47 protein-coding genes (2 of these 47 only partly in view) are annotated in these 57671 nt (G+C 60.8%); 23 read left to right on the top strand and 24 right to left on the bottom strand.

The window, feature by feature from the left end:
- Nucleotides 1-415 carry the end of a transcriptional regulator MetR gene (gene metR / locus CX511_RS06200; RefSeq protein WP_045185700.1) on the top strand. It extends 503 nt beyond the left edge of the window, so 415 of the gene's 918 nt are visible here — the last part of the coding sequence; its start codon lies beyond the left edge, outside the window; it ends in the stop codon at nucleotides 413-415.
- A gap of 3 nt (nucleotides 416-418) precedes the next feature.
- Here the strand turns inward: metR and CX511_RS06195 are convergent, their stop codons facing one another.
- Nucleotides 419-1057, bottom strand: coding sequence for a LysE family translocator (locus CX511_RS06195; RefSeq protein WP_101293700.1), 639 nt, complete (start codon nucleotides 1055-1057; stop codon nucleotides 419-421).
- A gap of 24 nt (nucleotides 1058-1081) precedes the next feature.
- A complete protein-coding gene (locus tag CX511_RS06190) occupies nucleotides 1082-1495 on the bottom strand; it encodes an NUDIX hydrolase (RefSeq protein WP_045185697.1) in 414 nt (137 codons plus the stop codon).
- Between the two features lie 170 nt (nucleotides 1496-1665).
- On the opposite strand from CX511_RS06190, the gene CX511_RS06185 reads away from it, so the two are divergent.
- Both CX511_RS06185 and CX511_RS06180 read left to right on the top strand, forming a co-directional pair.
- Entirely contained in the window at nucleotides 1666-5955 is a 4290-nt protein-coding gene (locus CX511_RS06185; protein WP_101293701.1) for a DEAD/DEAH box helicase, read from the top strand.
- A gap of 136 nt (nucleotides 5956-6091) precedes the next feature.
- Nucleotides 6092-7711, top strand: coding sequence for an FMN-binding glutamate synthase family protein (locus CX511_RS06180; RefSeq protein ID WP_045185695.1), 1620 nt, complete (start codon nucleotides 6092-6094; stop codon nucleotides 7709-7711).
- 72 nt (nucleotides 7712-7783) lie between these two features.
- Here CX511_RS06180 and CX511_RS06175 read toward each other — a convergent pair whose 3' ends face one another.
- A complete protein-coding gene (locus CX511_RS06175) occupies nucleotides 7784-9205 on the bottom strand; it encodes an amino acid permease (protein ID WP_045185693.1) in 1422 nt (473 codons plus the stop codon).
- A gap of 437 nt (nucleotides 9206-9642) precedes the next feature.
- Here CX511_RS06175 and CX511_RS06170 point away from each other — a divergent pair, with 437 nt between their 5' ends.
- From CX511_RS06170 to CX511_RS06160, 3 genes are all read left to right on the top strand, one after another.
- Nucleotides 9643-12780, top strand: a complete 3138-nt coding sequence (locus CX511_RS06170; protein WP_045185691.1) for a transglycosylase domain-containing protein — start codon at nucleotides 9643-9645, stop codon at nucleotides 12778-12780.
- A gap of 343 nt (nucleotides 12781-13123) precedes the next feature.
- Complete coding sequence (locus CX511_RS06165) at nucleotides 13124-13693, top strand: PadR family transcriptional regulator (protein WP_101293702.1); 570 nt, start codon at nucleotides 13124-13126, stop codon at nucleotides 13691-13693.
- Nucleotides 13690-14460: a siderophore-interacting protein gene (locus CX511_RS06160; protein WP_101293703.1), complete on the top strand. Its 771-nt coding sequence runs from the start codon at nucleotides 13690-13692 to the stop codon at nucleotides 14458-14460. The genes CX511_RS06165 and CX511_RS06160 overlap by 4 nt, the downstream gene beginning before the upstream one ends.
- A gap of 10 nt (nucleotides 14461-14470) precedes the next feature.
- Here the strand turns inward: CX511_RS06160 and CX511_RS06155 are convergent, their stop codons facing one another.
- Complete coding sequence (locus tag CX511_RS06155; RefSeq protein ID WP_045185686.1) at nucleotides 14471-15124, bottom strand: Pr6Pr family membrane protein; 654 nt, start codon at nucleotides 15122-15124, stop codon at nucleotides 14471-14473.
- Between the two features lie 4 nt (nucleotides 15125-15128).
- Nucleotides 15129-15353, bottom strand: coding sequence for a VF530 family protein (locus CX511_RS06150; RefSeq protein WP_045185684.1), 225 nt, complete (start codon nucleotides 15351-15353; stop codon nucleotides 15129-15131).
- Between the two features lie 198 nt (nucleotides 15354-15551).
- Between CX511_RS06150 and CX511_RS06145 the strand changes: the two genes are divergently transcribed.
- From CX511_RS06145 to cmoB, 7 genes are all read left to right on the top strand, one after another.
- Nucleotides 15552-17600 carry a TonB-dependent receptor gene (locus tag CX511_RS06145; RefSeq protein ID WP_101293704.1) on the top strand — a complete coding sequence of 683 codons (2049 nt, stop codon included), beginning with the start codon at nucleotides 15552-15554 and terminating at the stop codon, nucleotides 17598-17600.
- Between the two features lie 277 nt (nucleotides 17601-17877).
- Complete coding sequence (locus CX511_RS06140) at nucleotides 17878-19236, top strand: carbohydrate porin (RefSeq protein WP_045185680.1); 1359 nt, start codon at nucleotides 17878-17880, stop codon at nucleotides 19234-19236.
- 30 nt (nucleotides 19237-19266) lie between these two features.
- Complete coding sequence (locus CX511_RS06135) at nucleotides 19267-21675, top strand: glucose/quinate/shikimate family membrane-bound PQQ-dependent dehydrogenase (protein WP_101293705.1); 2409 nt, start codon at nucleotides 19267-19269, stop codon at nucleotides 21673-21675.
- A gap of 183 nt (nucleotides 21676-21858) precedes the next feature.
- The gene (gene lon, locus CX511_RS06130; RefSeq protein ID WP_045185677.1) at nucleotides 21859-24279 is read left to right on the top strand and encodes an endopeptidase La; all 2421 of its coding nucleotides are present in this window, start codon (nucleotides 21859-21861) and stop codon (nucleotides 24277-24279) included.
- 112 nt (nucleotides 24280-24391) lie between these two features.
- Entirely contained in the window at nucleotides 24392-24784 is a 393-nt protein-coding gene (locus CX511_RS06125; protein ID WP_045185675.1) for a protease inhibitor I42 family protein, read from the top strand.
- A gap of 84 nt (nucleotides 24785-24868) precedes the next feature.
- Complete coding sequence (gene cmoA, locus CX511_RS06120; RefSeq protein ID WP_045185673.1) at nucleotides 24869-25612, top strand: carboxy-S-adenosyl-L-methionine synthase CmoA; 744 nt, start codon at nucleotides 24869-24871, stop codon at nucleotides 25610-25612.
- The gene (gene cmoB / locus CX511_RS06115) at nucleotides 25609-26565 is read left to right on the top strand and encodes a tRNA 5-methoxyuridine(34)/uridine 5-oxyacetic acid(34) synthase CmoB (RefSeq protein ID WP_101293706.1); all 957 of its coding nucleotides are present in this window, start codon (nucleotides 25609-25611) and stop codon (nucleotides 26563-26565) included. The genes cmoA and cmoB overlap by 4 nt, the downstream gene beginning before the upstream one ends.
- Before the next feature lie 73 nt (nucleotides 26566-26638).
- Here cmoB and CX511_RS06110 read toward each other — a convergent pair whose 3' ends face one another.
- The 5 genes from CX511_RS06110 to CX511_RS06090 form a co-directional block, all read right to left on the bottom strand.
- Entirely contained in the window at nucleotides 26639-26845 is a 207-nt protein-coding gene (locus tag CX511_RS06110; protein ID WP_045185669.1) for a hypothetical protein, read from the bottom strand.
- A gap of 98 nt (nucleotides 26846-26943) precedes the next feature.
- Entirely contained in the window at nucleotides 26944-28266 is a 1323-nt protein-coding gene (locus CX511_RS06105) for an OprD family porin (RefSeq protein ID WP_101293707.1), read from the bottom strand.
- A gap of 101 nt (nucleotides 28267-28367) precedes the next feature.
- Complete coding sequence (locus tag CX511_RS06100) at nucleotides 28368-31529, bottom strand: efflux RND transporter permease subunit (RefSeq protein WP_045185667.1); 3162 nt, start codon at nucleotides 31527-31529, stop codon at nucleotides 28368-28370.
- An 18-nt stretch (nucleotides 31530-31547) separates the two neighbouring features.
- The gene (locus tag CX511_RS06095; protein ID WP_101293708.1) at nucleotides 31548-32768 is read right to left on the bottom strand and encodes an efflux RND transporter periplasmic adaptor subunit; all 1221 of its coding nucleotides are present in this window, start codon (nucleotides 32766-32768) and stop codon (nucleotides 31548-31550) included.
- Between the two features lie 54 nt (nucleotides 32769-32822).
- Complete coding sequence (locus tag CX511_RS06090; RefSeq protein ID WP_101293709.1) at nucleotides 32823-34076, bottom strand: TolC family protein; 1254 nt, start codon at nucleotides 34074-34076, stop codon at nucleotides 32823-32825.
- 204 nt (nucleotides 34077-34280) lie between these two features.
- Here CX511_RS06090 and CX511_RS06085 point away from each other — a divergent pair, with 204 nt between their 5' ends.
- On the top strand, nucleotides 34281-34955 hold the full coding sequence (locus CX511_RS06085; RefSeq protein ID WP_045185662.1) for a heavy metal response regulator transcription factor: 675 nt from the start codon (nucleotides 34281-34283) through the stop codon (nucleotides 34953-34955).
- Nucleotides 34952-36340 (top strand): heavy metal sensor histidine kinase, encoded by a 1389-nt coding sequence (locus CX511_RS06080; RefSeq protein WP_101293710.1) that lies wholly within the window; start codon nucleotides 34952-34954, stop codon nucleotides 36338-36340. The genes CX511_RS06085 and CX511_RS06080 overlap by 4 nt, the downstream gene beginning before the upstream one ends.
- Nucleotides 36341-36382: 42 nt before the next feature.
- Here CX511_RS06080 and pdxJ read toward each other — a convergent pair whose 3' ends face one another.
- From pdxJ to lepA, 6 genes are all read right to left on the bottom strand, one after another.
- Nucleotides 36383-37111: a pyridoxine 5'-phosphate synthase gene (gene pdxJ / locus CX511_RS06075; RefSeq protein ID WP_305777790.1), complete on the bottom strand. Its 729-nt coding sequence runs from the start codon at nucleotides 37109-37111 to the stop codon at nucleotides 36383-36385.
- Nucleotides 37112-37173: 62 nt separating this feature from the next.
- On the bottom strand, nucleotides 37174-37857 hold the full coding sequence (gene recO, locus CX511_RS06070) for a DNA repair protein RecO (protein ID WP_045185656.1): 684 nt from the start codon (nucleotides 37855-37857) through the stop codon (nucleotides 37174-37176).
- Nucleotides 37858-37914: 57 nt separating this feature from the next.
- Complete coding sequence (gene era / locus CX511_RS06065) at nucleotides 37915-38817, bottom strand: GTPase Era (protein ID WP_045185654.1); 903 nt, start codon at nucleotides 38815-38817, stop codon at nucleotides 37915-37917.
- Nucleotides 38810-39499 carry a ribonuclease III gene (rnc, locus tag CX511_RS06060; RefSeq protein ID WP_045185653.1) on the bottom strand — a complete coding sequence of 230 codons (690 nt, stop codon included), beginning with the start codon at nucleotides 39497-39499 and terminating at the stop codon, nucleotides 38810-38812. Before rnc ends, era begins: the two co-directional genes overlap by 8 nt.
- A gap of 178 nt (nucleotides 39500-39677) precedes the next feature.
- The gene (lepB, locus tag CX511_RS06055; RefSeq protein WP_045185651.1) at nucleotides 39678-40532 is read right to left on the bottom strand and encodes a signal peptidase I; all 855 of its coding nucleotides are present in this window, start codon (nucleotides 40530-40532) and stop codon (nucleotides 39678-39680) included.
- A 9-nt stretch (nucleotides 40533-40541) separates the two neighbouring features.
- Entirely contained in the window at nucleotides 40542-42338 is a 1797-nt protein-coding gene (lepA, locus tag CX511_RS06050; protein WP_045185649.1) for a translation elongation factor 4, read from the bottom strand.
- A gap of 216 nt (nucleotides 42339-42554) precedes the next feature.
- Between lepA and CX511_RS06045 the strand changes: the two genes are divergently transcribed.
- Nucleotides 42555-43757 carry a hypothetical protein gene (locus tag CX511_RS06045; protein WP_101293711.1) on the top strand — a complete coding sequence of 401 codons (1203 nt, stop codon included), beginning with the start codon at nucleotides 42555-42557 and terminating at the stop codon, nucleotides 43755-43757.
- 94 nt (nucleotides 43758-43851) lie between these two features.
- Here the strand turns inward: CX511_RS06045 and CX511_RS06040 are convergent, their stop codons facing one another.
- From CX511_RS06040 to rpoE, 4 genes are all read right to left on the bottom strand, one after another.
- Nucleotides 43852-45231, bottom strand: a complete 1380-nt coding sequence (locus CX511_RS06040) for a DegQ family serine endoprotease (RefSeq protein WP_231353425.1) — start codon at nucleotides 45229-45231, stop codon at nucleotides 43852-43854.
- A 221-nt stretch (nucleotides 45232-45452) separates the two neighbouring features.
- The gene (locus CX511_RS06035; RefSeq protein ID WP_045185646.1) at nucleotides 45453-46418 is read right to left on the bottom strand and encodes a MucB/RseB C-terminal domain-containing protein; all 966 of its coding nucleotides are present in this window, start codon (nucleotides 46416-46418) and stop codon (nucleotides 45453-45455) included.
- A gap of 12 nt (nucleotides 46419-46430) precedes the next feature.
- Nucleotides 46431-47021, bottom strand: coding sequence for an RseA family anti-sigma factor (locus CX511_RS06030; protein WP_045185645.1), 591 nt, complete (start codon nucleotides 47019-47021; stop codon nucleotides 46431-46433).
- 31 nt (nucleotides 47022-47052) lie between these two features.
- Nucleotides 47053-47634 (bottom strand): RNA polymerase sigma factor RpoE/AlgU, encoded by a 582-nt coding sequence (rpoE, locus tag CX511_RS06025; RefSeq protein WP_010220971.1) that lies wholly within the window; start codon nucleotides 47632-47634, stop codon nucleotides 47053-47055.
- A 432-nt stretch (nucleotides 47635-48066) separates the two neighbouring features.
- Here rpoE and nadB point away from each other — a divergent pair, with 432 nt between their 5' ends.
- Nucleotides 48067-49683, top strand: coding sequence for an L-aspartate oxidase (gene nadB, locus CX511_RS06020; RefSeq protein WP_045185644.1), 1617 nt, complete (start codon nucleotides 48067-48069; stop codon nucleotides 49681-49683).
- Here the strand turns inward: nadB and CX511_RS06015 are convergent.
- Nucleotides 49652-50104 carry a protein YgfX gene (locus CX511_RS06015; RefSeq protein WP_101293713.1) on the bottom strand — a complete coding sequence of 151 codons (453 nt, stop codon included), beginning with the start codon at nucleotides 50102-50104 and terminating at the stop codon, nucleotides 49652-49654. The genes nadB and CX511_RS06015 overlap by 32 nt on opposite strands.
- A complete protein-coding gene (locus CX511_RS06010; RefSeq protein ID WP_045185642.1) occupies nucleotides 50088-50342 on the bottom strand; it encodes an FAD assembly factor SdhE in 255 nt (84 codons plus the stop codon). Before CX511_RS06010 ends, CX511_RS06015 begins: the two co-directional genes overlap by 17 nt.
- A gap of 165 nt (nucleotides 50343-50507) precedes the next feature.
- Here CX511_RS06010 and ygfZ point away from each other — a divergent pair, with 165 nt between their 5' ends.
- Both ygfZ and CX511_RS06000 read left to right on the top strand, forming a co-directional pair.
- Nucleotides 50508-51449: a CAF17-like 4Fe-4S cluster assembly/insertion protein YgfZ gene (ygfZ, locus tag CX511_RS06005; protein WP_045185641.1), complete on the top strand. Its 942-nt coding sequence runs from the start codon at nucleotides 50508-50510 to the stop codon at nucleotides 51447-51449.
- Nucleotides 51450-51510: 61 nt separating this feature from the next.
- Nucleotides 51511-52326, top strand: coding sequence for an HDOD domain-containing protein (locus CX511_RS06000; RefSeq protein ID WP_101293714.1), 816 nt, complete (start codon nucleotides 51511-51513; stop codon nucleotides 52324-52326).
- Here CX511_RS06000 and tctE read toward each other — a convergent pair.
- Nucleotides 52323-53702 (bottom strand): two-component system sensor histidine kinase TctE, encoded by a 1380-nt coding sequence (gene tctE, locus CX511_RS05995; protein WP_045185637.1) that lies wholly within the window; start codon nucleotides 53700-53702, stop codon nucleotides 52323-52325. The genes CX511_RS06000 and tctE overlap by 4 nt on opposite strands.
- Nucleotides 53695-54366 (bottom strand): two-component system response regulator TctD, encoded by a 672-nt coding sequence (gene tctD / locus CX511_RS05990; protein ID WP_045185635.1) that lies wholly within the window; start codon nucleotides 54364-54366, stop codon nucleotides 53695-53697. Before tctD ends, tctE begins: the two co-directional genes overlap by 8 nt.
- Before the next feature lie 201 nt (nucleotides 54367-54567).
- On the opposite strand from tctD, the gene CX511_RS05985 reads away from it, so the two are divergent.
- The 4 genes from CX511_RS05985 to CX511_RS05970 form a co-directional block, all read left to right on the top strand.
- Entirely contained in the window at nucleotides 54568-55857 is a 1290-nt protein-coding gene (locus tag CX511_RS05985; protein WP_101293715.1) for an OprD family porin, read from the top strand.
- Nucleotides 55858-55891: 34 nt separating this feature from the next.
- On the top strand, nucleotides 55892-56875 hold the full coding sequence (locus CX511_RS05980; protein ID WP_045185630.1) for a Bug family tripartite tricarboxylate transporter substrate binding protein: 984 nt from the start codon (nucleotides 55892-55894) through the stop codon (nucleotides 56873-56875).
- Between the two features lie 99 nt (nucleotides 56876-56974).
- Nucleotides 56975-57433 (top strand): tripartite tricarboxylate transporter TctB family protein, encoded by a 459-nt coding sequence (locus CX511_RS05975; RefSeq protein WP_045185628.1) that lies wholly within the window; start codon nucleotides 56975-56977, stop codon nucleotides 57431-57433.
- Nucleotide 57434: 1 nt separating this feature from the next.
- Nucleotides 57435-57671, top strand: partial view of a tripartite tricarboxylate transporter permease gene (locus CX511_RS05970; RefSeq protein ID WP_045185626.1) — the beginning only. It continues 1278 nt past the right edge of the window; the window shows 237 of its 1515 coding nt (coding positions 1-237); its start codon is at nucleotides 57435-57437; its stop codon lies off the right edge, out of view.

Here is a 57671-nt window from a genome sequence, read left to right as displayed (position 1 = left end):
CGCGGTGGCCAACCAGCACCCGTTGGCGAACAAGCCCTACATCGTCGCCGACGATCTCGCCAGCGAAACGCTGATCACCTACCCGGTGGAGCGCGATCGCCTGGATATCTTCACCCGTTTTCTCGAGCCTGCTGACGTTGAACCCGCGCAGGTACGCACCGCAGAGCTGACCGTCATGATGATGCAACTGGTGGCCAGCGGCCGTGGTGTCTGCGGCATGCCGCACTGGGCCCTGCACGAGTACAGCTCGCGTGGCTATGTGAAGGGTAAGCGTCTGGGTGAGAAAGGCTTGTTTGCCACCCTGTATGCCGCTGTGCGCACTGACATGCTCGATGCGCCGTACATGCGTGATTTCCTCCTGACTGCCAAGGACACCTCGTTCTCCACCCTTGACGGGGTCAGCGCGGTGCGTTGAGCCTCAGGCCAGCTTGCGCTGCTCCTGTACCAGGCGCAGCGCCAGGCCCGCAAGGACAAAGCCCATCACATAGCGCTGGACCATCAGCCACAGCGGGTAGCGCACGAACCAGGCCGATAGCCCGGCGGCGAACAGCGCAATCAAGAGGTTGACCGAAAAGCTCACAGTAATCTGGGTCAGTCCCAGCATCAGGCTCTGCGCCAGCAGTGAGCCATGCTCGGGGGAGATGAACTGCGGCAGGATCGACAGGTAGAACATTGCCACTTTCGGGTTCAGCACGCTGGTCAAAAAGCCCATCATCACCAGCTTGGCCGGTGAGTCCGGGGGCAGCTCACGGGCCTCGAACGGCGAGCGCGCGCCGGGTTTGACCGCTTGCCAGGCCATCCATAACAGATAAGTAGCACCCGCCCACTTGAGCAGGTCATAACCCAGGGGAACGGCCATGAACAAGGCTGTCAGGCCCACCGCCGCGGCCGTCATATGCACCAGAAATCCGGCAACCACCCCAACCAGCGAGGTGACTCCAGCCATGCGTCCCTGGCAGATCGAACGGGAGATCAGATAGATCATGTTCGGCCCCGGGGTGAGGACCATCAACAACGCCGCGCCGGTGAACAGCAGCCATTCATGAGCGGGGATCATCGGCATTCCTTTGCAAATGGAGGGTCAGGCAGGTTGGCTAGTTAAGCGCCGGTACAGGGGCAGAATCAAGTCCCGCGTCAGCGGTGCCAACTCGAGCGTCAGTTGCTTGCGGGCCGAAACCCAGACCACTTCTTCGATCTCGGCAGCGGGCTCAACAAGCATTGCGGTGTGTACCTGAAACAACTCGGCCTGGACCTCGAAACCCGGCTCGTTGGCGGCCGAGGCGCTGAACTGGCCAAGGTACTCGGCGTCCTGCGGGTCGATCTGCAGCCCCAGTTCCTCGAACAGTTCACGGGCCAGGGCATTGACGGGCTGCTCGTCAGCCTCGATCTTGCCGCCAGGCTGCATGAAAGCCTGGGTGCCACGCTTGCGCACCAACAAGGTCCGGCCTTGGGGATCGAGCAGAAGAGCGGCGGCGATGCGGATGGTTTTGCTCATGGAAGGCTCGCAACGGAGAAAGCGCGCAAGGATCACATGTTGTCGAGCGCGGCACAATCGCATCCCCCGCAAGCACGTCATCTGTGAGAGCCGGTCCTGCTGGCGATGGCGTCAACGCGGTCTGACGAACGCACCTTGCAACCCGCGCCTGTTGGCCGCATAAACAGGCGATGAACCTGCCCGCCCAGAATCACCCGGAACTGGCTGCCTTCCATCCCGCCGTGCGCGCCTGGTTCCAGCACCGCTTTCCGACGGTGACCGCCGCTCAAGCGCAAGCCTGGCCGTTGATTCGCCGCGGTCAGTCATTGCTGGTGGCGGCGCCCACAGGCTCAGGCAAAACGCTCACTGCGTTCCTGGCAATCCTCGACGAACTGTTCGAACAAGGCCTGGCCAGCGGCCACCTGCCCGACCAGACCCAGGTGGTCTATGTCTCGCCCCTCAAGGCGCTGTCCAACGACATCCAGATCAACCTGCAAGCGCCGCTGGCAGGCATCAATGAAGCGCTGGCAGAACAAGGCCATGAGCCATTGGCCATCCGCACCGCGGTGCGCAGCGGCGATACCCCGCAAAAGGAACGCAACGCCATGCGCCGCCAGGCGCCGCATATTCTGGTGACCACCCCTGAATCACTGTATGTGCTGCTCGGCTCCGACTCCGGGCGCCAAGGCCTGGCCAACGTGCACACGGTGATCGTCGATGAAATTCACGCCCTGGCCGGCAACAAACGCGGCAGTCACCTAACGCTCAGCCTTGAGCGACTGCAAGCTCTGTGTGGCCGACCGCTGCGGCGAATTGGCCTGTCAGCCACGCAACGACCGGTGCAACGGGTCGCCGAATTTCTGGTAGGCCATGGCCGTGACTGTGCGATCGTCGACATCGGCCATGCCCGCAACCGTGATCTGGCCCTGGAAGTGCCGCCCGTTCCGCTCGGCGCCGTGATGGCTACTGATGTCTGGGACTTGGTCTACGACCGCCTGGCAGCGCTGGCCCGCGAACACCGCACCACTCTGGTGTTCGTCAACACCCGGCGCCTGGCCGAGCGTTTGACTCGGCACTTGAGCGAACGCCTGGGCGCTCAGGCGGTGGCCGCGCATCATGGCAGTCTGGCCAAGGAACACCGCCTGGATGCCGAACAGCGTCTCAAGCGCGGTGAGTTGCAGGTGCTGGTGGCCACCGCCGCCCTGGAACTGGGGATTGATATCGGCGAAGTCGATCTGGTCTGCCAGATCGGTTCACCCGGTTCGATCGCAGCCTTTCTACAGCGAGTCGGACGTGCCGGGCACCAAGTCGAGGGCACGCCCAAAGGTCGTCTGTTTGCGCTGTCACGGGACGACCTGATCGAATGTGCGGCCCTGCTCGACAGTGTGCGCCGTGGCGAACTGGACCTGCTGCAGATACCCCGCGCACCGCTGGATGTGCTGGCCCAGCAGATCGTTGCCGAAGTCAGTTGCCAGCCCTGGCAGGAACAGGCGCTGTTCGATTGCCTGCGCCAGGCCATGCCCTACGCCGAGCTGGACCCGGCGCACTACCAGGCCCTGCTGCGCATGCTCAGCGAGGGCTTCAATGGCCGTCAGGGTGTGCGCAGCGCCTACGTGCATCGCGATGCAGTCACCCGCAGCTTACGCGGACGCCGCGGCAGCCAGCTGACCGCACTAACCAGCGGCGGCACCATTCCCGACAACGCCGACTATGCGGTGCTGCTCGAACCCCAGGGCTTGAACATCGGCAGCGTCAACGAAGACTTTGCCGTGGAAAGCATCGCCGGCGACATCTTCCAATTGGGCAATACCTCTTATCGCATTCTGCGCGTGGAAAGCGGCAAGGTGCGTGTCGAGGATGCCAAGGGCTTGCCGCCGAGCATTCCCTTCTGGCTGGGCGAAGCACCGGGGCGCAGCGATGAATTGTCGTTCGCAGTCGCCCGTCTGCAAGGCGAAGTTGATCGGCGCTTGAGCGAGCCTCGCGGCCAGATGCAGGACGCGCTCACCTGGTTGCGGGAGCAGATTGGCCTCGGTATGGACAGTGCTGAACAGTTGCTCGACTACCTGGCCCGTACGCGTCAGGTCCTCGGCGCCCTGCCCTCGCAACAGACACTGATCATGGAACGTTTCTTCGATGAGTCCGGCGGCACGCAATTGATCATCCACTCGCCCTTTGGCAGCCGGATCAACCGCGCCTGGGGCCTGGCACTGCGCAAGCGCTTCTGTCGTACCTTCAATTTTGAACTGCAGGCGGCAGCCAGCGAAGATGCCATCGTCCTGTCCTTGTCAGCCAGCCATAGCTTTAGCCTGGATGATGTGTGGCGCTACCTGTCGAGCAATAACGCCGAGTCCATCCTGATCCAGGCCCTGCTCGATGCACCACTGTTCGGCGTTCGTTGGCGCTGGAACGCCGGTGTCGCCCTGGCCCTGCCGCGCTTTGTCGGCGGGCGCAAAGTGGCCCCACAGATCCAGCGGATGAAAAGCGAGGACCTGATCGCCGCAGTCTTCCCTGACCAGATTGCCTGCCTGGAAAACCTTGTCGGTGAACGGCAGATCCCGGATCACCCGCTGATCGAGCAAACCCTCGACGATTGCCTGCACGAAGCGATGGACTGTGAGGGCTGGCTGGCCTTGCTGCGGCGCATCGAACAAGGCCAGATTCGTTTGATCAGTCGTGACCTGTCGGCCCCTTCACCGCTGGCCTCGGCGATACTCAATGCGCGCCCGTATACCTTTCTCGACGATGCACCGCTGGAAGAACGGCGTACCCAGGCGGTGCTCAATCGACGCTGGAACGAGACTCAGAACAGCGATGACCTGGGGGCCCTTGACCCCGAGGCCATTGCTGCAGTGCAAGCAGAGGCTTGGCCACTTCCAACCTGTAGCGATGAAATGCACGAAGCGCTGATGAGCCTGGCCTGTATCAGCCAGGCCGAAGCCTCAGCCAACAGCCGCTGGCAGGACTGGCTTGAGGCTCTGCAACACCAAGGCCGTGCCTGCCGTTTGCAATTGGCTGAAGGCCAGTCCCTGTGGCTGGCACGTGAGCGCCTAGTGTTGCTACGTGCCGTGTTTCACCGGGCCCGGATAATCCCGGACCTACCGGCGTTGCCAGGCTTTGAGCAGCCTCTGGATGCCGACGCAGCGTTGGTTGAACTGTTGCGCGCACGCCTGAGTGGCTTCGGCCCCCTGACCACCGCGCAGATCGCCGCCCCACTGCAACTGCCCGCTGCTGATACCGAACAGGCACTGGCTCGCCTGGAAGCTGAAGGCTATGTCATGCGCGGATACTTCCTCAGCGCTCAGTCGACACTGCAATGGTGTGAACGTCACCTGCTGGCACGCATTCATCGTTACACCATCAAGCGCCTGCGTCGGGAGATCGAACCGGTCAGCCTGCAGGATTTCATGCGCTTTCTGTTCGATTGGCAGCATCTATCGCCTGCTACCCGATTGCAGGGCCAGCCGGCATTGAGCGCGGCCCTGGATCTGCTCGAAGGCTTTCCGGCAGCAGCGGCAGCCTGGGAAAGCGACCTGCTACCGACCCGGCTCAAGGATTACAGCCCGCGCTGGCTGGATGAAGCCTGCCGCGCCGGCAAATATGCCTGGACCCGCCTGGCCCCCAGTGCCGCCACCACTACACTGCGCAGCACCCCGCTGGTCATCGTGCCGCGTCCTCGCCTCGGCCTATGGCGGGCACTGAGCCCCGCCTTGGATAGCAGCGAACTGAGTCTGCGCGCACAACGGGCTCACAGCGCCCTGAGCGAGCACGGTGCGCTGTTTTTCGACGAACTGGTGCATGACGCTCACCTGCTACCCAGTGAGCTGGAAAACGCGTTGCAAGCGCTGGTCGCGGCCGGCCTGGTCAGCGCCGACAGCTTCGCCGGCCTGCGTGCACTGATCACCCCGGCCAGTAAACGTCAGGGCCGTAGCCCGCGCCGTGGGCGCGGTGCGCTGTTCGGCGGCATGGACGACGCCGGACGCTGGGCCCTGCTGCGCAAAACCTCGACAGCCGATAACCGCGATGATCACCTCGAACACATCGCCCGCATCTTGCTGCGCCGTTATGGCGTTATCTGCTGGCGACTGCTGGAGCGCGAGGCCGACTGTTTGCCCAGCTGGCGCGAACTGCTGCGTTGCTACCACCGCCTGGAAGCCCGTGGCGAAATCCGTGGCGGGCGCTTTATCAGCGGCCTGGCTGGCGAACAATTCGCCCTGCCGGAAGCGGTGGCGTTAATGCGTGAAGTGCGCCGGCGTCCCTTGGACGCCGACCTGATCGCCATTAGCGCCAGCGATCCGTTGAACTTGGTCGGCACCCTGTTGCCAGGCAATAAAGTACCGGCCCTGAGCACCAACCGCGTGCTCTACCGCGATGGCGTGCCCGTCGCCAGCCTGCTTGCCGGGGCCCTTCACTACGAACCCGGCGTAATGCCGGCACAGCAGGGCGAACTGCGCGATCGATTGATCCGTGCCCCTGGGCTTTAGCCATGAGAATGATTTTCGCTCCGCCTGATCCACGGCAAAGCTTCATGTTTACAGGGTGGCGTTGGCGCGCCCAACCGGGCTAAGGTCGGGGATTGTCCAGGCCCTGAGCCTGACCGTGCCATCGCAAGGAACCCGTATGAGCCTGTCACTTCTCAGCCGTTATGCCTTTTTTGCCGCCTGCGTATTGTTCACCCTGGCGAGCCTGCCGTTTGTCCAACACGAATGGCTGTGGCCATTCACCCTGACCACCGCGGTACTCAGTCTGATCGGACTGTTCGACCTGCTGCAAAGCCGTCACGCCGTACGGCGCAACTACCCGATCCTCGGCAACATTCGCTACCTGGTCGAAGGTATTCGCCCGGAAATCCGCCAGTACCTGCTCGAAGCCGACAGTGATGCCTTGCCCTTCTCCCGTGCGCAACGCTCACTGGTTTACGCCCGAGCCAAGAATGAGGCGTCCGACAAACCCTTTGGCACGTTGATCGATGTCTATCAATCGGGCTTCGAATTTATCGGCCACTCCATGCGCCCAGCGCCGTTGAGCGATCCGGCGAGCTTTCGGGTGATCGTCGGCGGCCCGCAGTGCACCCAGCCGTATTCAGCCTCGATCTTCAACATCTCGGCGATGAGCTTTGGCTCGCTCAGTGCCAATGCCATTCGCGCACTTAATCAGGGCGCCAAACTGGGTAACTTTGCCCATGACACGGGTGAAGGCAGCATCAGCCCTTATCACCGCGAACACGGCGGCGACCTGACCTGGGAGCTGGGCAGCGGTTACTTTGGCTGTCGCACCGCCGACGGGCGTTTTGACCCCGAACGCTTCGCCGAACAGGCCCGCAACCCGCAGGTGCGGATGATCGAGATCAAGATGAGCCAGGGCGCCAAACCCGGCCACGGCGGCATCCTGCCCAAACACAAGGTCACTCGCGAGATCGCCGAGACCCGCGGGGTGATGATGGGTGAAGACTGCATTTCGCCTTCACGCCACAGCGCCTTTTCCACGCCGATCGAAATGATGCAGTTCATTGCCCAATTGCGTGAGCTCTCAGGTGGCAAGCCGGTGGGCTTTAAGTTCTGCCTGGGCCATCCCTGGGAATTCATGGGTATCGCCAAGGCCATGATGGAAACCGGGATCCTGCCGGACTTCATCGTCGTCGATGGCAAGGAAGGCGGCACGGGTGCTGCGCCAGTGGAGTTCACCGACCATATTGGCGTGCCCCTGCGTGAAGGCCTGCTGTTCGTGCATAACACCCTGGTGGGGCTGAACCTGCGCGACAAGATCAAACTCGGCGCCAGCGGCAAGATCGTCAGTGCCTTCGACATCGCCAGTGTCCTGGCCATCGGTGCCGACTGGGCCAACTCGGCACGCGGCTTCATGTTCGCCATCGGTTGCATCCAGTCACAGAGCTGCCACACCAACAAATGCCCGACCGGCGTCGCCACCCAGGATGCCCTGCGCCAGCGCGCCCTGGTGGTACCAGACAAGGCCCAGCGGGTATTCAACTTCCACCACAGCACGCTCAAGGCGCTGGCCGAAATGCTTGCTGCTGCCGGGCTCGACCACCCGTCGCAACTGGAAGCCAAGCACCTGGTGCGGCGCGTCTCGGCCACCGAGATCAAGCTGTTTTCGCAGATGCACGTGTTCCTCAAGCCCGGTGAACTGCTCGGTGGTGAGATCAGTGGTGAGTTCTATTCACGGATGTGGCAGATGGCCCGGGCAGACAGCTTCGAGCCTAACAGCGAAGTGGCGGCCTGAGCCGCACAGGTACCGGCAGCGTGATGCTGCCGGTGGGACCCCATCGCGGGCAATGCCCGCGATGGGATTACATCACGACGCGGAACGCGCCAGCTGAACGTTGTCAGCCTTAGGCGACAGTTTGAACACGTAGTACAACACAGTCAGCAGCACCAGGAACGCTGGGCCAATGTACAGCGCCACGCGGGTTTCCTCGAAGTAGGCCATCAGACCGACCACCAGGATCAGGAACGCCAGCGCCAGGTAGGAGCTCAGCGGCCACAGCCACATGCGGTATTTCAGTGCCGCGCGTTCGGTCTCGCTCAGACCGGCGCGGAACTTCAATTGCGCCAACAGGATCATCACCCAGGTCCAGATCGCTCCGAAGGTAGCGATGGCGGTTACCCAGACGAAGACTTTCTCCGGTACCAGGTAGTTGGCCAGCACGCCCAGCAGCAGGGCGGCGATGGACAGCAGCAAGGCGTTACGCGGCACGCCGTTGCTCGAAGTGCGGGCGAAAGTCGCTGGGGCCTGACCGTTCTGCGCCAGGCTGTAGAGCATGCGACCGGTGCTGAAGATGCCACCGTTGCACGACGACAGCGCCGCCGTGATCACCACGAAGTTGATGATACCGGCGGCAGTCTTGATGCCCAGACGCTCGAAGGTCATCACAAACGGACTGCCCTGGCTGCCGATCTCGTTCCAAGGGTAGATCGAGAGGATCACGAACAGTGCGCCAACATAGAACAGCAGGATGCGCCAGAACACCGAGCCGATGGCCTGGGGAATGGTTTTTTGCGGGTTGCGCGCTTCACCGGCGGTCAGGCCGATCATTTCTACGCCCAAGTAGGCAAACATCACCATCTGCAGCGACATCAACACACCGGTCACGCCGTTGGGCATGAAACCGCCGTTGCTCCAGAGATTGGAAATACCCATCGCCACGCCGTCGTTGCCGAAGCCAAAGGCGATGATGCCGATGCCTCCCAGCACCATGGCAATAATGGTGACGATCTTGATCAGAGCAAACCAGAACTCGAACTCACCGAAGGCCTTGACCGCGATCAGGTTGATCGCGCCCATGCTGCCCAAGGCCGCCAGGGCCCAGATCCAGCGCGGCACATCGGGGAACCAGATGCCCATATAGATGGCCACCGCGGTGATCTCCGCAACGCAGGTCACCAACCACAGGAACCAGTAGTTCCAGCCGGTCAAAAAGCCCGCCAACGGGCCAAGGTAATCTTGAGCGTAACGGCTGAAGGAGCCTGCGACCGGGTTGTGCACGGCCATTTCACCGAGGGCGCGCATGATCACCAGGATCGCCAGACCACCGATGATGTAGGACAGCATGATTGCCGGTCCGGCCATTTCAATGGCCTTGGCCGAACCCAGGAACAGGCCGACACCGATACAGGCGCCCAGCGCCATCAGGCGAATATGTCGCTCGCCGAGTTCTCGCTTGAGCGGGCCGCCCTGGGCGGTCTCACCGTGAGAAGGATGGTTGCCGACTGGCATAGAAATACAACCTCATTTTGTTATTGGATATGACCATTCGTGCAGGCCTGGTACCGCCGATAGGCTGGATACGCTGCCTTGCCGGGCGCCACCTTGTGAGCGGTCCCGTCTGCCGACACGCAATTTGCCGACAAAGCGAAAGGGGCGAGCAGTATAGAAAGGCCACTGTAGGGCTTTTCACTATAAAGAGCAGGATATTTGGCGAGAACTCTCGGCAAAAAACCCATTCACGGAGGGGCATTCCCCGTGTTTTCTCCAGTACAACCAACAGGGCGGCTAACATAGCACCAAAACGGGGCATTACAACCTCCACCAAAGGCGCACGGCCTACCCATTTTTAGGAGCAGCCTTACAAGGCTTACAAATTTTTCACCAAACTCGCTCACCGTCTAAGCTTCAGGCAAGCAAGACGAAAATACGTAGCCGGGCTGAACACTATGGGCGCACTGTGGCAATCGGAACCAACGAGTAAGGAAACTCCCACTGAATCCCTTGAAGAATCGCCTTCGCCGAAAAGCCCTCGCCAGCGTCATCTGTGGTGGCGGCTGGTCTGGCTGGTGCTGCTGCTCGCCCTGATCGCGCTGGGCGTGGCCATCGCTAACGAGATGCACACTTCACGCCTTCAATCACGCGAACTCAGTCAATTCGCCTCGACCTTGACGTACTCGCTGCAACCAGGCCCCAGCGACGCCATCCTCTATCCCGGCGAGGGTCCGTTCGATAAGCGCCTGGGCTACAGTGCCCTGGGCGAATTCCTGCCACGCCTGCTCAAACGCGATTACGTGATCAGCGAACAGGTGCATTTCTCCCCCGCGTTAATGGACTACACCGAGCACGGTTTCTTCGTGCCCTATAAAGAAAAGATCCAGACAGGCCTGTCGATTACCGACTGCAAGGGTGACGTGCTGTACCAGTACCACTACCCGCAGTACCTGTACCCGGACTTCGACTCCATCCCACCGGTCATCGTCAACAGTCTGTTGTTTATCGAGAACCGCGACCTGCTCGACCCCAACGATCCCTACGCCAACCCAGCGGTGGACTGGCCGCGTTTTGCCAAGGCGGCTTACAGTCAGGTCGCCAAGTACCTGGCCCTGCCCGGCCAATCCGCTGGCGGCAGCACCCTGGCTACCCAGCTGGAGAAATACCGACATTCGCCCGACGGCCTTACGGTCTCTGGTGCGGAAAAAATCCGCCAGATGATTTCCGCCAGCGTCCGCGCTTACCAAGGCGGTGCACAAAGCCTTGAAGCCCGCCAACGCATCGTCCGCGATTACCTCAACAGCGTGCCGCTATCGGCAGTGCCAGGGCATGGTGAGGTCCATGGCATGGCAGAGGGACTGCGGGTCTGGTATGGCGCCGACTTCGCCCAAGTCAACCAGGCGCTGGCCTCCACTGAGAGCGATCCGGCAAGCCTGGCCGCGCGTGGCCTGGCCCTGCGTCAGGTCCTGTCACTGATGATTGCCCAACGCCGCCCGTCGCACTTTCTGTCCAAAGGGCGCAACGAACTGGCTGAACTCACCGACAGCCATATCCGTGTTCTGGCTGCCAGCAATATCGTTGACCGGCCACTTGCCGAAGCAGCACTGGCCAGCAAAGCGGTCTACCGCGACTGGGTAGCACAACCCACCATTCAGCCAATTGTCACCAACAAGGGCATCAGTGTCGCCCGCAGCCGTCTGTCTCTGGCCCTGGCCCGGCCGCTCTACGACCTTGACCGCCTCGACCTGTCGGCCACCAGCACCTTGCAGTCGGACTTGCAGGGCCAGGTCAGCCAATACCTCAAAGACCTCGCCGATCCGGCCATCGCCGAGAAGCTCGGTCTGTTTGGCGAGCGCTTGCTGACCCCGACCAGCACTACCCAAGTGCGCTACAGCTTCACCTTGCTCGAGCGCACTGCCAACGGCTCGCGGGTACGGGTGCAAACCGACAGCACCGACCAGCCCTTCGATATCAACGAGGGCAGCAAGCTGGAACTGGGCTCCACCGCCAAGCTGCGAGTGCTGACCAGCTACCTGGAAATCATCGCCGAGCTGCATGACAAGTACGCCGCGACCCCCGCCGCCGACCTGAAGAACGTCGAGGTTGCAGAGCTGGACTTCATCACTCGCTGGGCCATCGACTACCTGATCCAGAACAAGGACCGCAACCTCACGGCGATGCTCGATGCCGCCCTTGATCGCAAGTATTCGGCCAGTCCCGGTGAAGCCTTCTTTACCGGTGGCGGCATGCACGTGTTCAATAACTTTCGCAAGGAAGACAACAGCCGTATCCCCACCCTCAAGGATGCCTTGCGCGAATCGATCAACCTGCCGTTCATACGCTTGATGCGTGATCTGGTGCGCTACAGCACCTATCAGACCCCGGGCAACAGCATCAAATTGCTTCGGGACGACACTGAGCCGCGGCGTCAAGAATACCTGGCGCGTTTCGCCGACAAAGAAGGCACTGATTACCTGCGCCGGTTCTGGAAAAAGTACCGTGGCAAAACCTCACAACAGCGACTGGACACCTTCCTCGACGGCTTGCGCATCACCCCGATCCGCTTGGCTGCCGTACACCGCTATCTGTTCCCGGAGGCCGACCAGGCCACCTTCAATGCCTTCGTCCGCGCGCACCTGAAAAAAGAACTGCAGGACAAAAAGCGCGCGCCGAGTAAACAAGACACGGTGACCGACAAGCGACTTGACGATATGTACTACGCCTACGGCCCAGGCAAGTTCGACCTGCCCGATCAAGGCTTTGTCGCCAAGGTTCACCCGCTGGACCTGTGGCTGCTGGGCTACCTGCTCCACAACCCCAGCGCCAGCTTCCAGGACGCAGCGCAAGCCAGCCAGTTCGAGCGCCAGGAGGTCTACAGCTGGCTGTTCAAGAGCCGCCACAAGGGCGCTCGTGACAGCCGCATTCGTACCTTGGTGGAGATTGAGGCGTTCCTCGACATCCATCGGCGCTGGAAACGCGTTGGCTATCCCTTTGATCACCTGGTGCCGTCACTGGCCACCGCCATCGGCAGCTCCGGCGACCGGCCGGCGGCACTGGCCGAGCTGATCGGGATTATTCAGAACGATGGCATTCGCTTGCCGGTATTGCGTATCGATACCCTGCACTTTGCGGCTGATACACCGTATGAAACACGCCTGGCAGGTGATCCCGACCTGGGTCAGCGGGTGCTCTCGGTGGAAGTCGCCCGGGCCCTGCGTGGCGCCCTGTCGCAGGTGGTCGATGCCGGTACCGCACGACGGGTATCGGGCAGTTTCAAACTCAACGATGGCACGCCAATGGTTATGGGCGGCAAGACCGGTACCGGCGACAACCGTCTCGAAAGCTGGGGCGCCGGTGGCCGCTTGCTTGGCTCGAAGGCGATCAACCGTACGGCAACGTTTGTGTTCTTCCTCGGCGACAACCACTTCGGCACCCTCACCGCCTTCGTACCCGGGCGTGCGGCAGAGTCCTTCAAGTTCACCTCGGCCTTACCGGTGCAGGTGCTCAAGGGCATGGCGCCGATCCTTACGCCGTATCTGCAACCAGGCAGCCATACCTTGTGCAAGGCGCCGCCGCAGGTGGCAAAGCAATAGTCTGCTCATGACTTATCCAGTCGCTTGGCTGCACTCCTTGCTGTAGCCGCTGCCGAGGCACGAGGCTGCGATCGACTGCAAAGCAGTCGTGGCCACTTCATTCACCCAGACGAATCGTCTGTGACCTGGTTTTGCGGCCGTTTCACGCCCGATCGCAGCCTTACGGCAGCGGCTACAAGGGGCCAGTCAAGAAGTGGCCCCAGACAAAACCAGAGCAACTGTTCAGCCAGACCATTCGTCCCTTTCCTGCCTAATACGAGAAATACTCTCACTCTCATGCTTGCCTAAAGATATATCTTGAGTACTATCTAAAGACATATCTAAACGCAAAAGGGAGCCCTTCATGCGTGAACATCCTCCTCACCGTGATCATGGCGAACGCCATGACGGTCTCGAGCGCCGCCATAACCGCGAACGTGGCGACCGCGGCCCACGGGTCTTCGCCCCGGGTGATCTGAAATTGCTGCTGCTGTCGATGCTCGCCGAGCAGCCCTGCCACGGCTATGACCTGATCCGCCAAATCGAGAGCCTGTTTGGCGGCAACTACAGCCCAAGCCCTGGCGTGATTTATCCGACGCTCACCTTCCTGGAAGAAAGCGAGTTGATCGTCGGTCAGGTCCACGGAAGCAAGAAACGCTACAGCGTCACCCCTGCCGGGCTTGAGTCACTGGCCGAACAGTCGATCGCCCTGGACGGTGTGCGCATGCGCATCGAAGTCAGCAAGCGTTCGCTGTGCGGGCACGACCGCCCACAGGAAATCCATGAAGCGGTGCACAACCTGCGTCATGCCCTGCAGATGCACAGTGGCCGCTGGAGTCCGGCAGAAATCGAACGGGTCCGCACCCTGCTCAACAACACCGCCAAAGCCATCGTCGCAGGCCCCACTGCGACGTCTACGGAGACCGCAGTATGAGTGTCAGCGAAAACACCGCAATTCACCGCGTCAACCACGAGATCAAACGCCGCTGCCTGAACGTGCTGCGGGTCACGGAGCTGACCCCGCGCATGCGCCGCATCACCCTCGGAGGGCCAGAACTGCAAGGGTTTACCAGCATCGGCAGCGACGACCACATCAAGTTGCTGTTCGCCTGTACCCCACAAGAGCAGGCGGTGCTTGATAGCAACGAACTCAGCCTGGATGGCATGCGCCCAACCATGCGCGAATACACCCCACGCCGTATCGACCTGGCCGCCGGGGAACTGGATATCGACTTTGTTCTGCATGGCGACGGCCCCGCCTCGACCTGGGCTGCGCAGGCCGAGGTCGGACAGATCCTCAATATTGCCGGGCCACGCAGCTCAATGGTGGTACCGGACATCTTCGACAGCTACCTGCTGATCGGTGACGAAACGGCGATCCCGGCCATTGCCAGACGCCTGGAAGAACTGCCGGCCACGCGTAAGGTACTGGCGGTCATCGAGATTGAGGATGCACACGAGCAGCAGGCCCTGGCGAGTCAGGCGCAGGTTGAAGTGATCTGGGTGCAGCGGCATCAGCAGGACCTGCTGCAGGTGGTGAACGATCTGACCCTGCCTGAAGGCCAGTTGTATGCCTGGGTTGCCTTGGAAAAAGCACTGACGCGCAGCACCAAACGCCTGCTGATCGAGCAAAAAGGCCTCAAGGAAGAGCGGATCAAGGCCGCCGCCTACTGGCGCCTCGACCCTAACGACGACGCGTAAACCGGCACTATCAGGGTTGCGTCCTGGCTCTGGCCAGGCGCCCGCCCTGCCAGCGATCCAGACCCAGCAGCATCAGGCCGATGACAACAAAGCCCAGCAGTATCGCCAGCGCGTTAAATACCACTTGGGCAAAGCCAAGCTTGGCCACATCAATAAACGGATAGGGGTACACCCCCAGCGACTCCCCGCGCAGCAGTGCATAGCCAAAATACCCTAATGGGTACAGTACCCAGACGCCAAGGTGCTTGAGGTGCAGGCGGCCTTTCTCCACACAGCACCACCAGTACAGGACGAAGAGCACCGGCATGACATCATGCAAAAGCTCATCGGCCAGCCACTGCCAACCGTGCGGGTGCCACAGATGACGCAACAACAGACTGTAGGCCACGCCAACCAGAACGATACTGGCGGTCACCCCGGTGCTGACCGCAGGGGAGAGAAACCAGCGCCGCGCGCCTGACGCCCTGCCGAATGCAGCTTGGCTGAGCACCACAGCCACCAGGGTATTGCTCAATACTGTGAAAAAACTGAAAAACGTCACCAGGCCGCCGATCAGGCTTGCCTGCTCCTGCCAGCGTGCCAGCAACACCAGGTACATCTGAATTGCCAGTGCACTCCAGCCCAGACAAGCAGCCAGGCCGATCACGACCTCGCGCCGGACCATCGGCTTAACGACGACCGCGCTGCAGCTTCAGGTAGAGCCGTTCGACTTTCTCCCGTGCCCACGGCGTGCGGCGCAAAAAAGTCAGGCTCGACTTGATGCTCGGATCGCTCTTGAAGCAACGGATATCAACGCGCTCGGCCAGCCCTTCCCATTGATAGTGCGCCACCAGCGCGGTGAGGATCTGCTCCAGGGTCACGCCATGCAGCGGATTGGGGTTGGCGTTGGTCATGCCTGTGCTCCAGCGAATCAAAGGTGCGCACCTTAGCCCAGGGGCGGGCCGCAAGTCTTCAGACTTTTAAACATTCTAGTGCACGCAACCCCTGTGATGAGCTCACGCCCACAGTGAATGCAGGCGCGTTGCAATGAACGCCAATGGTAATGTTATATTATATCAATATTATAACGCTACCAAGGAAACCCGCCGCCCATGCGTCACTTGCCCCTTCGACTCTCTCCCATCGCCGCCGCCCTGTGGCTCGCTTCGCCACTGAGTCAGGCTGTGGAGCTCGAATCCCAGGTCATCACCGCCAACCCGCTGGGTAACAGCGAGCTGGCTGCCCCCACGACAGTGCTCGAAGGTGACGACCTGACCCTGCAACAAAAAGGTAGCCTCGGCCAGACCCTGAACAACCAACCCGGCGTCGCTTCGACCTGGTTCGGCCCCGGGGCCAGTCGTCCGGTGATCCGCGGCCTGGATGGCGACCGCATCCGTATTCTGCGCAATGGTGTCGGTGCCCTGGATGCGTCGTCGCTGTCCTACGATCACGCCGTACCGTTGGACCCGGCGACCGTTGAGCGCATCGAAATCGTCCGTGGTCCCGCTGCCCTGCTCTATGGCGGCAACGCCATTGGTGGAGTGGTCAATAGCTTTGATAACCGCATTCCCACCTCGCCCATCGACGGTATTCAGGGTGCCGGCGAGTTGCGCTATGGCGGGGCCGACACCACCCGCAGCAGCGCCGGCAAACTGGAAGCCGGCGATGGCCGCTTTGCCTTGCACCTGGACGCCAACAGTCGCCAGTTCAATGACCTGCGCATTCCCGGCTACGCCCGCAGCTCCAAGGTGCGTAATAGTGAAGAGCCAGGGGACCGCCACCGCCTGGAAAACAGTGACGGCCGTCAGGATGGCGGCGCCCTCGGCGGGGCCTACCATTGGGATCACGGCTATACCGGCCTGTCCTACAGCCGCTACGACTCAAATTACGGCTCAGTGGCCGAACCGGGCGTACGCCTGGACATGCAACAGGATCACTACGGCTTCGCCTCCGAATTGCGGGACCTGGACGGCCCTTTCAGCACATTGAAAATCGACCTCGGTTACACCGATTACCAGCACCGCGAACTGGAAGGCGGCGACGTGCATACCACCTTCAAGAACAAGGGCTACGAAGCGCGGGTCGAAGCGCGGCACCAGCCATTGGGGCCGGTGGAAGGCGTGATCGGCGCCCAAGTCAGCCGCAACGAGTTTTCCGCTCTGGGTGAAGAAGCCTTCGTACCGCAGACCGATACCGACTCACTGGCGCTATTCATGCTTGAACAATGGCAAGCCAGCGAGCGCCTTAACCTGAGCCTGGGCGGTCGCCTGGAACACACCCGCATCAATCCCGACAGCCAGGGCAGTGAACGTTTTGCCCATGCCGACAGCACCAGCAGCTTCACCGCCGCCAGCCTGTCTTCCGGGGCCGTCTATGAACTGACGCCTATCTGGTCACTGGCAGCCACCCTTGGCTACACCGAACGCGCACCGACCTTCTACGAGCTGTATGCCAATGGTGCCCACGTCGCTACCGGCACCTATGAGGTCGGCGATCCTGACTTGAATAAAGAGAAAGCGATTTCCAGCGACTTGGCCCTGCGCTTCGACAACGGCACGCACAAAGGCAGTGTCGGCGTGTTCTATAGCCATTTCCGCAACTACATCGGTCTGCTGGCCAGCGGCAATATGCGCGAAGGTCACGATCACGACCATGGCGAGGAAGACCACGATCATGACCATGACCATGGGGGTGACGTACCCGAGTATCTATACAAAGGCGTGCGCGCCCGCTTCTACGGGATCGAGGCCCAGGACCGCTGGCAACTGGCGCAAAACCGCCTGGGCAGCTTTGCCCTGGAACTGTCCGGCGACTACACCCGAGCCAAGAACCTGGACAGCGGCGAAGACTTGCCGCGTATTGCCCCGCTGCGCCTGAACAGCGGCCTGCTGTGGGAACTGGAGCGCTGGCAGGCACGGGTTGATGTGCAGCATGCCAGCGCCCAGCATCACAAACCGGACAATGAAACCAGCACCGATGGCTATACCACCTTGGGCGCCAGCCTGGGCTATCGCTTCGACATCGGCCAGAGCCAGTGGCTGGCCTTTGTTCGCGGTGAAAACCTCACCGACCAGACCGTGCGCTATGCCAGCTCCATCCTACGTGACATCGCTCCGGCTCCGGGGCGGAGTGTCGAGGTGGGCCTGCGCACCCGTTTCTGATTGCTGATCAGAGCCGTCGTGGGAGCGGATTCATCCGCTCCCACAATAAAGGACAGTTTCCACTGATAGCTGCTCCACGCTGTGTTCCCACCGGACTGTTACCGATCCGGCAACGGTGCCTCTTGTTGAATTGACTTTTTTTATTACAAATTCAGCTATATCCTCCCCGCCGCAAGCTGAACCGCTTCAGTTAACTCCCCTGCAGCCTTATCGCCGACGATCCCCAGGACCCGGTGCACTTGCCGTTTGTTCAACAATCAAAAGATAGCGCTATCTCATGCCTCAGATTCATCGTTCACGCCTTTCCCCCGCCACCCGAACGTTGCTTTCGGGTCTGGCCATCGCCAGCCTGGCACCGACTGCCCAGGCGGCTGCGATGTTCGCCAGTGACTCGCCATGGATGCTCGGCGATTGGGGCGGCACCCGCACGGAGCTGGCTGAGCGCGGCTACGACTTTACCCTCGGCTACACCGGCGAGATGGGCGCCAACCTGCACGGCGGCTATGACGACGACAAAACCGCACGCTACAGCGACCAGTTCACTCTCGGTACTCACTTCGACCTGCAGAAGATCCTCGGCTGGCACGACGCCGAGTTCCAGCTGACCGTCACCGAGCGCAACGGCAACAACATCAGCAACGACCGTATCAACGACCCGCGAGTTGGTGGCTTCACCTCGGCCCAGGAAGTCTGGGGTCGTGGCCAAACCTGGCGCCTGACGCAGATGTGGATCAAGCAGAAGTACTTCGATGGCGCCCTGGATGTGAAATTCGGCCGTTTCGGTCAAGGCGAAGATTTCAACAGCTTCCCCTGCGACTTCCAGAACCTGGCCTTCTGCGGCTCCCAGGTCGGCAACTGGGTCGGCGACATCTGGTACAACTGGCCGGTCAGCCAGTGGGCCCTGCGGGTCAAGTACAACCTGACCCCCGAGCTCTATGCGCAAATCGGTGCCTATGAGCAGAACCCCTCGAACCTGGACCGTGACAACGGCTTCAAGCTCAGCGGTAGCGGCACCCAAGGTGCGGTGATACCGGTCGAACTGGTGTGGAGCCCGGCCGTCAACGGCCTGAAAGGGGAATATCGCGCCGGTTACTACTACAGTAATGCCAAGGCAACTGATGTCTACAAGGACAGCAACGACCAACCGGCGGCACTGAGCGGCCAGGCTTATCGCAGCAGTTCGAGCAAGCACGGCTTCTGGCTCGGTGCCCAGCAACAAGTAACGTCGCAAGCTTCCGACCACTCCCGTGGCCTGAGTGTGTTCGCCAACGCCACGTTGCACGACAAGAAGACCAACGCCATCGACAACTATGTTCAGGCAGGTGTGGTGTACAAGGGGCCCTTCGATGCCCGCGCCAAGGACGACATCGGTTTCGCCCTGGCCCGCGTGCACGTCAACCCTGCCTACCGCAAGAACGCCAAGGCGCTTAATCAAGCCAACGGCGTCAGCGACTACAACGACCCCCTGTTCCGTCCGATCCAGGACACCGAGTACAGCGCCGAGCTGTATTACGGCATTCACCTGGCTGACTGGCTGACCGTGCGCCCGAACCTGCAGTACATCCGCCACCCCGGTGGCGTGAGCCAGGTCGACGACGCGCTGATCGGCGGGATCAAGATTCAAAGCAGTTTTTAATCGCCCTTTTCACCTAACGGAGAACACACGATGAGCACAGAAGGTGCCTTGAGTAGAACCCGCTGGCTGCCGCGCCTGATTGGCGTGCTGTTGCTGCTGATGGGCCTGGCCCTGCTGGCGGGCGGTATCAAGTTGAGCCAGCTTGGCGGCTCGCTGTATTACCTGATCGCCGGAATCGGCTTCGCCCTGTCGGGCATCCTCCTGCTGGCCCTGCGCCGTCACGCCCTGGGCTTGTATGGCCTGGTACTGCTGGGCAGCACCCTCTGGGCGCTGTGGGAAGTGGGCCTGGACTGGTGGCAACTGGTGCCGCGTCTGGCCCTGTGGTTCGCCCTCGGCGTGGTGCTGCTGTTGCCTTGGGCACGCCGCCCACTGCGCGGCAATCCGTCGAAGATCAACCCCGCCCTGCTGAGCCTGGCCGTGGTCCTCTCGGGGGCAACGGCGGTGGCCAGCCAGTTCACCCATCCCGGTGAAATCAAGGGCAAGCTGGGTCGCGACAGCAGCGGCCTGAGTAGCACTGCGCCGCAAATGCCCGATGGCGATTGGCAGGCTTACGGCCGCACCGAATTTGGTGATCGCTATTCACCGCTGCGTCAAATCACTCCGGACAACGTGCACAAGCTGCAGGAAGCCTGGCGCATCCGCACCGGTGACCTGCCGACCGACAATGACCCGGTGGAACTGACCAACCAGAACACCCCGCTTAAGGTCAACGGCATGCTCTACGCCTGCACGGCCCACAGCAAGGTGCTGGCCCTGGACCCGGACACCGGCGCTGAAATCTGGCGCTTCGATCCACAGATCAAGAGCCCGGTCGGCTTCAAGGGCTTCGCCCACATGACCTGCCGTGGTGTCTCGTACTATGACGAAAACAGCTACGTCAGTGTTGACGGCAGCCCGGCGCCGAAGATCTCTGATGCAGGCCAGGTCGTTGCGCGCAGCTGTCCGCGTCGCCTTTACCTGCCCACCGCCGACGCACGCCTGATTGCCCTGAACGCCGACACCGGCAAGGTCTGTGAAGGCTTTGGCAACCAGGGTGTAATCGACCTGACCACGGGCATCGGCCCGTTCACTGCTGGCGGTTACTACTCCACCTCGCCAGCGGCGATCACCCGTGAACTGGTGATCATCGGTGGTCATGTCACCGATAACGAATCGACCAACGAACCGTCCGGGGTGATTCGTGCCTACGACGTCCACGATGGCCGTCTGGTGTGGAACTGGGACAGCAACAACCCGGATGACACCGCACCACTGGCACCGGGCAAGACCTACAGCCGCAACTCGGCAAACATGTGGTCGCTGGCCAGTGTCGACGAGAAACTGGGCATGGTCTTCCTGCCCCTGGGCAACCAGACTCCTGACCAGTGGGGCGCTGACCGCACCCCTGGCGCCGAGAAATTCAGCGCCGGTATCGTCGCCCTCGACCTGGCCAACGGCAAGGTACGCTGGAACTACCAGTTCACCCACCACGACCTGTGGGACATGGACGTCGGCAGCCAGCCGACGCTGCTCGACCTGAAGACCGCCGATGGCGTCAAACCGGCGCTGATCGCCCCGACCAAACAGGGCAGCCTGTATGTGCTGGACCGTCGTGACGGCACCCCGATCGTGCCGATCCGCGAGATCCCTGCCCCGCAAGGTGCTGTCGAAGGCGACCATACCGCACCGACCCAAGCACGCTCGGACCTCAACCTGCTCGGGCCGGACCTGACCGAACAAGCCATGTGGGGCGCCAGCCCGTTCGACCAGATGCTCTGCCGCATCCAGTTCCGCGAATTGCGCTACGAAGGCCAGTACACCCCGCCGTCGCTGCAGGGCAGCCTGGTCTATCCGGGTAACGTTGGCGTGTTCAACTGGGGCAGTGTCTCGGTCGACCCCGTCCGGCAGATGCTCTTCACTTCGCCGAACTACATGGCCTTCGTCTCGAAGATGGTGCCACGCGAGCACGTCGCCGCCGGCAGCAAGCGTGAGAGCGAAACCAGTGGTGTGCAACCGAACACCGGCGCCCCGTACGCAGTGATCATGCACCCGTTCATGTCGCCACTGGGCGTGCCTTGCCAGGCGCCTGCCTGGGGTTATGTGGCCGGTATCGACCTGACCACCAACCAAGTCGTGTGGAAGCACAAGAACGGCACCAGCCGTGACAGCTCGCCGATTCCGATCGGCTTGCCGATTGGTGTGCCAAGCATGGGTGGCTCGATCGTCACCGCGGGTGGTCTGGGTTTCCTCAGTGGCACCCTGGACCAGTACCTGCGTGCCTACGACAGCAACACCGGCAAGGAACTGTGGAAATCGCGCCTGCCAGCAGGTGGCCAGGCCACGCCAATGACCTACACCGGCAAGGACGGTAAGCAGTACGTCCTGGTGACCGCTGGCGGCCACGGCTCGCTGGGGACCAAAATGGGCGATTACGTAATCGCTTACAAATTGGCGGAATAAAGCCCGTAGGGCGGCCTGGCCGCCCATCACCGGCCAGGCCGCCTCCCACAGGGGCGATGTAAGCAAACTTTGTGGGAGCTGGCCTTGCCAGCGATACCGACGCCGCGCAACATGAACCCTCAGCCATTGAAACCGCCCCCCACCCGCCCCATCTAAGCACCATAGTCATTACGCAGGTGCCCCATGAGCGATCAGCAGGATCTACCCGAACATCCCGAGGAACACGCCGAAGTCGAGCACCCTGAAGCTTCCAAGCACACCGGCCATAACCTCGCCCTGCCCGGCCAACAACTGCCGGAAAGGGTCTATGTCATCCCGATCCACAACCGCCCGTTCTTCCCCGCGCAAGTGCTGCCGGTCATCGTCAACGAAGAACCCTGGGCTGAAACCCTGGACCTGGTGTCCAAGACGCCCCACCATTCCCTGGCCCTGTTCTTCATGGACACGCCGCCAGAAGATCATCGCCATTTCGACACCTCGGCCCTGCCGCTGTACGGCACCCTGGTCAAGGTGCACCACGCCAGCCGCGAAAACGGTAAATTGCAGTTCGTCGCCCAGGGCCTGACCCGGGTACGCATCCGCACCTGGCTCAAACATCACCGCCCACCTTACCTGGTCGAAGTCGAATACCCGCATCAACCAAGCGAGCCGACCGATGAGGTCAAGGCCTACGGCATGGCCCTGATCAATGCCATCAAAGAGCTGCTGCCGCTCAACCCGCTGTACAGCGAAGAGCTGAAGAACTACCTCAACCGTTTCAGCCCCAACGACCCTTCGCCGTTGACCGACTTCGCCGCCGCACTGACCTCGGCCACCGGCAATCAGTTGCAAGAAGTGCTCGACTGCGTGCCCATGCTCAAGCGTATGGAGAAGGTCTTGCCGATGCTGCGCAAAGAGGTAGAGGTCGCTCACCTGCAAAACGAGATCTCTGCCGAAGTTAACCGGCAGATCGGCGAACATCAGCGCGAATTCTTCCTCAAAGAGCAGCTCAAGGTCATCCAGCAGGAGCTGGGGTTGACCAAGGACGATCGTAGCGCCGACCTCGAACAGTTCGAGCAACGCCTGCAGGGCAAAACCCTGCCACCTGCAGCGCAGAAGCGTATCGACGAAGAAATGAACAAGCTGTCGATCCTCGAGACCGGCTCTCCAGAGTACGCGGTGACGCGCAATTATCTGGACTGGGCTACCGCCCTGCCCTGGGGCGTGTACGGCAAAGACAAGCTCGACCTCAAGCACGCCCGCAAAGTCCTCGACCAGCACCATGCAGGGCTCGACGATATCAAGGACAGGATCCTTGAATTCCTGGCCATCGGCGCCTACAAGGGTGAAATCAGCGGCTCCATCGTCCTCCTGGTTGGCCCACCCGGCGTAGGCAAGACCAGTATCGGCAAATCCATCGCCGAGTCGCTGGGTCGACCGTTCTATCGCTTCAGCGTCGGTGGCATGCGCGACGAGGCCGAGATCAAAGGCCACCGTCGCACCTACATCGGTGCGCAACCAGGCAAGCTGGTGCAAGCGCTCAAGGATGTCGAGGTGATGAACCCGGTGATCATGCTCGACGAGATCGACAAGATGGGCCAGAGCTACCAGGGCGACCCGGCTTCGGCGCTGCTGGAAACCCTCGACCCCGAGCAGAACGTCGACTTCCTTGACCACTACCTGGACCTGCGCCTGGATTTGTCCAAAGTCCTCTTCGTGTGTACCGCCAACACCCTGGATTCGATTCCCGGGCCGCTGCTCGACCGCATGGAAGTCATCCGTCTGTCGGGCTACATCACCGAAGAAAAACTGGCCATCGCCAAACGTCACCTGTGGCCCAAGCAACTGGACAAGGCCGGGGTGGCGAAAACCAGCCTGAGCATCACCGACTCTGCCTTGCGCACGGTAATCGAAGGTTATGCCCGCGAAGCCGGTGTGCGTCAGTTGGAAAAGCAATTGGGCAAGCTGGTACGCAAGGCAGTGGTGCAACTGCTGGAGGACCCCGAGAAGAAGATCAAGATCGGCCCCAAAGACCTCGAAGCCTCGTTGGGCATGCCGGTGTTTCGCAGCGAACAGGTGCTGGCCGGCAAGGGCGTGATCACTGGCCTTGCCTGGACCAGCATGGGCGGCGCCACCCTGCCGATCGAGGCAACGCGCATCCACACCCTCAACCGTGGCTTCAAGCTCACCGGTCAACTGGGTGACGTGATGAAAGAATCCGCGGAAATTGCCTACAGCTATGTCAGCGCCAACCTCAAGCAGTACGGTGGCGACCCAAGCTTTTTCAACGAGGCCTTCATTCATCTGCACGTGCCTGAGGGGGCGACGCCCAAGGACGGCCCGAGTGCAGGGGTAACCATGGCCAGCGCGCTGCTGTCCCTGGCCCGTGATCAAGTCCCGAAAAAAGGGGTAGCCATGACCGGGGAGCTGACCCTGACCGGGCAAGTCCTGCCGATTGGCGGAGTACGTGAGAAGGTGATTGCAGCACGGCGCCAGAAAATCTTCGAGCTGATCCTGCCGGAAGCCAACCGTGGTGACTTCGAAGAGCTGCCCGACTACCTCAAGGAAGGTTTGAGCGTGCACTTCGCCAAGCGTTTCAGTGATGTCGCCAAGGTGCTGTTCTGATCCGTTGACGCGCATCGTGGGGCCAGCCCACTCCTGCCGGTGCGGTGGGAGCGGGCTTGCCCCGCGATCAGCTTCGGTTATGCTGCGCCCTCGACTTTCATCCGGAGCCAACATGACTGCCGCCCGCCTGCTTGTCCCCTTGAGTCTTGCCTTGCTCAGCGCTTGCGCCCAACAGCCGCGCCATACCGTCGAGCTGGAAAAACAAGCTCAATGTCCGCTGCAACTGCAAACCGGCCAGAACCTCACCCTGACCCTGCCCAGCAATCCCAGCACCGGCTACCGCTGGCTGTTGCAGAACCCTGCTGCCGGCATCCTGCGCAGCCTGGGTCCCGAAGTCTACAGCCATCCGGAAGATGCCGGCGTGGTCGGCAGCGCCGGGCAATCGGTGTGGCGCTTCCAGGCTCACGCCGCGGGTGAGGGGCACTTGCTGCTGGTTTACCAACAACCTTGGGCACCCGAAGTGCGTCCAGTACAGACCTTTGACTGCGCCATTAGCGTGAAGTAACGGCGCTGGTCAGGCAGGCCATGCATCTGCCGGCGACTTTGGCTAAAATGCCCGCCTTTTACGCCTAACGCCTGGATTGCCACTGTGAGCAAAGAACCCGACCGCCTATTCGCCCAGCCGCTTGGCCAGGTGCCCGACTTCGCCTTCAATGAAGACGTGGTGCGGGTGTTCCCGGACATGATCAAGCGCTCGGTGCCGGGTTACCCGACCATTGTCGAGAACCTCGGCGTACTGGCGGCGCAGTTCGCGCAACCGAACACCGCGCTGTATGACCTGGGCAGTTCGCTAGGCGCCGTGACTCAAGCCCTGCGCCGGCATGTGCGCAACGACGGTTGCCGGGTCATCGCCGTCGATAACTCCGCCGCCATGGTCGAGCGCTGCCGGCAATACCTCACCGCCCAGGACTCGATGTTCCAGGAATTGCTGCCGGTGGAAGTGATCGAGGCCGACATCCTCGCACTTGAATTCCAGCCTGCCTCGGTAGTGGCGCTGAACTTCACCTTGCAGTTCATTGCCCCCGAGCAACGCCTGGAATTGCTCACCCGCATTCGCGCATCGCTGTTGCCCGGCGGCGCACTGATCCTCTCGGAAAAGCTGCGTTTCAACGATGCGCAAGAACACGCCCTGCTCACCGACCTGCATGTCGCCTTCAAGCGGGCCAATGGCTATAGCGAACTGGAAATTGCCCAGAAGCGTAGCGCCATTGAAAACGTGATGAAACCCGACAGCCTGGAAGAACACCGCGAACGCCTGCTGGCGGCTGGTTTCTCCACGGTCGTGCCCTGGTTCCAATGCCTTAACTTTGCCTCGTTGATTGCCCTGCCATGATTGATCTTTCCTCTCTGGTCCGCCGTCTGGCGGGTACTCCCCTGGCGCAATGGTCGCAAGGCCTGCAAGCGCAACTCGACACCAAAATGGAGAAAGGTCATGGCGACCTTGAGCGCTGGCAAGCCGCGCTAGACGCCCTGCCGGCGCTGGTGCCAAGCACAGTTGACCTGGTCAACGGGCTGAGCCTTGATTGTGCCTGCGACGCCGATACCCGCGAACGCATGCGCCAAGCGTTGATGGGTTTATCGCCGTGGCGTAAAGGCCCATTCGACTTGTTCGGTGTACACGTCGACACCGAGTGGCGCTCCGACTGGAAGTGGTCGCGGGTAGCCCCGCACCTGGACCTCAAGGGCAAGCGTATCCTCGATGTCGGCTGCGGCAACGGCTATTACCAGTGGCGCATGCTCGGTGCCGGTGCCGACAGCGTCATCGGCGTCGACCCCAACTGGCTGTTCTTCTGTCAGTTCCAGGCCGTTCAACGTTACCTGCCAGAACTGCCTGCCTGGCACCTGCCTTTCGCCCTGGAAGACCTGCCGGCCAACCTTGAAGGTTTCGACACAGTGTTCTCCATGGGCGTGTTCTATCATCGCCGCTCGCCCATCGAGCATTTGTTGGCGTTGAAGGATTGCCTGGTCAAAGGTGGCGAGTTGGTGCTGGAAACCCTGGTCATCGAGGGCGACGAAAATCAGGTGCTGGTGCCCGAAGACCGCTACGCGCAGATGCGTAATGTCTGGTTCCTGCCGTCGGTGCCGGCCCTGGAGCGCTGGCTGCGTCGCGCCGGCTTCAGCGATGTGCGCTGCGTCGATGTCAGCGTCACCAGCATCGAGGAGCAACGCAGCACCGAGTGGATGCGTTACCAGTCGCTCAGCGACTTCCTCGACCCCGCCGACCACAGCCGCACCCTTGAAGGCCTGCCGGCGCCACGTCGTGCAGTACTGGTGGCGCGCAAGTAAAAAAAGGCGCCCGAATGGGCGCCTAATATTCACCTTTTCCAAAGGAGCGGGGGAGCTTCAAAGGTGAATGGAGCTACTCTTTAGCGACCTTTTGCTGAACATCCGTGCGCTTCTGGGCGTCGGCGCTAACAACCGCCTGATCCTTGTTGCTGTGGATCTGCTCCTGGCTCAGGCGGAACTTCTCCCAGAACTGTTGTGAACGTTCCGCGCCGCCTTCAGCCAGTGCGGCACCACTGCCTAGGGCCAGAACGCCCATCAGCGCATACTTGATCAGGCTCATGTTGCTCACCTCGTGATTGAATTTCAGTACGGTTCAATCTTACGAAAGGCAAGCTAACGGCAAGGTGAGGCGGACATTACAGTGTTGCAATAAAGGCCCTACAACAGGGTCAGCGGGTACTCAACGATCAGGCGCACTTCGTCAAGATCCGACTCGAACGCCGTGGCGCGAGTGGTGGCCTGACGCATGCGCAGGGACAGGTCTTTGAATGTGCCTGACTGCACCACGTACTTCGCTTCGATATCGCGCTCCCAACGCTTCTGATCCGTCAACGGATTACCTTCGCTGTCTCGACGCATGTACACCCCGTTGGCGTCGCCATAGTCGATGTCACTGCCACGGCCGTAACGAGTCATGAAGGTCAATCCGGGTACGCCATAACTGGCCATGTCCAGGTCGTAACGCAACATCCACGAGCGCTCCTTGGGCGAGTTGAAGTCGCTGTACTGGATCGAGTTGTCGAGGTAGATCGAGTCGGACTGACGCAGGTAGTCGAAGTCGTTGTCGCCTTCGTTGCGTTGATGCGACAACGCCAGGGTGTGGGCGCCATAACTCACACCCACCTTGGCACTCCAGATGTCATTGTCGAAGGTACCCAGCAATTGCTGGCCCTGGTCCTTGGCCTTGTAGTAATTGAAACCGGTAAAGACGTTGACCTGGTCTGAGATCGGGTACTGGTAGCTGACACCCATGTAGTACTGGTCCCAGGCATCTTTCAGGCGACTGCTGTAGAGACTGAGGCTGAGGTTGTCGGTGGCCTGGTAGTCGCCGCCGAAATAACCTAGCCACGGTGAATCGACAGGGCCTGCGTAGAAGGTCTCGAAGCCGTCACGGTTGTTGCTCGAGAGCGGTTGGCTCATGGCATGCAGGCGTCCACCCTGCAGGGAGAGACCTTCCAGCGTGGTGTTTTCCAGGGTCCAGCCCGTGAAGCTTTCCGGCAACAAACGCGAGTCGCCAAAGTGCACCACTGGCGTGGCGGGGAACACGTCGCCCACTTTGATTACAGTGTCGAACAAGCGTGCCTTGAGGGCGCCACCGAGCTTGCTGAAGTCACTTGCCGTGTCACCGTAGCTATCGACCGGCAACATGTCGAACGAACTGCGCCCACCGCTACGACCATCGCCGCTGTCGAGTTTGAGGGCCAGCATGGCATGGGCATCGACGCCAAAGCCGAGGGTGCCCTGGGTGTAACCCGACTCGAAACGTGCGATGAACGCCTGGGCCCAGGCCTCGGCATAGCCCGCCTTGCCGGTGGGTGACTCCCCCCCCTTGCGATAATCGCGATTGAAGTAAAAGTTGCGACTGAGCAGTGTCAGGCTACTGTCTTCGACAAAGCCTTGGGACTGCGTGGTGGCATTGCTTGCAGCACAACTGGCCAGAGCCAGAATGCCAGTTACACAGGCTGTGGTTTTATTCCCCATCTTCAACTCCTGATGATTGGCAGTAATACGCACGACGGCCGCTGATGCGGCCGCCGTGGGTATCCTGACAAGGGTTGAATAACTCGAAGATGAGCGCGAAATTACACTTTCGTCACTTGCGTGGGGGCTTCCTCTTCTTCCTTGCGGTGAGCGCGGTAATACAGCGCCGGCAGCACCAGCAGGGTCAACGCAGTTGAGGAGAGAATCCCGCCGATCACCACTGTCGCCAGTGGACGCTGTACTTCTGCGCCCGTGCCGGTAGCCAGCGCCATCGGGATAAAGCCCAACGACGCCACCAATGCGGTCATCAGCACGGGGCGCAGACGAGTTAGCGCGCCTTCATCAATGGCCTGACGTAGCGTGCGCCCCTGCTCCCGCAAGCCACGGATAAAGGCAATCATCACCAGGCCGTTGAGCACCGCCACGCCAGACAAGGCAATAAACCCCACACCCGCCGAAATCGACAAGGGAATGTCCCGCAACCACAACGCCACAACACCGCCGGTCAAGGCAAAGGGAATGCCGGTGAACACCAGCAAGCCGTCCTTGAGATTGTTGAACATCATGAACAACAAACCGAACACCAACAGCAGCGCTACTGGCACCACCACCTGCAGGCGCTGCGCCGCCGATTGCAGTTGCTCAAACTGGCCACCCCAGCGAATCCAGTAACCGGCCGGAATACTGACCTGGCTGTCGAGACGCTCGCCCGCCTCCTCGACAAACGAACCAATATCGCGGCCACGCACGTTGGCACTGACCACAACCAGCCGCTTGCCGTCCTCGCGGCTGATCTGATTGGGCCCCTGGACCAGCTGCAGGCTGGCGACATCGGCCAGGGTGATGAAGCCAATCTGACCATTGCCGGCAGTGCCCGCCGGCACCGGAACCAATAACTGCGACAGACCGTCGATGTCGGTACGCAAGTTGTCAGACAGGCGCACCACCATGTCGAAGCGTCGGTCCCCCTGGTACAGAGTACCTGCCTGACGGCCGCCCACGGCCACAGCGATCGTGTCTTGCACGTCACCGACATTGAGGCCATAACGCGCCGCCTTGTCGCGATCGACCTCAATGGTCAGCACCGGCAATCCTGAGGTTTGCTCGACCTTGACCTCCGAAGCCCCAGGCACCGCTTGCAAGGTTGCGGCGATCTGCGCCGCGGTACGATTGAGCTGGTCCATGTCGTCGCCGAAAACCTTCACCGCAACGTCACTGCGCACCCCGGAAATCAGCTCGTTGAAACGCAACTGGATGGGTTGTGACAGCTCGTAGTTACTGCCCGGCACCCGCGCACTGGCGCGCTGGATATCGGCGATCAGTTGTTCGCGTGATTTGCTCGGGTCTGGCCATTGGCCCTGTGGCTTGAGCATTACATAGCTGTCGGAAATGTTCGGCGGCATCGGGTCCGAGGCAATCTCGGCCGTGCCGGTACGGGCGAATACCCGCTCAACCTCCGGCACCTGGCTGAGCACGCTCTGTTCCAGACGCTGCTGCAAGGCCACCGACTGGCTCAAACTGGTACCCGGCACGCGCAACGCCTGCAAGGCGAAATCACCTTCACTCAAGCTGGGGACGAATTCGCTGCCCATTCGACTGGCCAACACCCCAGACAACAGGACCATCACCCCAGCCAGGGTGAACGCCAGAGTGCGATGCCCCATGACCCACTGCAACAGCGGCGCATAACCACGCTTGGCGCTGCGCATCAGCAGGTTCTCATCCTCCTTGACCTTACCGGTGACGAACAGGGCAATCGCCGCCGGCACGAAGGTTACCGACAACAGCATCGCCCCGAGCAAGGCAATTACCACGGTGAAGGCCATGGGGTGGAACATTTTGCCCTCGACCCCGCTCAGGGCAAAGATCGGCAGGTACACCACCATGATGATCAGTTGTCCGAAGATCAGAGGACGACGTGCCTCGCGGGCGGCGTTGAACACTTCATGAAAGCGCTCGGAGCGGGTCAGCAGGCGACCATGATGTTGTTGCGCGTGGGCCAGGCGGCGAATGGCGTTCTCGACGATCACTACCGCTCCATCGACGATGATGCCGAAGTCCAAGGCGCCGAGGCTCATCAGGTTGGCGCTGACCTTGTTGCTGAACATACCGGTGAAGGTGAACAGCATCGACAGCGGAATGACCATGGCAGTGATCAGCGCCGCGCGGATGTTGCCGAGGAACAGAAACAGAATGACGATCACCAGGATCGCGCCTTCGATGAGGTTCTTCTTCACCGTGGCGATGGCCTTGTCGACCAGGTTGGTGCGGTCATAGACCGTCACCGCACTGACCCCGGCCGGCAGCGAACGGTTGATCTCCACCAGCTTCTGCGCCACGGCTTGGGACACCGTGCGACTGTTCTCGCCAATCAACATGAACACCGTGCCGAGCACCACTTCGCGGCCGTTCTCAGTCGCCGCGCCACTGCGCAGCTCACGGCCGATACCGACTTCAGCAACGTTGCGCACACGGATCGGCGTACCGTCGATGTTGGCCAGGACGATGTTGGCGATATCTTCGATTCCGGCCAATTGCCCTGGCGCGCGAATCAGCAGCTGTTCGCCGCGACGCTCGATGTAACCGGCACCGACGTTGGCGTTGTTGCGCTCCAGGGCGGTCAGCAAGTCACTCAAGGTCAGCTTGTAGGACGCCAGGCGCTTGGGGTCGGGGGCAATCTGGTATTCCTTGGCGAAGCCACCAATGGTGTTGATCTCCGCCACCCCACGAACATTGCGCAGTTGTGGCTTGATGATCCAGTCCTGGATTTCCCGCAGGTCGGTGGGCGTATACGGGCTACCGTCCGCCTTGCGCGCATCCTCGGCAGCTTCCACGGTCCACAGGAAAATCTCGCCCAGGCCGGTGGAGATCGGTCCCATCGCCGCCTCTACGCCTTCGGGCAATTGCTCCCGGGCTTGCTGCAGACGCTCGTTGACCAACTGGCGGGCGAAGAACAGGTCGGTGCCTTCCTCGAAGATCACCGTCACCTGTGACAGCCCTGAACGCGACAGCGAACGCGTCTGCTCAAGACCGGGCAAACCCGCCATGGCCGTTTCGATGGCGAACGTGATGCGCTGTTCGGTTTCCAGCGGCGAGAAGCCCGCCGCCTGGGTGTTGATCTGGACCTGGACGTTAGTGATGTCGGGGACGGCATCAATCGGCAGTTTCTGGTAGCTGGCAACACCCAGCCCAGCCATCAGCAACACGGCCAGCAGCACCATCAGGCGCTGCTCGATGGCAAATTGAATAAGGCGTTCGAACATAAGAGGTACTCGCGCGGGTCAGTGGGCGTGCTCGGCGCTGGCTTTGCCCAGCTCCGACTTGAGGACGAAGCTGCCCAACGCCGCCACCTGCTGACCGGCTTGCAGGCCCTTGCGGATTTCGACATAGCCGTTGGCACTGCTCCCAAGCTCCACCGCTTGGGCGACAAAGCCTTCGCCAGTGCGCACGAATACCGTGGGTTGTTCTTCGAGGGTCTGGATTGCCTGGTCCGGCACACTCAGGGCCACAGCCAGGTTTTCCGTCGGTACCTGCACCGCCACGAACAGCCCAGGGCGCCAGGCACCCCGCGGGTTGTCGAGGGTGACGCGAACGCTGGCGGTACGGGTCTGCTCGCCGAGCAGGCTGCCGACATGAGTAATCCGCCCTTCCACCTGCTCGCCCAGTTCGCTGGCAACAATGTTCACGGCCATGCCCGCACGGACTTTACCCAAGTCCCGCGGCGCCACGCCGAACGTAGCCCAGACCCGCGACAGGTCGGACAGGGTGAAGGCTGCGCTGGTTTCATTGACGACCTCCCCCGGCACTAGATGCTTTTCAACGATCTGTCCGGCGAATGGAGCACGCAGTTCGTAACGGTTACCGCCTGCCAGCACCGTGGTTCCACTCAGGGCACTGATTTTCTGCCGGGCATTGGCCTGGGCAATTTCAGCCTCTTGCAACGCCTGACGCGCTTGCAGGTAGTCCTGCTCAGCGGAGATACCTTCCTGCCACAAGTCTTTTTCCCGCTGGTAGGTGCTGCGTGCCAGTTCCAGACGGCGCTGGCTCGCAGCCAGTTCACTGCGCTGTTCGGAAATCTGCGGACTGGCGATTACCGCCAGCAGATCACCGGCCTTGACCTGCTGCCCGAGCACCACAGCGACCGACTCGACCACCCCGGCTGCCCTGGGCACCATGTGCGCGGTGCGGTCTTCATCGAAACGGATCTCCCCCGGCAGCGCCAGGGTACGCTGCAATTGCCGTGGACCAACGGCGGCCAACTCGATGCCGGCCAGGTCGATCTGCTCCTGGCTGAGCGTGATCGCGCCCTCCTCCTCGTGACCGGACTCGGCAGAGTCGGCATGGCCGCCCTCGCCTTTCTCTTCATGCTCACCTTCATCGTGTTCATGAGCTGAGGCCGGTGCCACCACCTCTTGCAGCGGACCTTGGCGTGCCAGCAGCACGCCCAGCCCCAGGCCCAGCAACAAGGCCGCGATCAGCAGCATTGTCGACTTCTTGTTCATGCAGACTCCTTAGCACTCACCGTCGGATAAGTGGCTTCGATCAAAAATGGGGGCTTAACGACTGGCCAGGCTCAGATCACCGAAGATCCGTTCCAGGCGCGCCCGAGCCTCGCTCTGCTGGGCCTGCGCCTGGAGGTACTGCAAGCGGGCTGCGACCAGAGTGCGCTGAGCGTCGAGAACATCGAGAAAACTGAACTTGCCGCGCTCAAAGCCGCGGGTGGCAGCCTCTACTGCTTGTTGCGCCGAAGACAGGATCGAGCGGTCGAAGGCTTGCACCTCCTGGGCTGCAGTGCCCCATTGCGCCAGGGCCTGGACCACTTCGCTACGCAGGCGCAGTTCGGCGCCGTTGCGCTGATCACGGGCCTGATCGGCCCGACGGGCTGCAGCCAGAACATTGCCCTGGTTACGGTCGAACAAGGGGATAGGCATCGACACACCAACGACATTAATGCGTTCGCGATCGGTCTCGCTGTACTGGCTGCCGACACTAACCGTCAGATCTGGAACCCGCTGGGTACGGGCAAGATCGAGTGCGGCCTCTCGCTGGTCGATCTGCAACCGCGCCAGGCGCATGTCCGGCGTCTGCTCCAGACGCTCGAGCAACTGCGTGCGACTCGGCATGGCTGGGGTGTCAGCGCTGGCCTTCTCGACCCGGCTGAACGGCGCCATAGATGCGCCCGTCGCCGCCGCCAATTGCTGGTAGGCGACCGTCAATGCCTGTTCGGCCCGACCTTGCTCCAGGCGCACCTCGGACACCTGCACCTGAGCCCGGGTTGCCTCTACCGGCGAGGCACTGCCCGCCTTGACCCGCCCTTGCACCACCTGCAGGCCGCGTTCACTCAAGCGCAATGACTCCTCGGCCAATTGCAGTCCTTCCTGGGCTTGCACCGCTGCCTGAAAGGCGCCGAAAACCTCTGCGCGCAAGACGTTGCGCTGACGCTCAAGCTCCAGTGCTGCCAGTTCTGCATCGCGCCCCGCCAGGCTCAACCGCGCGCCGCGCTTGCCACCCAATTCGAACATCTGGCTGACACTGACGGTGGTGGTCTGCGAGCCGGACCGGGTGTCTTCCATTTCCCAGCCCACTTCCGGGTTGGGCAATACCCCGGCCTGAATTCGCTCGCCTTCGGCGATATCGATGCCCCAACGCGCCGCGGCCAGTTCCGGGTTGTTGTCCCAGGCTGTGCGCAGGGCACTGTCGAGGGTCAACACGCTAGCTTGCGCCAAGGCCAACGAGGGCAAGACCAGTAGCAGCGCCGTCAGCAGAATGCGGCCACGGCCTGTGCCGGGCCGGTCCAGAGTGCAAAACATGAGGGACTCCTGCGCCTTTTTCGGAGCCCGCACTGTAGTAATCGAGGTTTATCTCCAAGATGACTCGAAAATTACAAATCTGTAATCCAGCCGCTGCCGTACACAAGATGACTTAGTATCCGCCGCTCGCTGCACCTGCGGCGCTTGACCCTACAGTTACTTCAGGGTTGAGAATCACCGCTTTTTCCATCACCGGGTCATTTCATGCGTTTACTGATTATCGAGGACGAGCTCCGCACCGCCGACTACCTGCAACAGGGCTTGAGCGAGAACGGCTACATCGTCGATTGCGCACACAGCGGTGCCGACGGCCTGCACCTGGCTCGCCAGCAGGCTTACGACCTGATCATTCTCGACGTCAACCTGCCTGAGCTCGATGGCTGGACCGTGCTCCAGCGCCTGCGCGCCGACTCCAGCACACGGATCATGATGCTCACCGCCCATGGTCGCCTGTCAGACCGGGTCAGGGGCCTGGACCTGGGTGCTGACGACTATCTGCTCAAGCCCTTCGAATTCCCCGAACTGCTGGCACGGATCCGCAGCCTGTTGCGCCGCAACGATCAGGCCCTGCAGCCGAACACCTTGAAAGTCGCCGACCTGGAGCTGGACCCCGGTCGTCACCGCGCCTACCGCAACGGCCAGCGTATCGACCTGACAGCCAAAGAATTCGCCCTGCTGCACCTACTGATGCGCCAGAGCGGCGAAGTGCTGTCGCGGACACAGATCATCTCGCTGGTCTGGGACATGAACTTCGACTGCGACACCAACGTCGTGGAAGTCTCGATCCGCCGCTTGCGGGCCAAAATCGATGATCCCTTCGACAACAAGCTGATCCATACCCTGCGTGGCGTTGGCTATGTGCTTGAGGCCCGCGAATGAAACCGGCGCGACTGTCCCTGCGCCTGGGGTTAAGCGTCAGCCTGATGGGCGCAGCCCTGGTGCTGCTGCTGGCGTGCCTGGCGGTACTGGCTTTGGACCATGAGCTGAACAGCCGGGCGCGCAAGAGCCTGACGGCGAAGATGGGGCAAATCGAACATGGCCTGAACATCGATCTCAAGAACGGTGATCTGCAAACCTCTGCACATCCGCTACTGGATGTGGTGATGGGGCACGACAACCTGAGCCTAAGCGTGATCGCCCTGACGGGCCGCCATTCCGCCCTGTTGACCTTAGGACCGGGGCTTGAAGCCGATGCCCTGATGCAAATCCCCGGCAGTACGCAACTGTCTTTCCATCAATGGCGTGACAGCGCAGACAATCACCTGCTCACCGCCTCCCGACTGATGCGCCTGCAAGATGGCACCGATGTACGTGTGCTGCTGACAGTCAACCTCGCTGATGACCACAGCCTGTTGCAGGCTTACTTGCGCTCAACGTTGCTAGCCCTGCCGTTACTGGTGCTACTAATCGGCTTCGGTGCCTGGAAGCTGGTTCAACGTGGGCTGATGCCACTGCGCCGGTTCCGCCACATCGCCGAACAGGTGTCTGCCCAACAACTGGCCTTGCGCCTACCGGTAAATGATTTGCCGCAGGAACTGAGTGAACTGGCCATCACTATCAACGTCATGCTCGACCGTCTTGATGACGGCGTGCAGCAACTCTCGCAATTCTCTGATGATCTCGCCCACGAGCTACGCACCCCCATCGGTAACCTGATGGGCAAAGCTCAAGTCACCCTGGCCCGTGAGCGCCCGGTGGAACAATACAAAGACGCGCTGGAAGCCAGCATTGAAGAACTGACCCGGCTCAACCGGATTATCAACGACATGCTGTTTCTCGCCCAGGTCAGTCAGCCGCAGACCCAGGTAGCCCTCAAGCCGGTGAATCTGGCCGATGAAGCCAAACGCGTCAGTGAACTGTTTGAATTCAGCAGCGAACAAAAAGGCATCACTCTACGTTTACACGGTTGGGGCACCGTCATAGCTGATCGCCTGATGGTGCAGCGGGCGCTGTCGAACCTGTTGAGCAATGCCATCCGTCATAGTCCCGAGGCGTTGCCGATTGACATCGCAATCGAGCGCTGCGGTGATGAAGTACGGTTGTCGGTGGAGAACCGCGGGCCGGGTATTGAACAGACGCATTTGCCGTATCTGTTCGAGCGGTTTTACCGAGCAGGCTCAGGGCGCTGTCGACTGGAAGGCGGGACTGGCTTGGGATTGGCGATCGTGAAGTCGATCATGGACGTGCATGGCGGGCGGGTTGAGGTGAAGAGCGCGTTGAACGGGTTGACCCGCTTCAGCCTGGTTTTTACTCAGACCTCATGAACGTGGGAGCGGATAAATCCGCTCCCACGACTCAGTTCAGGTTTATCCGTGGCGACTCGCCGCCATGATCAACGCTTTCATCTCCGCCACCGCCGACTTGAAGCCGACAAACAGTGCATGGGCCACCAGTGCATGACCAATGTTCAGCTCGTTGATGCCCTTGATCGCAGCAACGGCTTCAACGTTGTGGTAATGCAGGCCATGGCCGGCATTGACGATCAAGCCCTGGGCCAAACCAAAGGCCACACCATCGGCGACGCGCTTGAGCTCTTCAGCAACCTCGGTCGGGGTCTGAGCATCCGCATAACGGCCAGTGTGCAATTCGATCGCTGGGGCACCCACGCGGCGTGATGCTTCGATCTGTCGTTCATCGGCGTCGATGAACAGGGAAACTTCCGAGCCCATGCGCGACAACCGCTCAACTGCCGCCTTGATCCGCGCCTCCTGGCCGGCCACGTCCAGGCCACCTTCAGTGGTCAGCTCCTGACGGGTTTCCGGTACCAGGCAAATGTGCGCCGGACGGATACGTTCGGCAAAGGCCATCATTTCTTCGGTGACGCCCATTTCGAAGTTCATGCGTGTTTGCAGCACGTCCTTGAGCACCAGTACGTCGCGCTCCTGGATATGCCGACGGTCTTCGCGCAGGTGCACGGTGATGCCGTCGGCGCCCGCCTCTTCGGCGTCCAGCGCGGCCTTGACCGGGTCGGGGTAGCGCGTACCACGCGCTTGGCGCAGGGTCGCCACGTGGTCGATGTTCACGCCGAGGAGCATGCGGTTGCTTTGAGTCACGAAGAGGCTCTCCTGAAGATTGAGCCTGACAGCATACGACGTGCTCAGCGCTTGCGAAACAGTTCGCGACTGACCAATGGCCGTCCGCCCAGATGCACGGCCAGCGCCTGACGCATCAAACGCTTGGCCGCACTCAAGGCGCCAGGTACATTCCAGTCGGCCTCAGCCATGGCGGCAAGCGCTTCACCGCGGAACAATCCGGGTTGCAGCAAGTACACGCGCTCAAGCCCAGCGTCTACCTGCAGGCGGTACAGGCCGTCCATCACCAGCGGCTCGCCATTGACGTCCTGGTCCAGGGCGAAGGCATAGCCAAGCTCATCGAGCACACGCCATTCAAAGGCGCGCAGCAGCGGCTCAAGAGGCCGGCCGGCAGCCAGCGCCTGCAAGGTGGCCGCGTAATGCGCGAACAGAACGGGCTGCGGATCCTCAGCGGGCAACAGGCGAATCAGCAGTTCGTTGAGGTACAGGCCGCTGAACAAGGCATCGCCATTGAGCCAGACGGCCACGCCGACACTGTCCAGACGGCCGACCGTCTTCAGCTCGCCGCGTCCGCGAAACTCGACTTCAAGGGGGACGAAGGGGCGCGCCTGGCTGCCACCCTTGCCGCGAGCACGGCGCAATACGGCGCGCAGGCGACCTTGCGGGGTGAGGAAGTCCACCAGCGCACTGGTTTCACGATAGGCCCGGCTGTGCAGCACGTAGGCCGGTTGGCCAATTGGCAGGTCCATGAGCGGCGCTTTCGAAGAGGTTCGACCCGACAGCGGACGCTGCCGGGCCTGATGCAATCAGAGGTCGCCGTAGCCCAGTGAACGCAGGGCGCGTTCGTCGTCGGACCAGCCACCCTTGACCTTGACCCAGAGGTTGAGCATGACCTTGGCGTCGAACAGCACTTCCATGTCCTTGCGCGCTTCGGAACCAATGCGCTTGATGCGCTCGCCCTTGTCGCCAATGATGATCTTCTTCTGACCGTCACGTTCGACCAGAATCAGTGCATGGATGTGCAGGATCTTGCCCTGCTGCTTGAACTCTTCGATTTCCACGGTGATCTGGTACGGCAGCTCAGCACCCAACTGGCGCATGATCTTTTCGCGGACCAACTCAGCTGCCAGGAAGCGGCTGCTGCGGTCGGTGATCTGATCTTCCGGGAAGAAGTGATCGTTTTCGGGCAGGTGCTTGGCGATCAGGCCTTCCAGCGCGTCGAGGTTGTGCCCCTGCTGGGCGGAGATCGGCACGATCTCGGCGTTCGGCAGTTGCTCCTGCAGCCACTGCAGGTGCGGGATCAAATCGCCTTTCTCTTCGATTCGGTCGGTCTTGTTGATCGCCAGGATCACCGGGCCCTGCACATATTGCACACGCTCCAGCACCAGCTGGTCTTCGTCGGTCCACTTGGTGCGGTCGACCACGAAGATCACCACATCGACGTCCTTGAGGGCGGCCGAGGCGGTCCGGTTCATGTAACGGTTGAGGGCCTTTTCGTTGCCCTTGTGCATACCTGGGGTATCGACGTAAATCGCCTGGATATCACCCTCGGTCTTGATCCCCAGCATGTTGTGGCGGGTGGTCTGCGGCTTGCGCGAGGTGATCGCCAGCTTCTGGCCGAGGATGTGGTTGAGCAGGGTCGACTTGCCGACGTTCGGGCGGCCGACAATGGCGACGTAGCCGCAGCGAGTAGTATTCGAATCAGTCATTGCCATTCTCCACGCCCAGGGCGATCAGTGCTGCAGCGGCCGCTACTTGCTCGGCGATACGCCGGCTAACGCCCTGCCCTCGGCTTTTTTCAGTCAAAAGGGTCACTTCGCATTCGACGAAAAACGTCCGGCAATGAGGTTCACCTTGAATATCCACCACTTCGTAACGCGGCAGGTCGCAGGCCCGCGACTGCAGGAATTCCTGCAGACGGGTTTTCGGGTCCTTGTTGGTATCGACCAGGGTCAGGCTCTCGAACTCACCGGTCAGCCAGGCCAGCACACGCTCGCGCGCGGTCTGCATGTCCGAATCCAGGTAGATCGCGCCGATCAACGCCTCAAGGGCGTCAGCCAGGATCGATTCGCGGCGAAAACCACCGCTTTTCAGTTCACCGGAGCCCAGGCGCAGGTACTCGCCGAGGTCGAAACCACGGGCCAGCACAGCCAAAGTCTCGCCCTTGACCAAGCGCGCGCGCAAGCGCGACAACTGGCCTTCACGGGCCTGTGGAAAGCGCTCGAACAGCGCCTCACCGGCGACAAAGTTGAGGATCGCATCGCCGAGAAACTCGAGGCGTTCGTTATTGCGCCCAGCAAAACTGCGGTGCGTCAGGGCCAGTAGCATCAGCTCCTGGTTCTTGAAGGTGTAACCGAGCTGGCGCTCGAGGCGGCTCAAAGAAACGCTCACAGTGTACCCACGCGCAGTTCGTGGTCGATATTCAACGCTTTGTTCAAATCAAAATCCTGAAAGACTGTTTGGCTCATGCCCACCGGCACCGGCGACGCAGGCGGATCTGGTGATCCCTCTGAACTAGCCTATGCCAGAAATGCATTCGGCGCTGTCCCAGGACAGCGCCGTTGTGGTGTTACTTGATCAGACCGACCCGCGAAAGGTTGGGGAAGTGGCTGAGCTTAGGCTCTGGCCAGCTCATCCACACCGCGAAGGCCTTGCCGACGATGTTCTGGTCCGGGACCATGCCATGCAGCGCCTTGGGAATATTGGGATCATCCCAGTAACGGCTGTCGTTGGAGTTGTCGCGGTTGTCACCCATCATGAAGTAATGGCCGGCCGGGACTGTCCATTGCTGGTCAGGCGGCATGCGATAACGGCTCATTTCCTTGCGGATCAGGTGCTCGGCTTCGCCGAGCTTTTCCTTGTACAGCTCAGCACTGCCCAGGGTACCTGGTTCGGTGCCTACCAACTGCTCGGCAATCGGCTTGCCATTGACGAACAGCTTCTTGTCGCTGGTGTAGCGAATCTGATCGCCCGGCAAGCCAACCACACGCTTGATGTAGTTGACGTTCGGGTCGCTCGGATAGCGGAACACCATGACGTCGCCGCGCTGCGGGTCACCGATCTCGATGACCTTCTTGTCAATCACCGGCAGGCGAATGCCGTAGGAGAACTTGTTCACCAGGATGAAATCGCCCACTTCCAGGGTCGGCTTCATCGATCCCGACGGGATCTGGAAAGGCTCGACCAGGAACGAACGCAACACCAGGACAATGAACAGCACCGGGAAGAACGACTTGCCGTACTCAACCAGCAACGGCTCCTTGTTCAACTGCTCGACCACTGCCATTTCGGGCTGGCTGACGCTGCCCTGATAGTTGGCAATTGCCGAACGCCGGCGCGGCGCCAGGAACAGCAAATCGACCAGGGCCAACAGACCGCAGACGGCAACGGCGATGACTAGCAACAGCGGGAAATTTAGCGACATAGGACCTAATTATTCCAACCTGAGCACGGCGAGGAAGGCTTCTTGTGGAATTTCCACGTTACCAACCTGTTTCATGCGTTTCTTACCGGCCTTCTGCTTCTCCAACAGCTTGCGCTTACGGCTCACGTCACCACCGTAGCATTTGGCCAGTACGTTCTTTCTGAGCGCCTTGACAGTGGTTCGCGCCACAATCTGCCCACCAATGGCGGCCTGGATTGCCACGTCGAACATCTGCCGAGGAATCAGTTCCTTCATCTTCTCAGTCAATGCGCGGCCCTTATAGTGCGCATTGTCACGGTGCACGATCAGCGCCAGGGCGTCGACCTTGTCACCGTTGATCAGTACATCGAGTTTGACCAGGTTGGCCGACTGGTAACGGTCGAAATGGTAGTCCAGCGAGGCATAACCACGGCTGGTGGATTTCAGACGGTCAAAGAAGTCCAGTACCACTTCGTTCATCGGCAGGTCGTAACGTACTTGCACCTGCGAACCGAGGAACTGCATGTCGCGCTGTACGCCACGCTTCTCGATGCACAGGGTAATGACGTTGCCCAGGTGCTCTTGAGGCACAAGGATGGTGGCCGAAACGATCGGCTCACGGAAATCTTCGACCGAGGACACATCCGGCAGCTTCGACGGGTTGTCGACGTAGATGGTTTCGCCGGTCTTGAGCTTGACCTCAAAGATTACGCTTGGCGCGGTGGTGATCAGGTCCAGGTCATATTCGCGCTCCAGGCGCTCCTGGATGATCTCCATGTGCAGCATGCCAAGGAAACCGCAACGGAAGCCGAAGCCCAGGGCATCGGAGCTTTCCGGCAGGTACTGCAACGACGAGTCGTTCAGGGTCAGCTTCTGCAATGCATCACGAAAATCTTCGAAATCATCGGAACTGACCGGGAACAGGCCGGCATAAACTTGTGGCTGAATACGTTTGAAACCCGGCAGCACTTCGACTTCAGGGGTGGTGTTCAGGGTCAGTGTGTCACCGACCGGAGCGCCGTGAATGTCCTTGATGCTGGCGATGATGAAGCCTACTTCACCGGCTTTGAGGTCAGCGGTCTGGGTGTGCTTCGGGGTGAATACACCGACGCTGTCGACCAGGTGCACCTTGCCGGTGGACTTGACCAGAATCTTGTCGCCCTTCTTCACCCGGCCATGACGCACACGTACCAGGGACACAACGCCCAGGTAGTTGTCGAACCAGGAATCGATGATCAGCGCCTGCAGCGGCGCCTCGATGTCACCGGTCGGAGCGGGGATGGTCTGCACCAGGCGCTCGAGCACCTCGTCCACACCCATACCGCTCTTGGCGCTGCAGGCCACGGCGTCGGTAGCATCAATGCCGATGATCTTCTCGATCTCGTCCTTGACCTTGTCCGGGTCAGCCTGGGGCAGGTCCATCTTGTTCAGTACCGGCATGACCTCAAGGCCCTGCTCGATGGCGGTGTAGCAGTTGGCAACCGATTGAGCTTCAACGCCCTGACCGGCGTCGACCACCAGCAATGCACCCTCGCACGCCGCCAGGGAACGGCTGACTTCATAGGTGAAGTCAACGTGGCCAGGGGTGTCAATGAAGTTCAGCTGGTAGGTTTTGCCGTCCTGCGCCTTGTAGTGCAGGGTGACGCTGTGAGCCTTGATGGTGATACCGCGCTCACGCTCCAGGTCCATGGAATCGAGTACCTGGGCTTCCATTTCACGCGCAGACAGGCCACCGCACATCTGAATGAAGCGGTCGGCCAGGGTCGACTTGCCATGGTCAATGTGGGCGATGATGGAGAAATTGCGGATATGACTCAAATCACTCACGGGTCAACACTCAAAAAGGCTGCGGGCCGGACGCCCACCGAAAAATAGCCGGGAATTGTACCTGAAGCCTGTGCAAGCTGCCACGCCCACCCACTAACCATTAGACGTTGATGTGGTTGTGTTACTCGATTCGTAGGCTCACCCCTAGTATTTCTGCCAGTTTAGCGACCTCATTCAGGCGCATAAGCTCATGGCTCACACACCCGGAGCCTTCCCATGAACATTTCGACACAACCGGCTGGCAACTACGATCCCACGTTCGGTGACCTGGGCCGAGCAGAGCTATCGCTATTGGGCTGGCAAGGACTGAATATCACAGGTATTGCCCTTCAGCAGGAGAATATTCTCGCCAGCGCTCTGGCAATCGACAACACGGGTAGACGGCACTACGCCATGGCCCGTTTTACCAAAGACGGAAAAATCGATGAGAATTTCGCCGAAAAAGGCATGAAAACCGGGCTATTTAAACTCGACGAACAGTCCTCCAGCGAAGCCGTGGCAGTGACAGAAGAGGGCCACATCCTGTTACTAGGTTGGAGTGTCGCCCCAGGCTCTCAACAGGTAAAGCCCGTTATCGGCTGCTGGTTCAACCCCGACGGCAAAGGCCCCGCTCAAACCTTCTGGCTGAGTATTCCAAGCGACACTGGACTGGTGATTGGCAAAAATCGGTTGACGGTCAATGCCCAGCATCTGCTGGCGAGCATCAATCTCCGCGCCACTCAAGACCGCCCCCGCACCGCCAGAGTCTATCGTCTGGGCCTGGACGGCAAGCCTGGATTTGGCTCGCTTGAGTTCATCGAAATTCTCCCGGACGATCATGACGTTTCGATTTCTGGCCTGGTGCAGTTACCTGATACCTTTCTTGTCTCAGGAACGCTGGCACTTGAGAAACCAGAACAGCGAGGTTTTATCGCCCGCTATCGCAACGACGGAACGCTGGACTCCTCTTTTGGTGCTGATGGGGTCCTCAGGTTGCGCGCCGCCGAACAACCCACAGCACTCAATCAACTTTTACAGCGACCAAATGGGAAGCTCATCATCACGGGCTTCGCCTATGCTGGCACTTCAGGCAAGAATCACGCCTTGCTTTGGCAGTTCACGCAGCACGGCACACCTGACCCGGACTTCAACAAGGGCGAACCGGTCCTGACAGATCTTTCCCCTGGGCACCACAGCAGGTGGTACAGCATGACCCTGCAGCCTGATGACAAGCTCGTGGCACTTGGTGAGGGGAATAGAATCCAGTACATGCGATTCATGCCAAACGGCACGATGGATGAGCAATACCAGCCTTATGACGGGCTTGTCGGCATTACTGATGGAATCGGCTGCCTTACCCGTTCGAGTAGCACTTTGCTTGGTTTCAACTCAACAGCGGCTACCGGTGTGATTGGGACCGTGATGTCCATTTTCAGTTAGGCACATGGATCACCCCGGCCAGAAACGTAAAAGCCCGACGCTTGCGCATCGGGCTTTTACTTAACACCAGCGAGCGCCGAACAAGGCGCCAGGCTTATTCAGCCAACTTGAAGGTAATGAAGCTGGCACGCCCTTGACGCAGTACGCGCATCGACACCGAGCGATTCTTCGGCAGTTCCTTGGCAATTTCAGTGAACTGCTTGGCCGAGAGAATCGCCTGGTTGTTCAGGTGGCTGATGACGTCACCCGGACGCAGGCCGATCAGGGCAGCCGGGCCGTCCTGGACTTCCTTGATGACCACGCCCCCCTTGAGTTCGAGCGCTTTCTTCTGTTCAGCGGTCAGGTCGGCGACCGACACACCGAGACGGTTGCTGCTGCGCTCAACGCCACCCTGGGCGTTGGTGGTGATATCAGCATCTTCGTCCGGCAGCGCACCGACAGTGATGCTCAGGTCCTGACGCTTGCCGTTACGGATGATGTCGAGCTTGGCTTTGGCGCCATCCTTGAGGCTGCCGACCAGGTGCGGCAGGTCAGCAGACATGATGATCGGCTGACCGTTCATGCTCAGAATCACGTCCCCCACCTGCAGCCCACCCTTGGCCGCTGGACCATCTTCCAGAACCTGCGCCACCAGGGCACCGGCCGGTTTGTCCAGGCCGAAGGATTCAGCCAGGTCTTTGTTGACCTCCTGAATTACCACGCCCAACCAACCGCGACTGACCTTACCGTCCTTCTTCAACTGGTTGGAAACATCCAGCGCCACATCGATCGGGATAGCGAACGACAGGCCCATGAAACCACCCGAGCGAGTGAAGATCTGCGAGTTGATACCCACCACCTCACCATTCATGTTGAACAGCGGGCCACCGGAGTTACCCGGGTTGATCGCCACGTCGGTCTGGATGAACGGCACATAGGTGTCGTTAGGCAAGGTACGCCCCTTGGCGCTGACGATACCTTTGGTCACCGAATGGTCGAAGCCAAACGGCGAACCGATGGCCAGCACCCACTCGCCGACCTTGAGTTTCTCGGAGTCTCCCAGTTTGACCGTAGGCAGGTTCTTGCCTTCAACCTTGAGCAAGGCCACGTCAGTGCGCGGGTCGGTGCCCACCAGCTTGGCTTGCAGCTCGCTGCGATCAGACAGGCGCACGATGATTTCATCGGCGTCGGCCACCACGTGGTTGTTGGTTAAGACATAACCGTCGCTGGAGATGATGAAGCCCGACCCCAGCGACTGCGCTTCACGTTGGCGATCGCCACGGGGCGAACGCGGGGCTTGCGGCATGTTGCGCTCGAAGAACTCGCGAAACATCGGCGGCAAGCCTTCGAGGTCAGGCATCTCACCGGACGCGTACTTGCGATCAGGCAGTTTCTGCTTGGTACTGATGTTGACCACCGCAGGCGAGGCCTGCTCGACCAGGGTGGTGAAGTCCGGCAGGGCTTCGGCCTGGGCGGTGGCCACCTGCCCGAGCATAAGCACGGCGGCGAACAACGATAGGTAGGTTTTCAAGCGTGGTATTGACATACGGCTCCCGTCACATCGAGCGTGGTTAGCAGTAGGGCCCTGCAGACGCAGGAAAGGCCAGACCCCGAAAGGACTGACCTATAGAAAAATTCTGAGATTTTTGCAAACTGCAAAGCTTGCCAATCATGTCAGCCAAGCAATCCTCGGCCATTGAGCACTGTGCCTGCGGTTCATTTTTGCGCCTGGGTATCCTGGGAACGCATCGACAAGGCAATTCGTTCGGCGGTACCGATCGGAATTTCACCCACGACAGTCACCATCACCTCTCCCTTGGGCGTAGTCAAGCGTCGGGATACGGCAACGGTAGGGCCCAGTTGGGTACGAATATCCGCTGCAGAGCCACCGTCCAAGGCTTCAACGAACACTGAAAAGCGCGCCAAGCCATCATCGTACATCAGGCTGTTGACGGTGTTCTTGCCTTGCGGGTCTTTGCGGACCGAACTATCAACCAGTTCGAAACCTGGTGGCAGCCAGTCGGAACGCCAGCCAGTGACAGGCTGTGCAGCCTGTGCCGCCACCTGAATTACCGGCTTGCATAGCGCACTTGGCTTAAGTTCGTTGTCGGTCGGCGCAGTAGAGGTATCCAGACGAGTGAACTGAAAACGCTCCAGCAGACGCCCCTTGTCGTCGAGCATCAGCGACTTGAGCGGCAAACCGGTCTTGCTGTCCAAGTGCAATTCGAAGGCGTATCGATGCTGATCACGCGGGGTCAAAGTGACAACAACCGCGGAACGATCCGCAACCCGAGACTTGCCGGCCACCCCAAGGTCGTACCAGCTCATCAGTTTCAGGGGATCAAGCACTCGCGCAGTCGTTTCCGGGGTACTGGCGACACCCGGTACCAAGGTTCCGCTCACGCATTGGGTATGCCCGTCGACACGCACGACTTCCTGGGCGGAGCCATCGAGCTGAAGCAGCCGCTCGCTGACCTTGCCATCCTGGACGCGATGCCAGATGTCGTGGGTGGAGAAGCTGGCGTTACGTTCGTAAACGAAAGTACCCTGATAACTCTGCTGTTGCTCGGCCTGGGCTAGCTTTTTGAGCCAGTCGCCTGCCTCCGGTGAGGAGTTGGCCGCATGGGCCGGCAGAACCAGCCAGCCACCCAGCAACAGCGGTAGTAGAGGTAGCGCGCGCATGATCCTCCTTACTTAACGGTTTTCCAGGCTAGCCGCACGGGCATAAGGCAGAGCGCTCTCGGTACCTTTGAGGGCTGCTTCCTGAGCATGCTGGCGCAGATAGCCGGGCAGACGCTGGTCGTGCCAGCCGGATTGCCCTTGCAGCACGCCATTGGCCATTGGGCCTGGCTGCTCTGCACTTTCACTATAGCCTGCCAACACGGCTGGGCCCTGAACTTGCGGCACGCTCAGATTCTGCTGCGCCGGTTGCTGGGCAGCCAGCTGGGCACCACTGATCTCGTCCTGGTTGTACAGACGCACACCGGCCAGCACAGCGACCGTAACCGAGGCAGCGACAGCCAGGCGACCCAGGCTGCGCCATGGACCACGGTTGACCTTGACCGGCGCGGCTTCGTCAGCCAGTGCGGCAGAGACGGCAGCGGCGATATCCAGTTGTGGCAGCACCAGTTCTTTGTGCATGGCGGCACGGGCAACCTGATAACGCGACCAGGTGGCACGGGTTTCGGCATCATCGACGGCGTTCAATACCCGACGTAATTCCAGTTCGTCCGCTTCGTTATCCATTACCGCGGACAGCGATTCCTGCAACGCTTCACGACTCATGGCGGTTCCTCTCTTGGCTGTCGCCGCTGTCTCAGGTTTCCTGCAACAACGGCTGCAGGGCTTTATCTATGGCCTCCCGAGCGCGGAAAATCCGGGAGCGCACGGTACCCACTGGACACTGCATGACACTCGCAATGTCCTCGTAACTCAGACCATCAAATTCACGTAAAGTTAACGCCGTCCGTAAATCTTCTGGCAGTTGCTGAATGGTCCGATGGACGGTGCCTTCGATCTCATCTCGCAACAACGCACGCTCGGGGGACTCCAGATCCTTGAGGCCATGATCGCCGTCGTAAAATTCCGCATCCTCGGAACTTACATCGCTGTCCGGTGGCCGCCGACCGCGGGACACCAGATAGTTCTTTGCCGTGTTGATGGCAATGCGGTACAGCCAGGTATAAAAAGCACTGTCGCCGCGAAAATTCCCAAGCGCCCGGTAAGCCTTGATGAAAGCTTCCTGCGCCACATCCTGGGCTTCATGGGTGTCGTGTACAAAACGCACGATCAACCCGAGAATCTTGTGCTGATACTTCAGCACCAACAGATCAAACGCTCGCCTGTCGCCACGCTGCACGCGCTCGACAAGCTGCTGATCCTCTTCCTGGGTTAGCATGAACACTCCTCAGTGAACTTGAAGGAGCGTTGCGAGAAGCATCGTTCAGGCTTGCAACCATAGACTCGGGCTTTTCGCAAAAGTTCTCCCCTCCAAGCAAGTTTCCTGCGGCCCTTGGTCGGCTCGCACGAAAAACGCAGCGCGGTCACGGCCGGCTGCGTCGATAATCGGGTCTCGAGTACGCCGACAGCGCCTTGTTACGGGCCACTGCCATGCGTCGCCGCGGCATTGTGGTGTGTGGGCAGCCTTCTATGGATATCCGCATGGCACGGAAAGTTCCCACAGCAAGCTACCAGGACCCTACAGCTCCATTGGAAATCAGAGCCTTGGGGCTGCTATAAAGGCAACCGGTCCAGATTCACGATAGTTTCACATTGCCATAAGCGCCTGACTATTGTGCCGATCCCCCTCTCCAGATACTAGTGTCCTGACATGAGCCAACAACTACAACACGATGTCCTCGTGATCGGCAGCGGCGCCGCCGGTCTGAGCTTGGCGCTGAACCTCCCCGGCCACCTGCGTATTGCCGTGCTGAGCAAGGGCGATCTTGCCAACGGCTCCACTTATTGGGCCCAAGGCGGAGTCGCCGCCGTGCTTGATGACACTGACACCGTGCAGTCGCACGTCGAGGACACCCTCAACGCCGGCGGCGGCCTGTGCCATGAAGACGCCGTGCGCTTTACTGTTGAGCATAGCCGCGAGGCCATCCAGTGGCTGATCGATCAGGGGGTGCCCTTTACCCGCGATGAAAATGCCAGTGTCGATGATGGCGGTTTTGAGTTTCACCTGACCCGCGAAGGCGGCCATAGCCATCGGCGCATCATCCATGCTGCCGATGCAACCGGGGCGGCGATTTTCACCACGTTGCTGGCCCAGGCGCGGCAACGGCCCAACATTGAGCTGCTGGAACAGCGGGTGGCGGTTGATCTGATTACCGAGCGACGCCTGGGCCAGGACGGCGACCGCTGCCTGGGCGCTTACGTACTCAACCGCAACACTGGCGAAGTCGACACCTTTGGTGCGCGCTTCACCGTGCTCGCCACCGGTGGCGCAGCCAAGGTTTACCTGTACACCAGCAACCCCGACGGTGCTTGCGGCGATGGTATCGCCATGGCCTGGCGTGCCGGTTGCCGGGTGGCCAACCTGGAATTCAACCAGTTCCACCCCACCTGCCTGTATCACCCTCAGGCCAAGAGTTTCCTGATTACCGAAGCCCTGCGCGGTGAAGGCGCGTTGCTGCGACTGCCCAACGGCGAGCGCTTCATGCCGCGCTTCGACCCTCGCGAAGAGCTGGCGCCACGCGATATCGTCGCTCGCGCCATCGACCACGAAATGAAACGCCTGGGCGTGGACTGCGTGTACCTGGACATCAGCCACAAACCAGAGGCGTTCATCAAAAGCCACTTCCCCACCGTGTATGAGCGCTGCCTGACCTTCGGTATCGACATCACCCGCCAGCCGATTCCAGTGGTACCTGCCGCTCACTACACGTGCGGCGGGGTCATGGTCGACGACCGCGGTCATACCGACGTGCCCGGCCTGTATGCCATCGGTGAAACCAGCTTTACTGGCCTGCATGGCGCCAACCGCATGGCCAGCAACTCACTGCTCGAATGCTTCGTTTATGGCCGCGCCGCAGCCACCGACATCGAATCACACCTGGACCAGGTGAGCATGCCGCGGGCCCTGCCCTGCTGGGATGCCAGCCAGGTAACCGACTCGGATGAAGACGTGATCATCGCGCACAACTGGGACGAACTGCGGCGCTTCATGTGGGACTACGTCGGCATTGTGCGCACCAATAAGCGCCTGCAACGTGCCGAGCACCGTGTGCGCCTACTGTTGGATGAGATCGACGAGTTCTACAGCAACTACAAGGTCAGCCGCGACCTGATCGAACTGCGCAACCTGGCCCAGGTTGCCGAACTGATGATTCGCTGCGCCATGCAGCGCAAGGAAAGCCGGGGCTTGCACTACACCCTGGACTACCCCGGTATGCTCGCCGAAGCACATGACACTATTGTGCAGCCGCCCACCTACGCCGACTGAACTTCAAGCGCACGCGCAGGCGCCGGTGCTGCACCGGTTCCAGCGCATCATGGGCAATGCACAGACCCTGACTGAACCACCAACCCTGGCGGCGATAGCGCAGCACGATCAAGCCCGGCAAGGCCAGGCTGTCAGGGCGTAGCTGTACCGACTGCCAACCCTTGGCCAGGCTGAACAACTGCCAGCCGTCAGGGGCTCGCCGTAAACCACTGATGGCCTGCGGGTGGCTGAGCAGAATGCGCCGGGGAATCATCCAGCCGGCGTGCAGCAGACACAGGCCCACGCCACTCAGTTGAAGCCACCAGGGTATCTGCAACAGGCTCAGCGCCAGCAAAACCAGCAGCAGACTGACCAGGTAGGCCGCCAGCAGGCTTGGCGAGCCCTGCCAGCGACACTCGAAACGCTCACTTGGGCTGGACACGGTCCAGAATGATGCGAACCATGCGCTGCAGCTCAGGGTCTTCGGACTCGCTGCGCTCCATGAACCAGCCAAACATGTCCTGGTCTTCGCAACCGAGCAGGCGCCAGTACAGTTCGCGGTCTTCCGGGCTCAGGGTTGGAAAGACGTCCTGGCTGAAAGGAACCAGCAACACGTCCAGCTCGAGCATGCCGCGGCGGCTGTGCCAAAAGAGCTTGTTGAGTTCAATTTGTTCGACCATGGAGCCCTCCGAAAATAGGCCGCCAGTATACAGAGCCCGGGCCTCTGGGACACGCGACGTTGGTCCGGACATGTGAGTAAATAATGTCACAGGGGTGCACTCAACTACCTATTTTGCCGACGGCGCTCTATCATGACCCCCAGTCTTACTACCCTGCGATGACCCATGGCCGATTCCGCTTTTTTCTGCACCCTGTCCCACGAAGGCATTCTCGCCGTCCGCGGCTCGGACGCCGGCAAATTTCTGCAAGGCCAACTGACCTGCAACATCAGCTACCTCAACGACAGTACCAGCAGCTTGGGTGCTCGTTGCATGGTCAAAGGCCGCATGCAGTCGAGCTTTCGCATCCTGCCTGCGGCCGACGGTTTCCTGCTGGCCATGACCCGTGAGCTGCTTGATGCGCAGCTGGCCGACCTGAAAAAGTACGCCGTGTTCTCCAAGGCCAAGCTGACCGACGACAGCGACGCCTGGGTGCGCTTTGGTCTGCATAACGGCGAAGCGGCATTGCAGGCGTTGGGCCTTGAGCAGCCGGCACAGGTCGATGGCATTACCCGTCACAACGACCTGATTGCCATTCTTGTGTCGCCCGCCCGAGTCGAGCTGTGGGTACCGGCTGAGCAGGCCGCTGGTGTCCAGGCTGTGTTGGGCGAAAAGCTGCCGCAGGCAGCACTGAACGACTGGCTGCTTGGGCAGATTCGTGCAGGCATCGGCCAAGTCATGGCCCAGACCCGTGAGTTGTTCATCCCGCAGATGATCAACCTACAGGCCGTTGGTGGTGTCAGCTTCAAGAAAGGCTGCTACACAGGCCAGGAAATCGTCGCGCGCATGCAGTACCTGGGCAAGCTCAAGCGCCGCCAGTACCGTGTGGCATTGAGCAGCGACAGCGTACCGGAACCTGGCACCGAGATTTTCTCACCCACTCACAGTTCTTCAGTGGGTGAAGTGGTCCTGGCCGCGCGTAGCGCAGACGGCAGTGAACTGCTGGCCGTGTTGACTGCCGATGCCGTGGAAGACAACAACCTGCATCTGGGCAGCCCCGACGGTCCGCGCCTTGCGCTGTTGACGTTGCCCTACGAACTGGATCGCGACCGCGAGATCCAGCGCTGAGCCTGCCTTGCCCCGGCCCAATCAGGTTGGGGTTCTCCTTGAATTGCGCTAGAGAGTCACGATGAACAAGCTGGCCGAGATGGTCCAGGCCCAGTTGCTGGCCGCCATCGACAACGATGACCTGGTGCTGCCGACCTTGCCTGAGGTTGCCTTGAGCATCCGCGAGGCCGCCGAAGACAGCGAAATCAGCGTTAGCGCCTTGAGCAAGGTCATCGGCCGCGACGCCGCCCTCTCGGCCCGCCTGATCAAGGTGGTCAACAGCCCGTTGCTGCGCGCTTCAGTTGAAGTCACTGACCTGCAGACCGCAATCACCCGCCTGGGCATCAATTACAGCTGCAACTTGGCGGTCGGCCTGGTGATCGAACAGATCTTTCACGCCCGCTCGGAGGTGGTCGAAAAGAAGATGCGCGAAGTCTGGGCTAACAGTCTGGAAGTTGCCGGCATTAGCTACGAACTCTGCCTACGCTACACCCAACTCAAACCTGACCAGGGTGCTCTGGCTGGCCTGGTTCACCAGATTGGCGTGCTGCCGATCCTGATTTACGCCGAAGAACACAACGAGCTGCTCTCGGATCCGGTGTGCCTGAACTATGTGATCGATCAGATTCATCCAGCCCTGGGCGACAAGATCCTCAGCAGTTGGGAGTTTCCCGAACAATTGGTCAGGCTTCCCGGCCAGGTCCTGGACCTGGACCTGGACCGTGGCAGTGACCGGGTCGACTACGTCGACATCGTCCAGATCGCCCGCGCCTTGAGCCCGGCCAACGACAGATCGCGCCCTCTGGCAGCCTTGCCAGCGTACCGCCACCTGGGGCTGCCCACCGGCACTGAACTGGAGGCCAGCGACCTGCTGTTTGCCCGTTCGATGTTCCGCTAGTCCACCGTAAAACTGACCCGCACCTTCAAACCGCCGCGCTCACCGTCATGCAAGCTGATCTGGGCCAAGTGTGCGCGGCAGATCTCACCGACAATCGCCAGGCCCAAGCCAGTGCCCTGGGCGCCACGTCGATAAAAGCGTTCGAACACTCGTTCGCGCTCATTTTCAGGAATGCCGGGGCCGTCGTCCTCGACTTCCAGCACTCCAGGCGCATAGACGCGCAAAATCACATTGCCACCCTTGGGTGTATGGGCCAGAGCGTTGTCCACCAGGTTGCTAAGCAACTCGTTGAGTAACGTCGGTTCGCCACGCACCTGGACCGGCGCCTCGGCCTCCAGCGCCAGCGCCACCCCGCGCGCGTAGGCCAACGGCGCCATGGCCATACCCAGTTCACGTGCCAACTGGCTCAAGTCCAATAACTGTGCGCCCCCTTCGGCGATGGCCCTGGCACCGTTTTCCACCCGCGCCAGGGACAACAGCTGGTTGGCCAGGTGAGTCAGGCGGTCAGTACCCTGGGCCGCCGACTCCAGTGTGTCACGCCAAACCTGTGGCTCATTCGAACGCAGGCCCAGCTCAACCCGGGCCTTGAGCGCTGCCAGCGGCGTGCGCAGCTCATGGGCGGCCTCAGCAATGAATTGGGCCTGACGCTCGAACTGGCCGCGCAGGCGTTCGGTGAAATGGTTCAAGGCACGCACCAACGGGCTCAATTCACGTTGCACCTCGACCAGCGGCAAGGGCCGCAGGTCATCGGGTTGACGTTCTTCCACGGCGCTGCGCAAACGCTCCAGCGGACGCAACGCGGCACTGACCGCAAACCACACCAGCATTAGCGCGCCAAGCGCCAGCATGCCCAAGCGCAACAGGGTATCGGCCATCAGGCTGCGCGCCATGCGCACCCGCGCCTCTTCGGTTTCGGCCACACGGATTTCGGCCATGCCGTTCATGTTCGGTTCGGAAACGGCCTTGAGCAGGCTGACCACCCGCACGTCCTGCCCCAGATATCGGGCGTTATAGAAGCGCGCCAGCGCCGGGTAATCATCAGTACGCGGTGTGCCAGGCGGAGGTGCCGGCAAATTTTCGTAACCAGAGATCAGCCGTTGATGAATGTCGTTGACCTGGTAGTAGATGCGGCCGGCGCTGTCGTAGGCAAAGGTATCCAATGCGACGTAAGGCACATCGGCACTGAGGGTGCCGTCCCGTTGCGACAAACCAGCAGCGATGGTCCGTGCCGATGCCAGCAGGGTGCGATCGTAGGCAGTGTCGGCGGCTTCACGACCATTCCAGTAAGCACTCAAGCCACTGGCAAGCATCAACACCACCAGCAGCACCGCCAGGTTCCACAGCAGCCGCCCACGCAGGCTGACGCTGTCACGCATCGCGATGCTCGAGCAGGTAACCGAGCCCCCTGAAGGTGACGATGGCAACTGCATGGCCGTCGAGTTTTTTGCGCAGGCGATGGATGTAGATTTCAATGGCATCGGCGCTGGCCTCTTCGTCCAGGCCAAACACCTGAGCGGCCAACTGCTCTTTGCTCATCACCCGTCCCGGCCGGGCGATCAAGGCTTCGAGCACAGCCTGCTCGCGGGAAGTCAGGGTCAGCAGATCATCACCGAGGGTGAAACGGCGAGTATCGAGGTCGTACACCAAGGGACCACAGCGTTGCTGACGCTCACCACCGAGCACGCTACGGCGCAACAAGGCCTTGACCCGTGCCTCCAGCTCAGTCAGTTCGAACGGTTTAGCCAGGTAATCGTCAGCCCCGAGATTAAGGCCATGGACCCGGTCCTTGACGTCGCTGCGGGCGGTCAACATCAGCACCGGCAGGGTTTTGCCGCGTGCCCTCAGGCGCGCCAGCACTTCGAAACCGTCCATGCGCGGCAAGCCCACATCGAGCACGGCCACGGCATATTCCTCGCTGGCCAGGGCCAGGTCGGCGGCCACGCCATCGTGCAATACATCCACGGTCAGGCCAGTACTTTTCAAGGCCTGGGCCACGCTTTCAGCCAGCTGCAGATGGTCTTCGACGAGCAGCACACGCATCGTTCTTTCTCCGGTCGCGTCGCGGTCAATGGCGCGGAGTGTACAGCCGACAGCCCGCCTGTGAAGCCCTGGAAACAATGAAAAACTGCTGAAAGGTTAGCGAAAGGTTCAGCCCCTAGCATCCTCTCACGGCTCACTCTGCTTGCCGTACAACCGAACATGAAGTTCGAACTAATAAGAACAATAACGGAGTCATTTACGATGCTGTCCATGCAGCCCCAGGCGTACGCGCCTACCCGCCGTTTACCCTCCCGCCAGACCGCAGTTGCCAGTGCCCTCGCCCTTGCCGGCGTCACGCCGCTGAGCCAGGCTGCTTTTTTCGATGACAGCAAAGCGACCTTCGAAACCCGCAACATGTACTTCAACCGCGACTTTCGCGATGGCACGAGCGCCCAGCAGTCCAAACGTGACGAGTGGGCCCAGGGCTTCATGCTCAACTTCGAGTCCGGCTACACCGACGGCACGGTTGGCTTTGGTCTCGACGCCTTGGGGATGCTCGGTATCAAACTCGACTCCAGCCCCGACCGCACCGGCAGCGGCCTGTTGCCGACCCACGACAGCGGACGCGCCGCCGACGAGTATTCCAAGCTCGGCCTGACCGGCAAGGTGAAGATCTCGCAAACCGAATTGAAGGTCGGCACCCTAATGCCGGAATTGCCAACCCTGCAGCCCAATGACGGTCGCATTCTGCCGCAGACCTTCGAAGGTGGCCTGCTGACCTCCGGCGAAATCAAAAACCTGACCTTTACCGGCGGCCGCCTGGAAAAAGCCAAGGACCGCGACAGCACCGACAATCAGGACATCGCCCTCAACAACAAGAACAGCCGCTTTCTTGGCACGGTTGCCGGCAACCATTTCGACATGGCTGGCCTGGATTACAAGTTCACCGACAAGATCACTGGTAGCTACCACTGGGCTCAGCTCGATGATGTCTATCGCCAGCACTTCGTCGGCATGATTGCCAGTCAGCCTTGGGGCCCCGGCACCTTCGGCGCCGACCTGCGCATGGCGTTCAGTGATGACCAGGGCCAGGCCCGTGGTGGCAACATCGACAACACTGCGCTCAACGGCATGCTCAGCTACGGCCTCCTGGGCCACAAGCTCAGTGCCGGCTATCAGCACCTGTCTGGTGACACCGCCTTCCCTTACGTCGACGGTGCCGACCCTTACCTGATCAACTTCGTCCAGATCAACGACTTCGCCGGTGCTGACGAGCGTTCCTGGCAAGCGCGCTATGACTATGACTTCGCCAAACTGGGCATCCCTGGCCTGACCTTCATGACTCGCTACATCAGCGGCGATAATGTCAGCCTGGCCGATGGCGGTGAAGGCAAGGAATGGGAACGCAATACCGAGTTCAAGTATGTGGTGCAAAGTGGCGCCCTGAAAAACGTCGCCGTGCGCCTGCGCAACGCCACCTTCCGCTCCAACTTTGCCCGCGATGCGGACGAAGTGCGGCTGCTGGTGAGTTACAGCCTTGCGCTGTGGTAATCCCCGATAACAATAATGCTCACGGAGATAGACGATGACCTTTTCACTGCGCCGTATCGCACTTGCCACTGCCTGCCTCATGTTTGCCGGCCAGGCCCTGGCAAGCGAAGAACCCAAACGCCCTGAGTGCATCGCCCCGGCTTCCCCCGGCGGTGGCTTCGACCTGACCTGCAAACTGGTGCAAAGCGCCCTGGTCAACGAGAAGATTCTCAGCAAGCCCATGCGCGTAACCTACATGCCTGGCGGCGTCGGCGCAGTTGCTTACAACGCCGTGGTCGCCCAGCGGCCAGCCGATGCCGGAACCCTGGTGGCCTGGTCCAGCGGCTCGCTGCTCAATCTGGCCCAAGGCAAGTTTGGCCGCTTCGACGAGAACGCCGTGCGCTGGCTGGCAGCGGTCGGCACCAGTTACGGTGCCATCGCCGTGAAAAGCGACTCGCCCTACAAGACCCTAGATGACCTGGTTAACGCGCTGAAAAAAGACCCAAGCAAAGTGGTCATCGGCTCCGGCGGCACCGTCGGCAGCCAGGACTGGATGCAGACCGCACTGATTGCCAAAGCGGCCGGCATTAACCCGCGTGACCTGCGTTATGTTGCCCTCGAAGGCGGTGGTGAAATTGCCACGGCACTGCTCGGTGGGCATATCCAGGTCGGCAGTACCGACATTTCCGACTCCATGCCGCACATCCAGAGCGGTGACATGCGTCTGCTCGCGGTATTCGCCGAGAACCGCCTGGACGAGCCGGAAATGAAGGACATCCCGACCGCCAAGGAACAGGGTTACGACATCGTCTGGCCGGTAGTGCGCGGCTTCTATCTGGGGCCGAAGGTCACCGATGAAGAGTACGACTGGTGGAAGACCTCGTTCGACAAAATGCTCGCCTCGGATGACTTCGCCAAGCTGCGCGACCAGCGCGAGCTGTTCCCCTTCGCCATGACCGGTGCCGAACTGGACACCTACGTGAAGAAACAGGTGGCGGACTACAAGACCCTGGCCAAGGAATTTGGGCTGATTCAGTAAGCCCCTAAACCCTTAGAAGCATTGCGGGGCAGCCCGCTCCCACGGACACAGCGCCACCCTGTGGGTACAGGCTTGCCCCGCGAAAAGAGGATTCCCCCTATGGTCCTGCAACGCATCTTCGCGCTGTTTCTGCTGGCGCTATGTGCCGCCCTGGCAGTAATGGCCTGGCCCTACCAGGCCGCGTTTTCCTATGAACCAGTCGGCCCGCGCGCCTACCCCTTGCTGATGCTCGGCTTGATGAGCATCGGCCTGCTGTACCTGGCATTTCGCCCTACGCCCATCGTACGCAAGGACGACGAACCTGAACTTGACCGTGAAACCCTGAACAAAATCGCGCTGTGCATCGGTTTGCTACTGGTATTCGCCGCCACCTTCGAACCGCTCGGCTTCATTCTCAGCAGCATCCTCATCGGCGTGCCCATGGCCCGGCTCTATGGGGGGCGCTGGTTACCCAGTGTGGTGATCATCGGTTTGATGAGTATCGCCCTGTACTGGTTGTTCGACCGAGTCATGGATGTCCCTCTGCCCCTGGGCCTACTCGACGTTCTGGAGAATTGACATGGATACCCTCAGTTATCTGGGCCAAGGCTTCGGCGTCGCCCTGAGCCCTTACAACCTGGTCACCGCCCTGGCCGGTACCCTGATCGGCACTGTCGTCGGTCTGTTACCAGGCCTGGGCCCGATCAATGGCGTGGCCTTGCTTATCCCCATCGCCTTCGCCCTCGGCCTGCCGCCAGAATCAGCACTGATCCTGCTAGCTGCGGTCTACCTTGGCTGCGAATACGGCGGGCGGATC

It is taken from the genome of Pseudomonas sp. S06B 330 (assembly GCF_002845275.2).
GTDB lineage: Bacteria > Pseudomonadota > Gammaproteobacteria > Pseudomonadales > Pseudomonadaceae > Aquipseudomonas.
Note: the sequence above shows the minus strand (reverse complement) of the source record. Positions and strands in the feature narration are given on the sequence as shown.

Excerpts from the sequence above, each read along its gene's own strand:
- CX511_RS06195 (WP_101293700.1), bottom strand. The coding sequence starts at position 1,057 with ATGATCCCCGCTCATGAATGGCTGCTGTTCACCGGCGCGGCGTTGTTG.
- CX511_RS06190 (WP_045185697.1), bottom strand. The coding sequence starts at position 1,495 with ATGAGCAAAACCATCCGCATCGCCGCCGCTCTTCTGCTCGATCCCCAA.
- CX511_RS06185 (WP_101293701.1), top strand. The coding sequence starts at position 1,666 with ATGAACCTGCCCGCCCAGAATCACCCGGAACTGGCTGCCTTCCATCCC.
- CX511_RS06180 (WP_045185695.1), top strand. The coding sequence starts at position 6,092 with ATGAGCCTGTCACTTCTCAGCCGTTATGCCTTTTTTGCCGCCTGCGTA.
- CX511_RS06175 (WP_045185693.1), bottom strand. The coding sequence starts at position 9,205 with ATGCCAGTCGGCAACCATCCTTCTCACGGTGAGACCGCCCAGGGCGGC.
- CX511_RS06170 (WP_045185691.1), top strand. The coding sequence starts at position 9,643 with ATGGGCGCACTGTGGCAATCGGAACCAACGAGTAAGGAAACTCCCACT.
- CX511_RS06165 (WP_101293702.1), top strand. The coding sequence starts at position 13,124 with ATGCGTGAACATCCTCCTCACCGTGATCATGGCGAACGCCATGACGGT.
- CX511_RS06160 (WP_101293703.1), top strand. The coding sequence starts at position 13,690 with ATGAGTGTCAGCGAAAACACCGCAATTCACCGCGTCAACCACGAGATC.
- CX511_RS06155 (WP_045185686.1), bottom strand. The coding sequence starts at position 15,124 with ATGGTCCGGCGCGAGGTCGTGATCGGCCTGGCTGCTTGTCTGGGCTGG.
- CX511_RS06150 (WP_045185684.1), bottom strand. The coding sequence starts at position 15,353 with ATGACCAACGCCAACCCCAATCCGCTGCATGGCGTGACCCTGGAGCAG.
- CX511_RS06145 (WP_101293704.1), top strand. The coding sequence starts at position 15,552 with ATGCGTCACTTGCCCCTTCGACTCTCTCCCATCGCCGCCGCCCTGTGG.
- CX511_RS06140 (WP_045185680.1), top strand. The coding sequence starts at position 17,878 with ATGCCTCAGATTCATCGTTCACGCCTTTCCCCCGCCACCCGAACGTTG.
- CX511_RS06135 (WP_101293705.1), top strand. The coding sequence starts at position 19,267 with ATGAGCACAGAAGGTGCCTTGAGTAGAACCCGCTGGCTGCCGCGCCTG.
- lon (WP_045185677.1), top strand. The coding sequence starts at position 21,859 with ATGAGCGATCAGCAGGATCTACCCGAACATCCCGAGGAACACGCCGAA.
- CX511_RS06125 (WP_045185675.1), top strand. The coding sequence starts at position 24,392 with ATGACTGCCGCCCGCCTGCTTGTCCCCTTGAGTCTTGCCTTGCTCAGC.
- cmoB (WP_101293706.1), top strand. The coding sequence starts at position 25,609 with ATGATTGATCTTTCCTCTCTGGTCCGCCGTCTGGCGGGTACTCCCCTG.
- CX511_RS06110 (WP_045185669.1), bottom strand. The coding sequence starts at position 26,845 with ATGAGCCTGATCAAGTATGCGCTGATGGGCGTTCTGGCCCTAGGCAGT.
- CX511_RS06105 (WP_101293707.1), bottom strand. The coding sequence starts at position 28,266 with ATGGGGAATAAAACCACAGCCTGTGTAACTGGCATTCTGGCTCTGGCC.
- CX511_RS06100 (WP_045185667.1), bottom strand. The coding sequence starts at position 31,529 with ATGTTCGAACGCCTTATTCAATTTGCCATCGAGCAGCGCCTGATGGTG.
- CX511_RS06095 (WP_101293708.1), bottom strand. The coding sequence starts at position 32,768 with ATGAACAAGAAGTCGACAATGCTGCTGATCGCGGCCTTGTTGCTGGGC.
- CX511_RS06090 (WP_101293709.1), bottom strand. The coding sequence starts at position 34,076 with ATGTTTTGCACTCTGGACCGGCCCGGCACAGGCCGTGGCCGCATTCTG.
- CX511_RS06085 (WP_045185662.1), top strand. The coding sequence starts at position 34,281 with ATGCGTTTACTGATTATCGAGGACGAGCTCCGCACCGCCGACTACCTG.
- CX511_RS06080 (WP_101293710.1), top strand. The coding sequence starts at position 34,952 with ATGAAACCGGCGCGACTGTCCCTGCGCCTGGGGTTAAGCGTCAGCCTG.
- pdxJ (WP_305777790.1), bottom strand. The coding sequence starts at position 37,111 with ATGCTCCTCGGCGTGAACATCGACCACGTGGCGACCCTGCGCCAAGCG.
- recO (WP_045185656.1), bottom strand. The coding sequence starts at position 37,857 with ATGGACCTGCCAATTGGCCAACCGGCCTACGTGCTGCACAGCCGGGCC.
- era (WP_045185654.1), bottom strand. The coding sequence starts at position 38,817 with ATGACTGATTCGAATACTACTCGCTGCGGCTACGTCGCCATTGTCGGC.
- lepB (WP_045185651.1), bottom strand. The coding sequence starts at position 40,532 with ATGTCGCTAAATTTCCCGCTGTTGCTAGTCATCGCCGTTGCCGTCTGC.
- CX511_RS06045 (WP_101293711.1), top strand. The coding sequence starts at position 42,555 with ATGAACATTTCGACACAACCGGCTGGCAACTACGATCCCACGTTCGGT.
- CX511_RS06040 (WP_231353425.1), bottom strand. The coding sequence starts at position 45,231 with ATGCTCGGGCAGGTGGCCACCGCCCAGGCCGAAGCCCTGCCGGACTTC.
- CX511_RS06035 (WP_045185646.1), bottom strand. The coding sequence starts at position 46,418 with ATGCGCGCGCTACCTCTACTACCGCTGTTGCTGGGTGGCTGGCTGGTT.
- CX511_RS06030 (WP_045185645.1), bottom strand. The coding sequence starts at position 47,021 with ATGAGTCGTGAAGCGTTGCAGGAATCGCTGTCCGCGGTAATGGATAAC.
- rpoE (WP_010220971.1), bottom strand. The coding sequence starts at position 47,634 with ATGCTAACCCAGGAAGAGGATCAGCAGCTTGTCGAGCGCGTGCAGCGT.
- nadB (WP_045185644.1), top strand. The coding sequence starts at position 48,067 with ATGAGCCAACAACTACAACACGATGTCCTCGTGATCGGCAGCGGCGCC.
- CX511_RS06010 (WP_045185642.1), bottom strand. The coding sequence starts at position 50,342 with ATGGTCGAACAAATTGAACTCAACAAGCTCTTTTGGCACAGCCGCCGC.
- ygfZ (WP_045185641.1), top strand. The coding sequence starts at position 50,508 with ATGGCCGATTCCGCTTTTTTCTGCACCCTGTCCCACGAAGGCATTCTC.
- CX511_RS06000 (WP_101293714.1), top strand. The coding sequence starts at position 51,511 with ATGAACAAGCTGGCCGAGATGGTCCAGGCCCAGTTGCTGGCCGCCATC.
- tctE (WP_045185637.1), bottom strand. The coding sequence starts at position 53,702 with ATGCGTGACAGCGTCAGCCTGCGTGGGCGGCTGCTGTGGAACCTGGCG.
- tctD (WP_045185635.1), bottom strand. The coding sequence starts at position 54,366 with ATGCGTGTGCTGCTCGTCGAAGACCATCTGCAGCTGGCTGAAAGCGTG.
- CX511_RS05985 (WP_101293715.1), top strand. The coding sequence starts at position 54,568 with ATGCTGTCCATGCAGCCCCAGGCGTACGCGCCTACCCGCCGTTTACCC.
- CX511_RS05980 (WP_045185630.1), top strand. The coding sequence starts at position 55,892 with ATGACCTTTTCACTGCGCCGTATCGCACTTGCCACTGCCTGCCTCATG.
- CX511_RS05975 (WP_045185628.1), top strand. The coding sequence starts at position 56,975 with ATGGTCCTGCAACGCATCTTCGCGCTGTTTCTGCTGGCGCTATGTGCC.